A 57,671-nucleotide genomic window follows, 5' to 3' on the forward strand; every position below is an offset into this window, starting at 1 on the left:
GGAAATACAGGTTCATCTGAAGGGCCGCATTTGCATTTTGAAATTAGAGATACAAAAACGGAGTTTGTAATTAATCCGATTTTCTTCGGGTTTGATAAAAATATTAAAGATACAAAGAAACCAACGTTGTCTAGTTTGTATGTTTATCCATTAGATAATGCCTCAGTTAATCAATCCAAACAGCCTTTGTTGTTAAACATGACACTTCAAAAAGACGGAACCTATCTTGCTGGAAAAGTAAAAACTAACGGAAAAATCGGTTTTGGAATTAATGCTGTTGATACTGATGATGTTTCTTTTAATAAAAATGGCGTTTTTAATGTTTCGACATTTTTGAACGGAAATCAAAATTACAACTATCAATTTAATACCTATTCATTTGATGAAATGCGTTACATCAATGCATTTATTGATTATTCTCGATACAAAAAAACAAGTCAGCGTATTCAGAAGCTTTTCATGAAAACACCTTTTGCGTTAAGCATTATAAAAACGGATGCGTCTAGAGGGATAATTACGGCAGAACCTAATTTGGCGTCAACTTATAGAATTGAAGTTTCAGATTATTATGGAAATCTAAATTCAATCACAGTTCCAATCGAATATGATTCAGCTGATCCTTTGGTGCCGGCAGAAGCCAGTGCATCTAAGTATTTTGTTAAATACAATAAAGATTCTAATTTCGAAAAAGACAATATGTCTGTTTTCTTTCCTGCAGGAACATTTTACGATGACTTTAATTTAAATTTTGATGTTAAAAACAATCGAATTTATATTCATGATGATACAGTTCCTGTGCATTCTAATTTTACAATAACCATCAAGGATAATACTTACTCTGAAGCCTTGCGTGACAAAGTTTTTATAGGAAGAATAAGCGGAGCAAGCAGCAGTTACAATGGAACGGTTAGAAAAGGAGATGTTTATACGGCAAAATCAAAAGTATTAGGACAATATGGTTTAGTATTAGATACTATAAAGCCAGTTATTAAAATTACAAAGCCGGTTCAGGACAAATGGATCAGCGATCAGAAAAAAATCGAGTTTATTATCAGCGATTCTTCGTCAGGAATTAAATCCTATAACGGGTATTTGAACGGAAAATGGGTTTTGTTTGAATATGAAAATAAAAATAAAAAGATTACTCATACTTTTGATCCTCAATTGCTGCTTGAAGGAGCAAATGATTTAAAAATTGAAGTAATTGATAATGTAGGGAATTCTTCTATCTTTGAAACACGTTTCCTTAGAAGTCAACAAAAATAAAACCCCAAATAGTTGTATAATAATAGGTTCATATTCGCCTTGTTTTTTCTGTTTTTTACATGTGCTTTGGTTGCTCAAAGCGGACATGTTAAAGGAATTATTGTTGACGATGAAAATAATATTGTTTCTAATGTAAATATCACATCTGGTAAAAGCAGTACGCAATCTGATGCCAATGGTTTTTTTGAAATTGATGTGGTTTCAAACAAAAAGGTTTCAATAATTTTTACCCATATTTCTTTAAAAATGATAAGCTTAACGGTGAATTTAAAGCCAAATGAGTTTTTTGTTTTTAATCCTGTAATGAATAATTCTGAAGAGCAGATGGGAGAAGTTTTTGTATCTTCCAAAAACAGAAAACGTGTCCAGGGAATTGCAACAATTGATTTAACAGCAATAAAAAAAGTTCCGGGTGCAAATGCAGGTGTAGAAAATATCTTAAAAACACTTCCGGGCGTAAATTCAAATAATGAACTTAGTACACAATATGCAGTTCGAGGCGGTAATTACGACGAAAATTTAGTTTACGTTAATGAAGTCGAAGTCTATCGTCCGTTTTTAATTCGGTCAGGACAACAGGAAGGATTGAGTTTTACCAATACAGATTTGGTTCAAAATGTTGATTTTTCGGCAGGTGGATTTCAGGCTAAGTTTGGAGATAAATTATCATCTGTTTTAGATATTACTTATAGAAAACCAACTCGGTTTGGAGCTTCCTTAGAAGCCAGTTTTTTAGGAGGAAGCGCTTCTGTCGATGCCGTTTCAAAAAACAAAAAATGGTCTGCAGTAACTGGAGTTCGCTACAGAAATAATAGTTTATTAGTAAACAGTCAAGATACAAAGACAAATTATACACCGACTTTTGCAGATTTTCAAACTAACATAAATTACGATATTTCTGAAAAATGGCAAATGAGCTTTTTAGGTAATGTTTCGCAGAACAAATATTTATATCAGCCATTAACCAGAGAAACAAAATTTGGGACTATTGATCAGCCAATGGCGCTTAATGTGTATTATGAAGGTCAGGAAAAAGATCAATATGACACTTACTTTGGAGCTTTAAAAACAACTTATAAAGTTTCTCCATCGCTTACGTTAAAATTGATTGGATCATTATTTCATACTACAGAAAAAGAGCATTTTGATATTTTGGCGCAATATCGTTTAGGAAATGCGGCAGCTGAGGATGGAACTAACGAGGCAGCAGTTGATTTTACTCGTGGAATTGGCTCGCAACTAAATCACGCCAGAAATGATTTGGATGCTTTAATTGCAAATGTTGAAATTAAAGGTGCTAAAGACTGGAAAGAAAGTCAGCTTGAATTTGGATTAAAATATACCAGAGAATCAATTCGAGATAGAGTTGTCGAGTGGGAGGTGATTGATTCGGCTGGATTTTCAATAAATCCGCCTTTAGTTATGCTGCCAAAAAATAATCCGCCTTACACACCTTACGAAGGTCCGCTTTTGCCTTATCAAAACGTTCGAGCAACAAATTTTAATACTATAAATAGATTTTCAGGTTATACGCAATGGAATAAACAATCAGAAATTGGTTCCAATCAAATTTGGTTTCATGTTGGTGCTCGCTTTCAAGGTTGGAATGTTTCGGGCGCAGCGGTTGAAGGAAAAAATCAGTTTGTACTCAGTCCGCGAGCGCAATTTGCAATAAAACCAGATTGGGATATGGACATGGTTTTTAGAATTTCTGGAGGATTGTATCATCAGCCGCCTTTTTATCGAGAACTCCGTGATTTGAATGGTGTAGTGAATCCAAATGTAAAAGCACAAGAAGCAGTTCATGTTGTTTTGAGTAACGATTACAATTTTAAAATGTGGAATCGCCCTTTTAAGTGGGTTACAGAAGTTTATTATAAGTCACTTTCAGATGTAAATGTGTATTCTATAGACAATGTTCGAATTCGATATGTTGCCAATAATAATGCAAAAGCATATGCGCAAGGTTTAGATTTTAGATTGAATGGGGAATTTGTGCCAGGAACAGAATCTTGGGTTAGTTTTGGATATCTGAAAACCGAAGAGAATTACGAGAACAAAGGTTATATTGCACGTCCGACAGATCAGCGTTTGAAATTTGCAATGATGTTTCAGGATTATATGCCAAATATTCCAAGTGTAAAAGTGTATCTTAATTTAGTCTATAATACTGGTTTGCCTGGAGGCGCTCCAGCGTATTCTGATCCTTATTTGTATCAAAACAGATTAAATGATTACAGAAGAGCGGATATTGGTTTTGCTAAAGTTTTTGTTGACAGCAGCACTCAGAATGCCAAAACAGGCTGGCTTAAAAATTTTAAAGAGTTATCTGTTGGATTAGAGATTTTTAATATTTTCAACAATCAAAATGCGATTACGAATACTTGGGTTCGCGATGTTTATTCTAAAAATCAATATGCGATTCCAAATTTTATGACTTCAAGAGTTTTTAATGTAAAACTGAATGCAAGGTTATGATAAGGAAGCGGGAAAATAGAAGAAGGATTTATTATGTTCCCGGAATGATTTCTTTAATTGTTATTCCTTTATTGTGCTTTTATCATTTTTATAAAGTTGATGCTTTTAAAGAAGAGGGATGTATCGATATTTATATCCCTAGCGACTCTGCTGAGATAGAAAAGGTTATGGCTTATAAAAGGAATTATAAAGTTTTTAATTTTAATAATTCCTTGGATTTAGAAAGAAAAAAGTTAAATGAACTTCGATTAGATTTAAAAGAATTAAATCGTACAAATGATACAATAAATGGAATTCAAGTTTGTTTTGGTACTAAGATGAGATATGAAGTTTATATTGAAATTTTGGATATCTTCTTTGCTGAAAAAGAAACATTGTTTATGCAATATAAAAACAACTTTTTTGTTTTGAAAATACCAAAGCCTAAGAATCAAATAAGTGTAAAAATTGTCCCAATTACATGTGGTTATTTCGAAGCTAATAAAGATTATATCTTGGAACAGGAGAGAAAGAGAAAGTACGAGTATTACTTATCTTTGTATAAACAAAATTGGATTATATTTTTAGGTTATCTTGGAATTGTGTTTCTTAATATCTTTACTTTAGTAAAATTCAATAAAAACAGATAATACGATCAAAAATACTATATTTGATATTCTAATATAATTGCAAGCATGAAAAATTCTTTAAAATATATAGCCTTAATAATCATCGGTACATTAATGAGTTGTAAAGATGAAGTACAGCAAAAGCCAAAAGTAATTTATGATGGTTCAAATAAAGTTGGAGCTGTTGCAAAGAGTGATTCGACACAAATTGAAATTGCAGATTTGCCTATTCAGATGGAAGGAACGAATTATTTAATTCATCCTGTTGGTGATTTAAGGGTTTTTGAAAAGGGTTCAAAAGCACGTTACGGTTCTTCGAGCGTGAATGATATAAGTTTTACAATCTCTAATTTGGGAGAATATGAAATTACGGGATATCTTCAGAATTTAAAATTTCAAAAAGTAGATTCAGATTCAATTCGTCCGCTTTCAGATAAACCGGTTTTAATTTTAACCGCTACTTACTTAAAAACTGTTGCAGACAAAACGCAGAATAAAGTTATGGTTTATACTTTAACAGATTCGGATACTAACAAAGATGGTAAAATTGATACAAGCGATATTAAGACCTTGTATTTAAGTGATATCAGTGGGGAAAACTTCACAAAAGTTTCTGCTGATTTGCAAGAGTTGGTAGATTGGAATTTGATTGAATCTAAAAGCCGTTTATACTTTAGAACAATCGAAGATACAAACCAAAATGGACAGTTTGATAAAAACGATGTTCTGCATTACAATTATATCGATTTGACTTCGAAAAAATGGGAAGTGAAAAATTATAAGCCTATATAGAGGTTCTGAGGTGCTAAGGTACTAAGATTCTGAGGTTTTTACAGATTGAAAGAATTAAGGTGATTTTTTGCACTTTATAAAATAAAGAAAGGCGTGTAGAAATTTAAAATTTTCTACACGCCTTTCTTATTAGTCACAATTAGAAAAGTTTTTAATCTGTGACAGGATAAAAACTTAGCGTCTTAGAACCTTAGCCTCTTTATATCAATATATCACTTTCCAAATCTGATTTTTCGATGTCAAAATCATGATCTAGTTTATGAACTAAATCAATAACAAGTTTTTTATACCAGTTCTCCGATTTAGGGTGTATATAGATTTTTTCGATAAGGTATTTAAGGTCAACATTGATTCTTAAACCATCGTTTATTTTGAGATTGCTTTTGGAAGTATCGGTAATAATTCTGACTTCGCGCTCGTATTGAAAGCTTTTTCTTTTGAATAAAAACGGAAAGAATAAATCGTCAAACGGAATATATTCTCTTTTGTAATCAATGTAATTTACTTCGCCTATATATTGGTCGAAATTGTTTTCTGGTTTTAAAGCTTTCTGTAATCTTCCAATTGTAGACTGAATGGCCAATCCTTCGCTGTTTTGAGTAAAAATCTGCCACATTGCAAACGATTCATATTCATTTATATGCCAGCTGCTGATGGCAACTTTTTCGCGATGTGTTTTGTAGTAACTCAGGAAGTCAGGATTGTCAACCGCAAGTTTTTTTATTTCTTCGTAAGTAGGTTCGCTAAAAGTGCCTTCGTATTGATCTTCAAATTTGTCAGAACGAGACATAAATAACTTTTTCGAAAGTAATAAGTCTAGAAATTTAGATAAATCAAGATATTTCCAAACAATCGTATTAGGATCGTCTGGCAGTTTGATATTAGGGTTGTTAATATACATTTTTAAGAAGCGTTAAAAAGTTTATTCTTTAACTAACCTAAAGTTATAAAAATAAACACAGATTAAAGAAATTAAAATCAGGTTTAATAATTCTTTAATCTGTGTTCGTTTATTTGTTAAGTCTTGGTTTTGTGCTTAAGACTCGAAAGACTGCATAGTTACCAGTTTATTGTAGGTTCCGTTGTGAGCAATTAGTTCGTCATGTGTTCCTTGCTCAACAATTTTTCCTTTTTGCATTACTACGATTATATCTGCTTTTTGAATTGTCGAAAGACGGTGGGCAATTACAATGGAAGTTCTGTTTTGCATCATGTTTTCTAAAGCGATCTGAACAAATTTTTCGCTTTCAGTATCTAATGCGGAAGTTGCTTCATCCAAAATCATAATCGGCGGATTTTTTAATACTGCTCTTGCAATCGATAAACGTTGTTTTTGTCCGCCAGAAAGCTTATTTCCGCTGTCTCCGATGTTGGTATAGATTCCCTGCGGAAGATCTTTTACAAACTCATATGCATTAGCAATTTTCAAAGCTTCGATTATTTCGTCATCAGTAGCGTCTAGTTTTCCTAATGAAATATTGGCCTTAATAGTATCATTAAATAAAATGCTGTCTTGTGTAACTAGTCCCATTAAGCTACGAAGCGATTGCAGATTCATATCCTTAATGTTGATGCCGTCAATAGAAATTGTTCCGTCGTTTACATCATAAAAACGAGTTAGTAAATTTGCGATAGTACTTTTTCCACTTCCAGATTGACCAACAAGTGCAACAGTTTGTCCTTTTTTAATTTGAAGAGAAAAGTCTTTTAAAACCGTTTCTTCTTCGTATTTAAAGTTGATATTTTGAATGTCGATATTGTTGTCAAAAGTCGATTTTTCAATCGCATTTTCTTTAGAAACAATAGTATTTTCTTGTTCCAAAATTTCAAGAACACGTTCTGCTGCGGCATTTCCTCTTTTTACTCCATAAGAAGCTTTAGAAATGGCTTTCGCGGGAGTTAGAATATTATAAGCCAATCCCATGTAAGCGATAAAAGCGGCACCTTCTAAAGTTTTGTCAATTAAAACCATCTGTCCGCCGTACCAAAGTAAAATGGCAATAACGGTAATCCCCATGAACTCACTCGCAGGAGAAGCTAAGTTCTGGCGGTTTCCAATGCTGTTTGATAAATTGAAAAAGCGTTCTGTCGAATTTTGAAAAACGGTATTAAAGTAATTTTCAGAATTATATCCCTTTACTACTTTTAATCCGCCAATTGTTTCTTCGATAGTCGATAGGAATCTTCCTTGTTCTTCTTGAGCTTTTGTAGATTGTTTTTTAAGTTGTTTTCCAATTAATGAAATTATATATCCTGAAACTGGAATAAAAATGAATACAAACAAAGTCAGTTTGGCGCTGATGATAAGCATGGTGGCTATCGTAAAAATAATAGTTAAAGGCTCTTTTACGATAAGCTCTAAGATTGCTAAAAATGAGTTTTGAACTTCATTTACATCTGCAGAAATTCTAGAAATTACATCTCCTTTTCTTTTTTCAGAATAAAAAGCCAAAGGAAGTTCTAGTGTTTTTTTGTACAAAGCATTTCTCATGTCTTTTAAAACACCATTTCTCAAAAAATTGATAAAAAACATCGCCAAATAATCGGCTAAATTTTTTAATAAAAAGATTGAGATGATTATAGCAACCATAATGGAAAGAACGTAACCAGATTCGTGAGTTCCTTTTGTTGTGGTAATATAGTAGCTTAAATAGTCTTCTCCATATTCCTTAAGCTGTAAAATTCCTTTAAATACGGGTTTTACATTGTTTGCTTTTGTTTTGTCAAATAACACCTGAAGCATCGGTATTAAAGCAACAAACGAAAGCGTGCTGAAAAGCGCATACAGAACATTAAAAAAAATGTTTAAGAATGCATATTTTTTATATGGGTATATAAAAGGAACTATTTTTTTGAAATTACTCATTTTTATGGATATTGTTTTCTGCTATAGCGATGGCTCTTTCGAGTTTTTCGAGCAATAATTTTTTTTCAGGTAATTGGGTTAGATATGCTGAAACTTTGATTTGGTCATCGTTGTCAAGCATTAAATAATTAATTTGTTCTGGAGATTTTTCACTGCACAAAATTAATCCAATTGGTTTGTTTTCTCCTTCTTTTTGTTCGTTTTTCTCCAGCCAGCGAAGGTATAACTCCATTTGACCTTTGTATGAAGCTTTGAATTTTCCTAGTTTTAAGTCAATTGCGACCAAACGTCTTAAGCCGCGATGATAAAAAAGAAGATCAATATAAAAATCTTCATCATCTATAGTGATTCGTTTTTGGCGGGCAAGAAAAGCAAATTCGCTTCCTATTTCAGTAATGAAATTTTGTAATTGGGCTAAGATCGAACTTTCTAAATCTTTCTCCGAATAAGTGTCGTGAAGACCTAAGAAGTCTAAAAAGTAAGGATCTCGAAAAGTTAAATCAGGACTAATTTGCTTTTCAGTTTTTAATAACTCGAGATCGTTAAGGATTGTTTGTTCTGGCTTTTTGCTGATGGCGGTTCTTTCAAAAAGCATGCTGTCAATGCGTTCTTGTAAGGTTCGTACACTCCAGCGTTCGTGAATACTCATTTGAATGTAGAACTCACGTTTTACATGATCTTCAATATAGATAAGTGATCTAATATGAGACCATGTTAACTGTGCACACACTGTGTGCACAATTGTAATATCTTGAATTACAGTGTTTAATTTGATGAAGCTGTGTAGGTTTCTTTTGTTGAAACCACTTCCGTAACGTTCAGAAAGTTCATGGCTCAGATTTAGAATAAGTTTCTTGCCATAATCTGCTCTATCGTTTTTTAGAATTTCATCATTGATGCTTCTGCCAATCTTCCAATATAAGAGTGTTAATTCCTGATTTACTGTTTTGGCAACAAAATGACGAGTCTGATCTATTAGTCCAATTATTGAATCTAATAGTTCAGGTTTGTCATTTGTGTCAAGTTTGTCACTCATTATTTTTATTTCAATTGCATATCTGCAATGATGTTTTGAATTTTCCCGTCTAAGAAACTTTCGGCATCGTCAAAATCTTGAACCGATTCTAATTCGGCATTTACACTGATGTAAAACTTAATTTTTGGTTCCGTTCCACTTGGTCTTGCACAAATTTTAGAGCCGTCTTCAGTATAATAAATCAATACATTTGATTTCGGAATGTCCATTGAAGACTCTTCGTTTGTCAATAAGTTCAATGCAGTCGATGATTGATAATCTTCAACCATAATTACACGTTGACCATTTACTTCTTTTAGAGGATTTTGACGTAGATTAATCATCATTTGATTAATTTCTTCTAAACCTTCCATACCTTTTTTGGTCAATGAAACTAAATATTCTTTGTAAAAACCATTTTCAACATAAAGTTGTAAAAGTTCTTTGTAAACAGAGCTTCCAGCTGCTTTTGCTTGAGCAGCAACTTCGCATATTAATAAGGTAGCGGCAACAGCATCTTTATCTCTAACAGCATCGCCAACCATAAAGCCAAAGCTTTCTTCTCCACCTCCAATAAACTGAAGTTCAGGAAAATCTTTGATCATTTTAGCGATCCATTTAAATCCTGTTAAGCCAACTTTGCATTCTACGCCGTAACTTGTAGCCAGCTCCATCATCATTGGAGTTGAAACGATTGTTGAGCCTATAAATTGTTTTCCGTTAAGTTTACCTGCTTTTTTCCATTGTTTCAATAAGAAAGAAGTCATTAAAATCATGGTTTGATTTCCGTTAAGTAAAATCATTTTACCATCATTGTTTCTTACAGCAACTCCTAGACGATCGCAATCAGGATCTGTTCCTATTACAATATCTGAATTGGTTTTGTCTGCCAAAGCCAAAGCCATTGTTAAAGCTTCTGGTTCCTCTGGATTTGGAGATTTTACTGTTGGGAAATCACCGTTTGGTTCAGCTTGTTCTGGAACAATGTGTACGTTTGTGTATCCAGCTTGTGATAAAGTATCTGGAACAGATTTTATAGAAGTTCCGTGCAATGAAGTAAACACAATATGTAAATTGTCTTTGGCTTCAGCCGGAGTATTAAAACTTGCGTTTTCAATAGATGATTTTACAAATGCTTTGTCAATTTCAGTATCGATATATTGAATTAAGCTCTCATTTGCATTGAACTTAATTTTATCGTAACTTAAATTTTCGATCACATTTATAATAGCAGCATCTTGCGGAGGAACAATTTGTCCTCCATCTTCCCAATACACTTTATATCCGTTATATTCTGGAGGATTGTGTGACGCAGTAAGAACGATTCCGCATTGACAGCCTAAATATTTAAGTGCAAAAGACAATTCAGGAGTTGGACGCATGTCAGAAAACAAATAAACCTGAATTCCGTTTGCAGAGAAAACATCGGCAACCACTTTTGCTAAAGTGTTGCTGTTATGGCGACAATCGTAAGCGATAACTACTTTTAAAGGCTGATTTGGAAAAACTTCGTGTAGATAATCAGAAAGACCTTGAGTGTTTTTTCCAAGTGTATATTTGTTGATTCTGTTATTTCCAACACCCATAACACCGCGCATTCCTCCAGTTCCAAATTCTAGATTTTTATAAAAACTTTCTTCAAGTTCTTTTGGTGAAGTAGTCATTAATTCTTTAACAGCTGCTTGGGTTTCTTTGTCAAATGTTGGCGTCAGCCATTCGTTTACAGCATTCAATATGTTAGGTGCTATATTCATGTAAATGTCTTTTTAATATTTTTTAAATAAAAATAAGTTTTTTCAGGAGTTGATCCTGTTTGCTGTGTCAGAGAGGGAAAAGTATTTCGATTAAAAATTAACCTCTCTTGAAACCTTGTAACGTTCCTCGTTGTTTTTAGTCCTTAAAATGATCTCACCTAGAAAACCTGCTAAAAAAAGCTGAGTTCCAAGAATCATTGTAGTTAACGCAATAAAAAACCAAGGATTACTAGTTACGAGGCTGTACTTCATTCCGTTGTACATATGGTATAGTTTTGAAATACCAATGTATCCCGCAGATAGAAATCCGATAATGAACATTAACGAACCTATCGCTCCAAACAAGTGCATTGGTCTTTTTCCGAATCTTGATAAAAACCAAATTGTAATTAAATCTAGAAAACCGTTTATGAAACGATCCATCCCAAATTTAGTTTCGCCGTACTTACGAGCTTGATGAATAACCACTTTTTCGCCAATTTTATTAAAACCAGCGTTCTTTGCTAAAACAGGAATGTAACGGTGCATTTCACCAGATACTTCAATGTTTTTTACAACTGTATTGTTATAGGCTTTTAGTCCGCAGTTAAAATCATTCAATTCAACGCCGGAAGTTTTTCTGGCAGCCCAATTGAATAATTTTGAAGGCAGATTTTTCGCTACCACAGAATCGTAACGTTTCTTTTTCCAACCAGAAACCAAATCGAATTTCTGAGCTGTGATCATCTCATATAATCCAGGAATTTCATCCGGACTATCTTGCAAATCGGCATCCATTGTGATAATTACATCACCTTTTGCTTTTGCAAAACCAGCATGCAAAGCCTGCGATTTCCCAAAGTTTTTCATGAAGCGAATCCCTTTTACATTTGGGTTTTCGTTTGAGAAACGTTCAATAATATTCCAAGAATCATCTGTACTTCCATCATCCACAAAAATGATTTCATAAGAGTAATTGTTAGATTGCATCACTTTAATAATCCATGTATAGAGTTCTTGAAGTGACTCCTCTTCATTTAGAAGCGGTATAAGTATAGATAAATTCATTTATATTTTTATTCTTGTGTAGATTTGCTTTTGAAAAATGCAGCTAAAATTAATCCTAAAATTGAGTAGCCGACAATACTGAAAATTAAAGCTTTTATTTGTTCTATAGTTGAGAAAGGACTGTTTTCTTTCATTTTAGCTAAAGCTTCATTTACAGCTGAAGCTGGTGTTCCAAACTTTTGTAAAGTTTCAGCCATGTATTTTATAAGTAACTCGTTTACGGTGTCTTTAGCGCCTGGATCGACTACATTAAATAATATAATACTAAATAAGGTAGAAATTGCTAAGGCAATTATAGTAGTTATAAAAAAAGTGGTAAATGCATCTTTAAAAGAAAAAAAGCCGTTGATTTCCTTTTTTGTTTTAACTAGTAACAGGATGCCAATTATTAAATAAAGCACAAATGTTAGGCCGCCTACCCAGCCCGAAACAAATAATTTTAGATCTATAGCATACATTGTTGCAGTAATCAAAGCTAGGATGATTCCCAGAGTAATGCCGTAAGTAACTCCATTCTTTTTAATAACTTCATTAATCATATTTCTATAAGTTTAAAATTAATCCACAAATATAGTAATTCCCAGTATAATCGAAGATAAAAAAAGCTTTTCGAAATAAACTAAAAAAAAGTGGGCTAAGTATTTGTTTATTAAAAAAGAATTGTAAATTTGCACACTCAAAAATAATTAAATTTTTAAACAAAAAAGAGTAGAGTTGTTTATACCTTTTTCTAACCATGGAAAAGCTTCAAAATAAAAATGCTCTAAAACAATAAATAAAAGAAAAGATGAAAAAAGGAATTCACCCAGAAAATTACAGATTAGTTGCATTTAAAGACATGTCAAATGACGAAGTTTTTATCACTAAATCTACTGCAGATACAAAAGAAACAATTGAAGTTGACGGAGTTGAGTATCCAGTTGTAAAAATGGAGATTTCTAGAACATCTCACCCTTTTTATACTGGTAAATCTAAACTTATCGATACTGCAGGACGTATTGATAAATTCAAAACTAAATATGCAAAACACGCTAAAAAATAATAGCTGTTTACAATCATACAAAAGCCTTCCAATCGGAAGGCTTTTTTTGTACAATAATTTATTAGCCACGACTCGAGCGATAGCGAACTGGCGAAGCAATTCATGAATTAACTGCTAACTACTAAAACAATTTTAGTAAAAAAAATAAATATTTGTAACTTTGACCCTGATAACCAAATCAAGATTTTAACAAGTACAAATTTTATTTATGAATTATATTCTTTTTGACGGTCCGGTCCGAAATGCTTTACTGCCTTTTACTTTTACAAGACCTGTGGCTGATATTCTAATTGGAATTATGACGATTCGCCAAAAATGGGAATCACGTCTAGGTTCTACTATTACAACAATTACTGAGGATTACTTGTCTGCCAAATTTCCTATGGTTGAAATGGAAGAAAATGTAATGATCAACGCGGCATATTTACCAAATGATACACTGGCTGAATTAGTTTCTGATTTAAAAGAGAATCAGGCGATCTTTAAAGGCGATGATGTAATTGCTTTTTTTACAACAGAAAATCAAGAAGAAGTTGATTTTGATTCGTACGAAATTATTCAGTACAATGAAGATTGTTTAACGGTTGAACATACATGGGATATTTTCTCTAAAAACGACGCTGCGATTCGTGCCGATTTTGCTTATTTGACAGAAGATAGAAAGTCGCAAGCAATTCCTAAGAGTGTAAATGTTATAGCGCCTGAGAATGTTTTTATCGAAGAAGGAGCAAAATTAGAGTTTGTGACTTTAAATGCATCAACGGGACCTATATATATAGGTAAGAATACTGAAATCATGGAAGGAACTGTGATTCGCGGTCCTTTTGCTTTATGCGAAAATGCTTCAGTAAAGCTTAATGCTAAAGTTTATGGTGCAACAACTGTTGGTCCAGGATCTCGAATAGGAGGAGAGGTTAAGAATTCTGTTCTTTTTGCCAATTCAAACAAAGGTCATGACGGATTTTTAGGAGATTCTGTTTTAGGAGAATGGTGTAATATTGGTGCAGACAGCAATAATTCGAACCTTAAGAATAATTACGAAGAGGTGAAATTGTGGAGCTATGAAACAGAAGGATTTGCAAAAACAGGTCTTCAGTTTTGTGGTTTAATGATGGGAGATCACAGCAAATGTGGTATCAATACTATGTTTAATACTGGAACTGTTGTTGGAGTAAGTGCTAATATTTTTGGTTCAGGATTTCCTAGAAACTTTGTTCCGAGTTTTTCTTGGGGCGGAGCAGCTGGTTTTACAACTTATGTAACCAAAAAAGCTTTCGAAACTGCTAAATTAGTTTTGGGAAGACGAAATATTGCTTTTGATGAAATAGAAGCTTCAATTTTAGAGCATATTTTTGAAGAAACAAAAAAATGGAGAAAAGATTAATTGGATAATTAGTCAATTTGAAAATTAGATAATTTTTTGACCCCGACAAATTTTAAAAATCTGTCGGGTTTTGTTTTATAGTAGATTTTCTAATTTATCGATTTCTGTTAATTGTCAATCTTAGTGAAATCTCCCTTTGTGTTGAATTTTAATTCTAAACCGTTTGTTAGTTTTGTTTCATAACCAAAAGATCCTAGTTCAATTTTGGTTACTTTTTCTTTAGGGAAATTTGCTTTTACGTAAGAGGCAATTTTTTTTGGGATGATAGACGTTGGAAGTTTAGCGCCTTTACCGTCAACTTCTTTCCAGTTTCCTTTTTTATCAAATTCGATTTCAATTTTATTATCAAATTGAACTTTGTATTCTGTAGAGAGAATTTCTTTGTCTTCTAATATGTAGCTTGGCTTTTTCGATCCAAAGTGCGTTTTTAAGAAAGTTTGAGCATTTGCTGGCAAAGCTTCTTTTTTAATTACTGTTTTTTGCGCATGTGCAGAAAGTCCAAATAATAACGCCGCAATAAGGCTGGCAGTTAGGTTTAATTTAGTTCTCATATTTTGCTGATTTTTAAATTCTTATACAAGATAAGATTAAATTTTGGGAATATGTAGGAATATTGATGTAATTTAAAAAATCCTGTCGCTCTGTAATCTAAATAATATTGTCTAATACTCTAATTAATCTATCTTTGCAGCACGAAAAAAAAGGGTAGTCAAATAAACGATTAACCGATTAAACAAATTCACAGAAAGTAATGATTACAGTTAACGATATTTCGGTTCAATTTGGTGGAACTACATTATTTAGCGATGTTTCTTTTGCTATAAACGAAAATGATAAAATTGCCCTTATGGGTAAAAATGGTGCGGGAAAATCGACACTTCTAAAAATAATTTCAGGACAAAGCAAACCTTCTACAGGAAGTATTTCTACACCAAAAGATGCTGTTGTGGCTTACCTGCCTCAGCATTTATTGACAAAAGACGGTTCGACTGTAATGGAAGAAGCTTCTAAAGCTTTTGGTGAGATTTTTAAAATGAAAGCCGAAATCGACGAAATCAATGAGCAATTAACGGTTCGTACGGATTATGAAAGTGATGCATACATGAAATTGATCGAGCGAGTTTCTGACTTAAGCGAGAAGTATTATGCAATTGAAGAAGTAAATTACGAAGCTGAAGTTGAAAAGATCTTAGTTGGTTTAGGTTTTGAAAGAGAAGATTTTACACGTCAAACTTCTGAATTTTCTGGAGGATGGAGAATGCGTATTGAATTGGCTAAAATTTTACTTCAAAAACCAGATTTGATTTTACTGGATGAGCCGACAAACCATATGGATATTGAAAGTATTCAATGGCTGGAAGAATTTTTATTGACTTCTGCCAAAGCGGTAGTGGTAATTTCGCACGATAGAGCATTTGTAGATAATATTACAAATCGTACAATCGAAGTAACAATGGGAAGAATTTACGATTATAAAGCTAAATATTCTCATTACTTAGAACTTAGAAAAGACCGTCGTATTCATCAGCAGAAAGCTTATGATGAGCAGCAAAAAATGATTGCTGACAATAGAGCTTTTATTGATCGTTTTAAAGGAACGTTTTCAAAAACCGACGCAGTACAATCACGTGTAAAAATGCTTGAAAAACTTGAAATTGTTCAAGTTGATGAAGTAGATACTTCTGCATTGCGTTTGAAGTTTCCACCGGCAGCACGTTCTGGACAATATCCTGTTGTGGTAAAAGAAATGTCTAAATCTTATGGAGATCATGTCGTTTTTAAAGATGCAAATATTGTAATTGAACGCGGTCAAAAAGTTGCTTTTGTTGGTAAAAATGGAGAAGGAAAATCGACCATGATCAAAGCAATTATGAAAGAGATTGGTGTTGATGAAGGAAGTGTTGAAATTGGCCATAATGCACAAATTGGATACTTCGCTCAAAATCAGGCTTCATTATTAGATGAAAATGCAACTATTTTTGAAACAATTGATGCAATTGCGGTTGGAGATATTCGTACACAGATTAAAAATATTCTTGGAGCGTTTATGTTTCAAGGTGATGATATTACTAAGAAAGTAAAAGTGCTTTCTGGTGGAGAAAAAACACGTTTGGCAATGATTAAATTGTTGTTAGAGCCTGTAAATTTATTGATTCTGGATGAGCCTTCAAATCACTTGGATATGAAGACAAAAGATATTATCAAAGATGCTTTGCGCGATTTTGACGGAACATTAATCTTGGTTTCTCACGACCGTGATTTCCTTGACGGATTGGCAACTAAGGTTTTTGAATTTGGAAACAAACGTGTAAAAGAGCATTTTGAAGATGTAGCAGGTTTCCTTGCGCATAAAAAAATGGATTCTATGAGAGAGATTGAAAAGTAGTTCTCTCTTTGAAAAATATAAAGGCATAAGTTGATTCTTATGCCTTTTTTTATGTCAAAAAATTATGCTTGTTTTAAAACGCTTTTCTTTTTAAAATACAAAGCAATGTAAGCGCCAATTGAGCAGACTAAACCAATAATGATCATATTCCAGATTGGTGTTGTAGTTTGTGAAAAAGCACCGTCTTCAATAATTAGAATTCTAAAAGCTTTTAAGAAATGAGTCAATGGAATCACATTTGCAATTGCTTGAACAGCTTGAGGCATTTGGCTTAAAGGCCAAGTAAAACCGCTCAAGATAAAGCTTGGTGTTGCAATCACCATCAAAATTTCTGTCGCTTTTAATTGATTAGGAACGACTACGCTTACCAAGATTCCGATGAAAGAAACAGAGAGTACAAATATTCCAGCAATAAAAGTAAGCGGTAGTAAATTTTCATAAAACGGAAGTCTGAACCATAAAGTAAAAAGCCAGTAAATAAGCCAGACTCCAAAGCTCATTATGAGATATGGAATTATTTTTACGGCAAGCATTTTGAAAATTGACGGACATCTTTTTACTAAATCTTTAAAAGTTCCGTTTTCAAATTCAGACGCAAAAGAAAGAGCTAATCCCAGTAAAAGTACTTGCTGCAGTACCGTTGCAAGAACGCCCGGCCAAAGAAAATACATATAGTTGGTGCTGCGATTGTATTTTTTTATAAAAGTAGTTTTAAAAGGTTCATATTGCGACATGAGTAAATTTTCTGGAATACCTTGTTTTCGTAATGTTTCAATTTGAACGCCTGCTTTTAATGTTCCTAAACAAATTTGTATTGCGGTCGAAGCGTAATTAGCCGTTAAAACATTAGATGTATTTACAATGGTTGTAATTTCAGGATACTTTTTAGTGAGTGTCATTTTTTCAAAATCTTTTGGAATAATAACTACACAAGTGGCTTCTTTTTCAATAGCAATTTTGGAAAGATTATTTTGATCATACAAAATAGAAGCAATCGATAAAACTTCGTTATCCTCAAACATCTGAATTGCTTTTGAGCTTAATTCGCTTCGATCCTGATCAACCACAATTATGGGTAAATCGGTTACTTTGCCTTTGCCATAAACATATCCTAACAAAACGCCATAGAGTATTGGTGCGCCAATGAATAATATTCGGAGCACTTTGTTTTTCCAAAATAATTGAAATTCCCGTTTAAGCAATGAAAAAAAGTTTTGCATAGTTAAAGCGATAAAGTAACAGTTGTTTTTGTAATAAGATCTTTGGCCTGTTCCGTATTTGAAGGCGTTATTTTTATTTCAAATAAGCTTTCCTGCATTTCATAATCTGGATAAGCGGTAGCAATATTTCCGTAAGCTCCCAATTGTTTTATGGTGGTAATTGTTCCTTTAATATTTTCTTTTTTATATGGAACCTGTACCGTTATTTCTTGCCCTTTTTTAAACTTATCCAATTGTTTTTCAGGTATTGTAAAACGAAAATAAGTACTGTCGGCAATATAACCATTAAACAAAGTGTAACCCGGCAATGCAAGTTCGCCAAGATTTAAAGTAATAGTCTCAATACTCATATTTTGGGGAGCAATTATATAGCGTTCCTTGTTTGCGGTTTCTACTTCCTGCAATGCGCCAAGCGCTCTGTCTTGTTGTCCTAAAGCCATTGTTTGCTGTTCGATTCGAGCTCCTTTTTTTGCATCATCAAGTTCAGCTATAACAGCATTGTATTGTGCTTGCGCTCCTTGATATTTTGCAAAAGTTTCGTCGTAAGTTTGTTGAGAAATCAAAGAATCTTTGAGCATATTTGTCAATCGTTTGATCGATTTTTGAGCAAACTCATATTGTTCTTTTAACCCCATTTTTTTAGCTTCAAGCTGTTTAATTTGGTTTTCAGTAGCGCCTTTTACTGCCATTTTATATTGTGCTTGTGCTGAGATTACTGCACCTTCGGCTTGACTTTTCTTAGCATCTACTTCTGGAATATCTAAAATTGCCAATGTATCTCCTTTTTGAACAATATCTCCCTCTTTGACAAAGATTTTTAGAATCTTGCCAGGAATTTTGCTGACAACTGCAATTTGTTCTTTTTCTATTTTTCCTTGAATTGTATCCTCTTTTTTTGCTTTTTGACAGCTTATTAAAAGGAGAATTACGACAGCGGTTACTATTATTTTTTTCATAAAATAGAACTTTTATTTAGATATTTTTTTTGATAAATCGCCAGTAGCAATTATAGTTTCAATAGCAGCAAGTCTTTGTTCGATCAAAGTAGTTGTTTTGTTTACGGATGCTTTATAAGAGTCGTTTTCTGCTTCAAGACGTTCTGATATGTTGATTAAGCCTTCTTTATACTGTTTTATCGCAAGATTTAAATTATTGTTTGCCACTTTTTCCTGCTGCTGTGTAATGTCTATTTTTTGAGTCAGCACACTATAATCAACAAGATTTTTTTCCAGCAGAAGTTCGAGTTTTTCTTTAGTATCGTCAATTTGGTTTTGAACCTGCTCAATATTTATTTTGGCTTCATGTACTTTGTGTTTTCTTTCAAAACCAGAAAAAACTTCCCATTTCATAGCGGCTCCTACAACCCAGTTGTTGCTTATTGTAGCTTCATTTAAACCTAAGTATAAAGCTTGATTAATTCCAGTAATTATTGGAGTAGTAGCATTTGCATCAAAAAGACTGGAGTACGAAACGCCTCCAAATGCTCCTAAAGTTGGCAGATAAGTTCCTTTCTCTTTCTTTAATAAATATTCATAAGCAGATTTAAACGATTCCAATGCTTTTATTTCTTGTTTATTTTGTGTGCTTAATTTTTCATCCGTTATTAAATAGGGGTTTAAGTCGTAATGAACATTTTCTATTTCAGTAATAGAATAACCTGTTAAGTACTTAATTTTTTTATAAACTAATTTTCTTTTCCCGTCAAGTTCAATTTTTTTTGAAGCCAGTTCTAATGAAGCTAGCTTAATTTTGTCTCGATCATACGGAATTGCCAGTCCTTGTTCGATAGCTTTTGTAACGCGTTTTGTTTCTGTTTCTAGTCGGTTTTCGCTTTCTTTTAATAGTTTGTCTATTTCTTTTAACAATTCCAGTTGATCAAAAGTGTTGATGACTTCTTTTGTAATTTGATCCTTTTCAGATTCTTTCAGGAACATTGTTCCTTTGGTTTTTTCTCCAATAGCTTTTGCGCCGTTCGGAATTTGCATACCGCTGAATAGTACGGTTTTTGCCATTACACTTCCGTTAAAGATGTTGCCGTAATTTTTAAAAGCAGTTTTGCCATCAAATAAAGGATAGTTCACAATTGGAATAGTTGCCGTAGGAAGATCTACAGTAAGTTTGTTGTCAAAATAGGTATAAAGAGCACTCGCTTCAACTATTGGGATGTATTTATTCCAAACACTTTTTTCTTGAAGATTCAATTTTTCAATGTCTAAATCTTTGTTTTTTAAAGAAGCACTTTTTTCAATAGCCTTCTGGATCGCATCATCCAAAGTTGATGAGACCTCTATTTGGCCATATCCACAGGTAATTGAAAGGAAAAAGAAAAAAATAAGTATATGTTTTTTCATCGCAATTTAGTTTCTATAATTTGACAAATCGTAAAACAGATTTTGTAAGACATTACAAAGGAGAAGATGTTCAGAAAGAACGCTTATTTACAAATATAAGAATATAAGTCTTACATTATTGGCTTTTTGAGAAGTAAATTAGGTCAAAAAGCCGTTTTGTTTAAATTTTATAGTATAAAACAGAAAGTTATAATGTTATGTTAAAACTTTGTCTGTTTTTTCATACCTTAGTCACTGCAAATCTTAATCAACTGACTATTAATATGAAAAAAAGTATTCTATTTTTTGTGATTTTAATGAGTAGTTTGTTTAATTCCTTGTTTTCTCAAACAAATGATGAACCTGTAGCTTTAGGTTTGCCTGGGGATAATCTTAATTTGTATGCAGTATTAGATATATTTCAAAAATCAAAAACTTTAGAAGATTTTGAAAAAGCATTAAACGATCCAGAAACTAAGGTTAATAATTTAGATTTGAATAATGATGGAGAAATCGATTATATTGAAATCGAAAGTCATAAAGAAGGAAATACACATGTAATTGTGCTTCAGGTAGCTGTAAATAGTAAGGAAACTCAAGATGTTGCAGTTATTGAAGTCGATAAAGACAAAAAGAATAATGTTCACGTTCAGGCAATTGGAGACGAGGATCTATACGGGAAAAACTATATAGTTGAACCTGCAGATACAGTTGCAGGAACACCAAATCCCGGTTATAAAGGAGATCAAACAGTAATTATAAATAACAATACAACTAATAATTATAATACCACAACTAGTCCGAGTTATGTAAATACAAGTGTGAGTGCATGGCCAGTAGTATTGTTTTTGTTCTCTCCCATATATGTTGCTTATAGATCGCCTTGGTATTGGGGTTATTACCCTCCATACTGGCGTCCTTGGCGTCCAGTTTATTATCATGACTATTGGGGTTATCACGGACATTATTACAGCAATCGTTATTACCGAAGAACTACCGTTATAAGAAATCCTAGATATTATAATAATTATACCACTAGAAGAAATACATCTGTAGTAGTTAGAGATAACCGAGTTAACGGACGTTATAAGGGTACTTATAATGGCAGAGATTATAAAAGACCTGCGCCGGTAACGCCTTCAAGACCTTCAAGACCGGGAAATACGACGAGACCTGTAACTCGACCAACAAATCCGTCGACCAGACCTGGAGGAGCAACTAGACCAGTAACGCGACCAGCAAACCCTGGTACAACAAGGCCAGTAACGCGACCAACAAACCCAACGACTAGACCTGGTGTGACAAACCCTGGTGCAACAAGACCAGTAACTCGTCCTGTAACCCCGTCAACAAGACCTGCGGTACGACCAACGCAGCCTGCAACTCGTCCCACAGCACCAGTAACAAGACCTGCAACTCGTCCTGCGCCTAGTCCAGCACCAAATAGAAATACCGCGGCTCCAAGGCCGGCAAATCGAAGTTCGGATAGAAGATGAGTGGAGAATAAAAAGTAAGCAGAGATAATATTATACTAATTTTTTATTTAAAGTCTTTATGAATAAACCTTTACTAGTAAAAATTATTTTTATCCTTTTGATAATACCACACTTTATAAATGCTCAAACTGCAGCAACTCAAAATGTGACAGATTCAGATGATGGTGTGAAGTATCCGCAGTTTCAATTTAAAGGGCTTTTTCAAGCTCGTTATTTAGAAAGTTTTGGTAAAAATGTTGATGTTTTGGGGGTTCATCATTCGACAGGAGATGTTACTCAGAGTTCATTCGATATTAAAAGGATGCGTGTTGGTCTTAATACAAAATTAAGTGAAGCGACAGAAGTTGTAATCTTAGTGAATCTAGCCGATTTTAAATCGGATACAAAAGGAAAGGTGCTTGAAAATGCTTATGCAAAATATACTTTTAATAAATATATAGCCGTAACAGGAGGTCAGTTTCGTCCAGCTTTTGGTATTGAAGAATTGGTTCCTGTGGACATTATTAAATCTTTCGATTTCTCTAATCAATATTATGAATTTGGAAAAAACGGATGGACAAGTTTTCAAATTGGAGCTTCGGCAAGCGGAAATTTTGACATTGGTAAAATTCCTGTAAATTATGCTGTTTCAGTTTTAAACGGAAACGGAAAAAATCAGGAAATGGATAAAGATAATGGTAAGCAGTATTCTACACGCTGGGTATTTGGATTATCAAAAGAACATAAAATAAATCTTGGGTTAAATGCTGGTACAGGAAAAGTTTTTAAAGAAAAAGTTTTTGCTTTTGGAGCTGATATTACCAGCGATTTTAAGCTGACAGATAAATTTACTTTTGATTTACAAATAGAGTATAAGCAAGGAACAAATCATAATTTATATTTTTCTTTGCCTGTTGATACGAGAACTCCAGATGTTTCTGATTATCAAATGCGCGGGATTTATTTTCTGCCTAATTTAAGATACTCTGTGAATTACAAAAAATTAACCTCGTTAGAGTTGTCCTGTCGTTTTGAAAGTTTTGATCCGAGCTATAAAATTAATTCAAATGTTAGACAGACTTATACGCCAATGATTAGTTTTGAATTTGGAAAAGCGTATACAGGCCGTATCGAAATGGGATTTGAAATTGACAAGTATGCTCGCAATATCCCAGACACCTCTTCTTATAATGATAATTTGTTTTTAATTCAGTTTCAATGTAGACTATAGTCTAATTTAATCCTAATTTTATGAAAGAAGTAAAAATACCACAAACCTTAATTACGCTGGCAGTTGGAATCGCAATTTGGTTAATTCCTGCGCCAGATGGTGTAGTAATTGAAGCTTGGCATTTGTTTGCCATTTTTGTAGCCACAATTTTAGGAATTATTCTAAAAGCTGCGCCAATGGGTACAATGTGTATGATTGCCATTGCTTTAACCGCTTTTTCTCAAGTTTTGGCTCCTGGAGATGCTGGTAAATCAATTACTTTAGCCTTAAAGGGTTTTGGAGATAAAGTGATTTGGTTAATCGGAATATCATTTTTTATAGCGCGAGGATTTATAAAAACAGGTTTAGGAAATAGAATTGCTTTTTTATTTATTAGAATATTTGGAAAAAGTTCATTAGGCTTGGCGTATGGTTTAGGCTTGGCTGATTTGGTTTTAGCCCCTGCGGTGCCTAGTAATACCGCTCGAGGCGGAGGAATTATTTATCCTATTATGAAATCGATGTCAATGAGTTTTGGTTCTATGCCGGATCAACCCGAAACACATCGAAAATTAGGATCATATCTTACCTTGAGCAGTTATAATGCAAATTTAATTGCGTCCTCTATGTTTTTGACGGGAACAGCAAGTAACCCTATGTGTCAAAAGTTTGCGCTTAATTTAGGAATAAAAATTTCTTGGATGTCGTGGGCGGCAGCGGCTATAGTTCCAGGTTTGTGTGCCTTTTTTGTAATTCCTTTTGTATTATATAAAATTTACCCGCCTGAACTTAAAAAAACGGGAGATGCACCGCAAATTGCTGCTCAGAAATTGAAAGATATGGGGCCGATTACCCGTAACGAGTGGATGATGCTCTTGACGTTTTTTATTTTGTTGTTTCTTTGGATGACAGGTGATTTGTTTTCTATTGATGCTACAACAACAGCTTTTATTGGTTTAGTGATCTTGCTTTTAACTTCGGTGCTGACTTGGGATGATGTAAAAGCAGAAAAAGGAGCTTGGGACACAATTGTTTGGTTTTCAGTTTTAGTTATGATGGCCAGTTCGTTAAATGAACTAGGTTTTATAAACTGGTTTAGTAATGTAATAAAAGCAGAAATAGGAGGTTTAAGCTGGCAGATGGCGTTTCCTATTATTGTGTTGGTGTACTTTTTTAGTCATTATCTTTTTGCCAGCGCAACAGCTCACGTTGCAGCTATGTATGCGGCGCTTTTAGGAGTAGGAGTTTCGTTAGGAGTTCCTGGATTGCTTTTGGCTTTTATGCTTGGTTTTGTGGGGTCAATTTATGGAACTTTAACGCATTATGGTCACGGGCCGGCACCTGTTTTTTTCGGGAGCGGCTACGTAGATTTAAAAAGCTGGTGGGTCAAAGGTTTAATAACCGGACTTGTAATGCTCTTTATTTATATGGTAATCGGCGGTATGTGGCTTAAGCTGATAGGCGATTTTTAGATTCTAATTCCCGGAGGAAGCAATTCTTTGTATTTTGGGTTTTTCTTGAAAAAAGAAACAATTTTTGGATGGATTGGAACTACTCTCAATTTTTTTTCTGTGCTCAACTCCATTATGTTTTTAAGTAATGTGTCGATTACAGGTTGATTTTCGTAGTTTTCTGGAGTGTTGATTTTTGTTAGGAAAATTTTCTTTTCCTGAAATGAATATTCAATGCTTAATAATCCTTCTGGAACTGTGGTTTCAAATTGTCTTGCAAAAGTATTGTCTTTGATTTCCATAGTAATTTCAATAGATTCCATAATTTGTCATGTTTTTTATTAGTTGTTAATATGTAATAGAGAATGGGGGTGGAACAATCTCATGTAGAATTCTTTTTGGAAATTTTAAAAAATGTCGGACTACAAAGGTAATCATTTGATTTTCAATATTAGATTATTTTTTGAAATCTCTATTTTGGGTATGGAAGCAGTTGTTTTTTTTGTTTTATTTTTTTAGAGTTTTAATTATGGTGCAAGATTTGCTGTGGATACAACTAAAAAAAGTACTTTTAACTTGAAATTATAGTCGTAATTGTAATACGTTTTCAAACTAATGAGCAAAATTCCTGTATATTTTATGCCCGGTTTAGCAGCAAGTCCTGCCATTTTTGAAAGAATCAAACTAGATGAAACTATTTTTAAAATGTGTTTATTGGAATGGGAAATTCCAAAACCAAAAGAATCATTGTCTGATTATGCACTGCGAATCAGCAAAAATATAAAACATGAAAATCCAGTTTTAATAGGAGTTTCTTTTGGAGGAATTTTGGTTCAGGAGATAGCGAAACACATTCAAGCCAGAAAAGTAATTATTATTTCAAGTGTTAGGAGTAATGTTGAGTTTCCTAGAAGAATGAAAATTGGAAAAACAACAAAAGCCTACAAATTGATTCCAATGAAATTAATTTTAAACATTGAGAATCTTGCAAAATATTCTTTTGGCGAAAAAGTCAATAAGCGCATTAAGTTGTATGAGAAGTTTTTAGCTGTTCGAGATCTTAATTATTTACAATGGGCAGTAGAATCGGTTATTTTATGGGATAGAAATCAAATCGATGAAAAAGTGATTCATATTCACGGAGATCAAGATGATGTTTTTCCTATAAAGTACATTAACAGCTGTATTGTTGTAAAAGGCGGAACTCATATTATGATTCTCAATAAATACAAATGGCTGAATGAGAATCTGCCTTCTATTATATTGGAGAATTAAATTCCATCCCGATAGCTATCGGAATTAAAATCCAAATTCCAATTCTTTGAAGTTTCTTGCGCAATCTTGTCATTTCGACGAAGGAGAAATCTCTGCAAGTAGCTCGACAAAGATTATCGATTTTGATTATAGAGTTACTCGTGAAGATTTTTCCTTCTTCGAAATGACAAACTAAGCGTTGGCCTTGTGTTAGAAAGAAAATTTAAAATAAAAAAATCCCAAATTCACAATTAATTTGAATTTGGGACTTCAATCCCGATAGCTATCGGGATATAATTTAGAAAATTAGATTTTCTTCATTTGTTCTTTCATCATTGAGATTTGCTCTTTCAGCATTCCTTGTTTGTCTAATTTCTTAGCTTCAGCTAGTAAATTTGTCGCTTCAAGTTTTCTTCTGCGTGACATTGCAACTCCTGCAAGGTTTAATTTTGCAACGGCTAAATCCATATCCATTGATAATCCAAGCTCGATTGCTTTTTTGAAATGTTTCTCAGCTTGAATAAGATTTGTTTGAGATAACATAATTCCGTGAAGATAATTAAAATAACCTTGTTGCTTTCTTACTAATGCAGTTTCAGGGTTTTTAATATAAGATAACCATTTTTTTGCTCCTTCAAAGTCTTGTTTTCTTAATTTAAGGAAGGCTAAAAGGATAAATTCATTTTTAAAGTAAAGAAAAATTGGAATTGCAGTTAGTAATAAAAGGAATATTCCGTTACCTATATTGCTTTCTGTAAATTGCCAGATGCCAGCTACTACAAGTAATCCAGCTAAAATAAGTTTGATAATTTTATTAAACATAATTGATGTATATTTGTGATTGCAAATATAGTAAAATGAATTAAAAATATTTTTATTAAAGTACTTGCCAGAAAAAAAAGTCTTTGTATATTTGCACTCGGTTTTGGAATAAGGATCTCCAAAACAGAAAAAGAGATATTAGATACCATTTAAAGATACAAAGCAATGAGCAAAAGAACATTTCAACCATCGAAAAGAAAAAGAAGAAATAAGCACGGATTTATGGACAGAATGGCTTCTGCGAATGGAAGAAAAGTTCTAGCGCGTAGAAGAGCAAAAGGAAGACATAAATTAACTGTTTCTAGCGAGCCTAGACACAAAAAATAATGTTTGTATAAACATACATAAGGCGATTACTTTTTTAGTATCGCCTTTTTTTATACCTTGTCGGTAATAAATTTGTAACATTCTAGTTTCTAAAGCACTGTGAATGTTTTTTGAATACATTATAATAACTACACAATACATACAAAATGCCTAAAGACACATCAATAAAATCAGTTTTAATAATAGGTTCAGGACCTATTGTTATTGGTCAAGCTTGCGAATTCGATTATGCAGGATCTCAATCTGCACGCTCGATTCGTGAAGAAGGAATTGAAGTTATCTTGATAAACTCAAATCCAGCGACGATTATGACCGACCCAACCATGGCCGATCATGTTTATTTGAAACCACTAACTACAAAATCGATTATTGAAATTCTAAAGGAACATCCACAAATTGACGCTGTTTTGCCAACTATGGGAGGACAAACGGCTTTGAACTTGTGTTTGGAAGCTGAAGAAAAAGGAATTTGGCAGGATTTCGGCGTAAGATTAATCGGGGTAGATGTAAATGCAATTAACATTACCGAAGACAGAGAGCAGTTTAAACAGCTTTTAGAAAGAATTAATGTGCCAACTGCACCTGCGAAAACAGCTACTTCATATTTAGAAGGAAAAGAAATTGCTCAAGAGTTTGGTTTTCCGCTTGTAATTCGCCCTTCGTTTACACTTGGTGGAACTGGAGCAGCAGTTGTTTACAAAAAAGAAGATTTTGATGAGCTTTTAACAAGAGGTCTTGAAGCTTCTCCAATTCATGAAGTTTTAATTGACAAAGCTTTGATGGGATGGAAAGAATATGAGTTAGAACTTTTAAGAGATAAAAATGATAATGTTGTAATTATCTGTTCGATCGAAAATATGGATCCAATGGGAATTCATACTGGAGATTCGATTACAGTGGCACCAGCGATGACATTATCAGATACAACTTTCCAAAAATTACGTGACTATGCGATCTTAATGATGAGAAGTATCGGAAATTTTGCTGGAGGATGTAACGTGCAATTTGCAGTTTCACCTGACGAAAAAGAAGATATCGTAGCAATTGAAATTAATCCTCGTGTATCTCGTTCTTCTGCTTTAGCATCAAAAGCAACTGGATATCCAATTGCAAAAATCGCTTCTAAATTAGCTTTAGGATATAATTTAGATGAATTGCAAAACCAAATTACAAAATCAACTTCGGCTCTTTTCGAACCAACTTTGGATTATGTAATCGTGAAAATACCACGTTGGAACTTCGATAAATTCGAAGGTGCTGACAGAACATTAGGGCTTCAAATGAAATCTGTTGGTGAAGTAATGGGAATTGGGCGTTCTTTCCAAGAAGCATTACACAAAGCAACTCAATCTTTAGAAATTAAAAGAAATGGTTTAGGTGCTGACGGAAAAGGATATAAAAACTACGAACAAATTATCGAGAAACTGACTTTTGCAAGTTGGGATCGTGTTTTTGTAATTTATGATGCGATTGCAATGGGAATTCCGTTGAGTCGTATTCATGAAATCACAAAAATTGATATGTGGTTCTTGAAACAATACGAAGAGCTTTATACTTTAGAGAAAGAAATTTCGAACTATAAAGTATCGAATCTTCCAAAAGAGCTTTTGCTTGAAGCGAAACAAAAAGGTTTTGCCGACAGACAAATTGCTCACATGGTAAATTGCTTAGAAAGTGAAATTCATACTTTACGTATGGATCAAAACATCAACCGTGTGTTTAAGTTAGTAGATACTTGTGCGGCTGAGTTTAAAGCAAAAACGCCTTATTACTACTCTACTTTTGAGGCTGAAATCGAAAAAGCAAACGGCGAGCGCTACGTAGATAACGAAAGCATTGTAACGGATAGAAAGAAGATCATCGTTTTAGGTTCTGGACCAAACAGAATTGGACAAGGAATCGAGTTTGATTATTCTTGTGTACACGGAGTTTTGGCAGCAAAAGAATGTGGTTACGAAACGATCATGATTAACTGTAATCCTGAAACGGTTTCGACTGACTTTGATACAGCTGACAAATTATACTTCGAGCCAGTTTTCTGGGAGCATATTTATGATATCATTCAACATGAAAAACCAGAAGGTGTAATTGTTCAGTTAGGCGGGCAAACAGCTTTGAAATTAGCTGAAAAATTATCTAAATACGGAGTGAAAATCATCGGAACTAGTTTTGATGCACTTGACTTAGCAGAAGATAGAGGACGTTTCTCAGATTTACTAAGAGAATTACACATTCCTTTCCCACAATTTGGAATCGCTGAAACAGCCGATGAAGCTTCTGCACTTGCAGATACTTTAGATTTCCCATTATTGATTCGTCCTTCTTATGTATTAGGAGGTCAGGGAATGAAAATTGTAATCAACAAAAAAGAATTAGAAGAGCACGTAATCAACTTGTTGAAAACGATTCCAGGAAATAAATTGCTTCTAGATCACTATTTAGCTGGAGCAATTGAAGCTGAAGCGGATGCAATTTGTGATGCTGACGGAAACGTGTACATCATAGGAATTATGGAGCATATCGAACCTTGCGGAGTTCACTCTGGAGATAGTAATGCTACTTTACCTCCTTTTAACTTAGGAGAGTTTGTGATGCAGCAAATAAAAGATCATACAGAAAAAATTGCAAGAGCATTGAAAACTGTTGGTTTAATCAATATTCAGTTTGCTATAAAAGACGATACGGTTTACATTATCGAAGCAAATCCAAGAGCTTCTAGAACGGTGCCGTTTATTGCAAAAGCATACGGTGAGCCTTATGTGAACTACGCTACAAAAGTAATGTTAGGACATAGTAAAGTAACAGATTTTGATTTCAATCCGCAGTTAAACGGGTTTGCGATCAAACAGCCAGTTTTCTCTTTCAGTAAATTCCATAATGTAAACAAAGCATTAGGACCAGAAATGAAATCAACAGGAGAAAGCATCTTGTTTATTGATGACTTAAAAGACGATCAATTCTACGAATTGTACTCTAGAAGAAAAATGTATTTGAGTAAATAATCTCAAATTCTAATATAAAAAAAAGCTCCAATGAAAATTGGAGCTTTTTGCTTTTAGTTAGGTCTAAGTTTATTCATTTTCGCTAAAACTCATATTGTCACGAGTGTTTTTTTGAACAGAGATTGCTCCAAACAATGCTAATAAGAAGGCAAATGCATAGAAACCTTTTTCGCTTGGTAAAATTGTCGCGTTCCATAAACCAACGGCTAAAAGAACGATTGATAAAAGAGTTCCAAACCAGCAGATTCCATAATAGATATCGGTTACAGGAAGTTTTTCAAGTCTGTCTCTAACACTTTTTTGTAATGAAACAACAGCAAAAAGACCAAACATTAGAACTGTAAAATAATAGCCTTTTTCGTTTAGCAGCATTTCTGCTCTTGCTAGTCCAACAATATATCCAATCATTCCAGCTCCAAGAGCTACCCAAGATGCCGCTATAAAGGCATTCGATGTTTTTTGTACCATGTTTGTTTTAATTTATTAAATGTATTGGTTAGAGGCAAATGTAATTAAATTCGTATGATATATGCGAAAACACTTATAAAGATTATTCAGTTTTATCTTCTTAATTGTTAAAAATAAAAAAAAGCTCCATTAGGAGCTTTTTCAATTTAAGTAAGATATATTTATTATTTAACTAGCTGCTGTAAAGGTTTTAACTGTTCCATATCGATATTTGATTGTTTTAAAACAGTCATTAAAGTCATGATGTTATTTGGATTCATGTTTTTTCCTAAAACACGAACTACTGCAAAACCATTTTCTTTTCGGTTAGCGAAAACAACGAATTCTTCGATGTTTTCATCTGTGCCAACATAGCTTATAGAAGCGCCGTCTTTACCTGAGCCAAACGTCATTAGCTGTTGATATTTTGGGTTTTTTAAAATAGCTTTGACTTTTGCTCTTTCTGTTTCAAATTGAGCTTGATTTTTGTCGTTTGCTTTAAAAGCTAGAATATTCATCTTGTCAAATGACTTTAAAGCTTCATTTTGCTCGGCGGATAATTTTGCTTTTTCTAAATTTAAAATAGTAGGAGAAACATCAAGAGCGATAAAATCTTTATTGTCTGTATTTTGTACAAAATACTTTTGCAATGAAGGTTCAGAATTACAACTTACTAAAGTTAATAATACTAAAAGGGCTGAGGTAAAAACGTTTGTTTTCATGATTATTTTTTGCCTTTAGAGGCTTTTTTTAAGTCTGAACCGCCTGGAAGCTGCATTTTGTCTGTAAGTACTGAAATTTCGTTTAAATCAAAATTTCCAGTTAAAGAAAGTAAAACGGTTTCATCATTTTTTGCGCCGTCAACAAACATAAGTAATTCTCTAATTTGTGTATCGCTTGCACCTGATTTTACCATTATGCGTACATTTTTTCCGCTGTCGTTTACTCTCATAAGTTCTTCAAGACCTGCTGTTTTAATGTATTTATCAGCAGAAGCTTTCATATCGGCCTCGATTTTAGGATTTTTTGTTGTAAACACTTTCAAATAATCTAATTTTTTAATCAGATTAATGTATTGCTGTGTTTCTTTGTCAGTAGCGTCAACTTTTACTTTGCTCATTAAATCGAACATTTTTTTGTTTACAATTACTGAAGTTACATCGTCCTGACCATCAAATTTGTCAAAGGCGCCTTGAGCATAAAATACATTTGTTACAAAGGCGAATACTAGTGTTATGATAAGATTTTTCATTTTTGATTGAATTTAATTACTGTTTAAAAATTTTGTTTTTTGATTGTTCGTATTCGTTAATGTATTGTACGCTTTCGATACCTACATTAACATTGTTTGATAATAGTGCCAAAGCTTTTTGAGTTGCTTTCAGCGCTTCTTCCGGATTATCATAGGTTCCTAATTCTGATTGTGCTGCAACTACTGGAGCTGCATTGTTTTCACTTACAAAAAAATAGGTTCCAATTCCGAGTAAAACAACAGCTGAAGCAGCAATCGATAACCACGCTACATTTCGTTTCTTAGTTTGTAGTGGAATCTCTTGTGTCGATTTTTGCTGTTTTACCTGAGAGAAATAACCAAAAAGTGGTTTGTATTGCTCCAAATGCTGCGCAACATTTGATGATGAAAAGTATTCTTTTAACTGATTTTCTTCGGCAATAGTTGTCTCTCCCTCGAAGTATTTTTCTAATATATGTTCTATTTTATCTGATTCCATAACTGTGTGTGTTAATCATTTCTTCTCTAATTTTTTTTCTTGCTCTTGAAAGTGCTACCCGAATCGCCGTTTCATTCATGTTGACAATTTTTGCAATTTCTTCAAATTCATATTGTTCGACGTCTCGCAATTGAATTAGTATTTGCAATTGTTCAGGGAGTTGATTTACTATTTTTTCAACCCATTCTAAACTGTCTGAATCTTCCAGTTTTTTATCCAATTGCGGCTCACGATCGGTAAAATTATTATGAACAATTTTTAGATTTCCAGCTCTTTTTGATTTTAACTGATCAAGACAATAATTTTTAGTCATTGTCATAGCCAGCGCTTCAACATTATTATAAGCACTTAAATCGTCTTTTTTATTCCATAATTTAACCATTACCTCCTGAGCAGCATCTTCTGCTTCTTCGGTGCTGGTAAGCAATCGTTTTGCCAGACGAAAAACTTTGTCTTTAAAAGGATTTACTAATTCTATAAACACATTCTGGTTCATAAATTAAAGGTTATTCGTTAGCTTATATAATCAAGACGAGACACAATTATTTTTGTTACAAAGACTTTGTATTTTTTTTTATAAAAAAAGAATACGACTTAAAACTAAAGATAGTATTTTTACGTTAGTATTCTATAATGATGCCGAAACCAAAATTTATGAAAACAATTCTAAGGTCAGCACTTTTCTTGTGTATGTTAACATTTTCTTTACAGTCTTGTGAAGATCAGGACGATGTTATGTCTCCATCTCATTTACAAGTTAATGATTTTGTATGGAGAGGACTGAATGAAGTTTATTTATGGCAGGCTGATGTTCCAAATTTAGCTGATGACCGTTTTGCTGCAAAAGCAGACTTAGAGAATTATTTAGCGGGGTATTCAAGACCTGAAGATTTATTTCAGGATTTGCTGAATAAACCAATCAGCAAATACCCAAATGGTAATGCAATAGATCGTTTTAGCTGGATTGTTGATGATTATACTGTTTTAGAACAGGAGCTTAATGGGATTTCAAAAAATAATGGTTTAGATTTTAAGCTTACTAGAATTGCTCAAGGATCTAATGATTTAGTTGGTTATGTTCGTTATGTTATTCCTAATTCTAACGCATCGACTAAAGATATTAAAAGAGGAGATTTGTTTACGAGTATAAACGGAACAAAACTTACAATTTCAAATTATCAATCTTTATTAAATACTGATAATTATACTTTAGATCTTGCTGATTTTAATGGAACTGCATTTGTATTGAACGGAAAAACGGTTTCCTTATCTAAGACTACTTTAGAAGAAAATCCTATTCTTATTAATAAGGTGATTGAATCTGGAGAGCACAAAATTGGATATTTAATGTATAATGGTTTTTATGCAGGGTATGATGCCAAGTTAAATCAGGCTTTTGGCGATTTAAAAGGGATTACGGATCTGGTTTTAGATTTAAGATATAACGGAGGTGGTTCTGTAAAATCGTCTACGCGTTTGGCTAGTATGATTACTGGACAGTTTGAAGGGAAAATATTTTCGAAAAGACAATATAATTTTAAGTTGATGGCTGGAATGACAGCCGATGATTTAGAGCTGTTGAATGAAAGATTTGTTAAAAGCATTGATGGTGCGACAATAAATAGTTTAAACTTGGCGAGAGTATTTATTATCACTACTGCAAACACAGCATCTGCAAGTGAATTGGTTATAAACGGACTAAAACCCTATATTGAAGTTATTCAGGTTGGCGAAACTACTATAGGTAAAAATGTAGGTTCGTTTACAGTTTATGATTCACCAACTTTAACAAAAGCCAAAGTGAACCCAAATCATAGATACGCGATGCAGCCTTTGGTTTTTAAAATTGCAAACGCTGCTGATTTTGGAGATTATACACAAGGATTAACACCGACCTTTCCTTTAAATGAAAAGGTTATTATAAAGGATGAACCAGGTACTCATTTGGGGATATTAGGAGATAAAAAGGAGCCATTGTTAGATCTAGTGATTTCTAAAATAACAGGAGCAACAGCTAAAAAGATTCAAACCGACGAAAGTTTCGATTTACCTTATATAAGCGATTCTAGAAAAATAAATGGATTGCGAAATGAAATGTATTTAGAGAATGTTCCAAAAGAATTTATGAGAACTTTAAAATAGAAATAAAAAAAATAGGCTTTCAGAGATGAAAGCCTATTTTTTTTCCAAAAACTAATAACAAATTCTAAAAGAATTAATCATTAAAATAGAAACCATTTGGAGCAATACCAACTGTTAATTCTTTTAGTAGATTTCCACTCAAGTTATAGATGTATGCTTTACTGTCTACTTTGTAGTTACCGCTGTCTGCCAAGTAAACTTTACCGTCTTTAACTGCAAAACCGTATAAGTTAGCAACTGAAGGAGCATTGAAAATTGGAGTTGAAGAAACTGCAGTTGCAGAAGTGTTTATAACATAAACTGAGCTTTTTACAGTATAATAAATTTTGTCGTCAGAAATATCTAAATATCCAGCTTTTTCTAAGCTTGCAGGAAATGGAAGTTTAGTAACAGATTTGTCTGCTAATTTTACTTTTACAATTTCGCTGCTTGCTCCACCCCAAGGTGCTCTTAAGATGTACAGAATACCATTTTCCTCTTCAATTGAATCAGCGCTTGTTCCAATTATTATTGGAGCTTCTACAGTTTTAGTAGCAATATTAACAATCAAAAGTTTGTCGCTTGCATCAGGTTCTGTAATGTACAATTTGCCATTTTCAAGAATAAGCCTGTTTGCAGTGGCATTCAATTCAATTTTTGATTCTACCTTATTTGTTGCTAAATCAATTACAGCAACATAATCGTCAGTATCACCAGTAGCTGGATTAATGTACGAGTAAGTGTTTGCATTAGTAACATAAGCCTTTCCGTCTTTTACAACACCATATCTTGGATTAGCAAGTCCGCTGTCGATTTTAGCGATCAATTTAAAAGTATATCTGTTTACTACATTTATAACATTTGAACCACCAGCAATGATGTAAGCTCTGTCTCCGTTAAAGAAAATGTTTTGAGCATATTTTCCAAGTAAATCTGATCCGTTTGCTGCAGTATAAGCGTCTTTTGTAAAAAGGCTAAAATTATCGCTAGAAAAAGAAACAGTTCCTTGTCCTGTACTTCCTTCATTTAAAATGAAAAATCCGTTGTCGTATTCTCCTTTTGGCTGGTCATCATCGTCATTAGAACAAGACACAAATAAGGATACACTTAGTGCTATTAAAAGTAATTTGCTAAGTTTCATAAATATTAAAATTTTAGAGTTAAATACATGTTGAAATTTCGACCCGGCATAGGTCTGTCCTCAAGACTTTCATAATTTTCGTTGAAGATGTTTAATACTTGAATGCCAAGTTTAAAGGAGTCAAGAAATTTAAAATCATAATCGATTCCGATATTTGATAGCGTATAATCTTTTATGATTTCGTCTGGATTGTTATCTGCTCTGGTATAAACAAATCCATTATATAAAAATTGATAATAAGCAGAAATTCTATTTCTAGAATAAGAAACGGAAGCTGTAACTTTATTAAACGGAACAAAGAAAAGCTGTTTTTTGGTTTCTTCGTCTTTAGAAGCAGTGTAAGCATAAGATGCATTTGCACCAAAAATATTTTTGCCATACTGTTTTTTCCAGCTCAGCAGAGTTTCGGCACCATAACTATTAACCTTGTCTCTATTTTGAGGTGTCCAAATGCCGTTTGAACCTGGAACCCATTGCAGTAAATCTTTAATTTTGATGTAATAAAAAGTCTGTGTCAACGAAATGTTTTTAAAAGTAAAAACGTTTCCAATTTCTGCCTGATAAGAGCTTTCTGGTTTTAAATCGGGATTTCCGCCTTCTTCCCAATATAAATCATTGAAAGTTGGGATTCTGAAGTTTCGAGATAAGTTTAGTTTTAATTGATATAATTTGCTAAACTGATAAGTAGAACCAAAATTGAATAAAACAGGAGATTTGTAATTGTCTGTAAATTCTTTTCGAATACCAAATTCATTCTTCCAGTCAGTCGAAAAATCTTGCTTTATAAGTAAAGCAGCCGAACCAATTTCTCTAGTGTTATCTCCAAAACCGCTTCCGTAACCTTTTGTTCTGTTATAATCTACGATTCCGTTTATCTGAGTTGATTTAAATAAAGTGTAACCTATATCGGCTTTAGAAATAAAACTTTCCGTTTTTCCGTACGTATATTGATTTTTTGAATTATCAGCATAATACTGATAGTTTTCAAAAATATACGCCGTTTTGAAATTTGCAGTTAGTTTTCCAAAATTACCGTCGTATTCTAATAAGTTTCTATTGAAACCATTTACATACTTGCTTTTAGTTTCCGTTTCAGTAATTAAAGAAGTATTTCGATCTGTATTTGAAGTTTGAGTATATAATTTTAAGCTGTTTTTAGCATTAATTTTATATCCCACATTAGCATTCATTGTAATAACGTCGTATTGTCCGTTTTGGTTCCAGCGCTGTTCACCTCTCCAAGTATATCGATTTAAATATTTATAATCGTTTGTCGAGCTGTTTTTAGAAAAACCAATTTGAGAGCTCCATTTTTCATTAGAAATATTAGTTTTATAATTGATTCCAATCGTGTTGAAGCTTCCATAATCTAGTCTTAGATTATTTTCAAAACGCTTATAAAAACTCATGTCATTATTTAAATGCACCGTTCCTCCAATTGCGCCGCTGCCATAAATAACACTTCCTCCGCCTGCTTTTACGCTGACAGAATTATAATCGGAACCTGAAATGGTGTTGAAATCAGTACTTCCGTTCATTTGAGAATTAATATTAATTCCGTTCCAGATTACTGCAGTCTGCGAAGAAGTAGTTCCTCGAAAAGAAACCGTAGAAAGCATTCCACGTCCATATTCTTTAAAATAAAGAGTAGAATTAAAATTTAATAAATCAGTAAGTAAAGCTTCATTTTTACTTATAATGGAATCATTAAGTTTTAAAACCGATTGGGAGTTGGAGTATTTTTTTAGATTAGCATCAGAAACCAGAACCTCTTTCAGGTTGTTAATAGAATCTTTTTGCGCCAAAATACTTTGACACAACAATAAGAAAAGGCAAGCAAAACGTATTTTTAAAGTCATAATTTCTACACTCTTTTTCCCGAGAGCTCGATATTTTGTTATAAAGGCAGGTCTCCTGGCTTGCGTCTTGTTGTTTACCTTCCCATTCGCCGGGGCGAGCAGTGGTTTTGTAGTTTACAACAAGCATTCTTTTTAGAACAAAGCTTACAGTTGCGGGTACAGCTCAAGAATTTTTACTTGATTCCCTTTTAATGTGTTAGAATAAAAACACAACCTTAATTTGCTGCAAATATAAAGTTAAAAATAATGATAATTCAAATTTGTTTTAGTTTTCAAGGTAAACTGCAAACAAAAGGACTTTAAAATTCGATTTTTATAACCTCTCCAAAGTCAACTTTGTTTTGAAAAGCATCCTTTAGCGGCAGTGAAGTCTGATGGCATAAGATACTTCTAATTACGCCGGCATGTGCTGTAATAACAATTGGAGAATTTATTTTTTTCGATGTAAGTGTGACTATAAAATCTCCAACTCTTTTATGTAATCCTGTAAATGACTCGCCATTTTGAGCTTTAACGTTTACAAAATCTTCCATCCAGGGATTTAGTTGTTCTGGTGGAATTTCATTCCAGTTTTTCAATTCCCAATCACCAAAATTCATTTCCATTAAACGCTCATCTTCTTGATATGAAATGGCGTTGATTTTTGTTTGAATGTATTTTGCTAAAGTAACACAGCGTTTTAGTGGACTTGTAAAAATCAGAGCTTCTGAGGGTAATTGTGAAACAACGTTTTCGAATACTGTTTCAAAAGGTGCTGCAATATCTACATCAGATTGCCCGTAGCAAATTCCTTTTTCGCAGACCGTTTCAGTATGGCGAACTAAATAAATTTCCATATCAAAAGAAAGCTTAAGTAATAAACAACTTCACAAACTTGCTGCGTTGCGCCAAGACAATCTCCTGTATAGCCATCTATCCATTTTTGGAAATATCTCGCAAGAAAATAACGCATAATAAAAACAGGAATTAAGGCAAGCAGAAATTTAAAGTTGAAACAGGAGAATATCAATAAAGGAAGCAATCCGAAGAAAAAAGACCCGAAAATTTCTTTCCAGCTATGATTTTTTGCAATCGGTTTACTTTTGCTTGAAGCATCGTCTCGAGAATATTCATGCGTGAAAATAATACTAATCGCAGCCAAACGACTTACAGAATGAGCAGAAATAAATAACAGAAAAACTAATAAATAAGAATTGCTGTTTGTAAAAAGCGAAATTGATTCTGTCAGCAACTTAAATTTTGCTAAAAAAAGCAAAACTAACCCAATTGCTCCATAGGCTCCAATTGCGCTGTCTTTCATAATCATGAGTATTTTTTCTTTCGTCCATCCTCCGCCAAATCCGTCGCAGACATCGGCAAATCCATCTTCATGAAAGGCTCCAGTTGTCAGTACAGAAGTTATGATAGCAAAAATAACTGCCGTTTCTGTTGATAGAAAAAGAGAAAAAATATAGAAAGCAGTAAATGAAATTGTTCCTACAATCCAACCGATAAATGGAAAATATCGAGTTGCTTTGTTTAAATAATCTGGATCATGATTGATGTTTTTTGGACAAGGAATTCTAGTATAAAACATTAAACAGGTAAAGAAAATATGTAATTCTTTTTTCATTTAAAATAAATTTTTAATTGGAGCTTACTTGCGGCTGACTCCTGCACTTTCAAAACTAGCCATTTCATTTAAAAATGCTTCCGCCGATTTTAAAATCGGAAAAGCAACAGCGCAGCCGGTTCCTTCGCCCAAGCACAAATCTAGATTTAAAATAGGTTTTGCATTTAGGTAATCGAGTAATTTTATATGTGCTTTTTCGGCAGAGCAGTGGCAGAAAATAGCATTGTGTTTGATGTCAGGATTTATTTTTGAAGCAATCAAAAAAGCTGTGCTGCAAATAAAGCCATCAACCAGAATAAGCATTTTGTTTTCATAAGCTGCGAGCATTCCGCCGGCAATTTGTAAAATTTCAAAACCGCCAAAATAAGCCAGCTGCTGTTTTAAATCGGTTTGACCAGAATAATTTTGAATGGCGCTTTTGAGCAAGTTTTGTTTTTGAATTAACTTTTCGTCTTCAACACCAGTTCCTTTTCCAACACAATCTTCAATAGGTAAATTAGTTAAAAGGCTCATTAATACAGATGCAGTCGAAGTATTTCCAATTCCCATTTCACCAAAACCTATACAATTTGTACCTGTTTTGGCAATCGTATCAACAATCGATTTTCCTTTTTCAAGACACAATTGTAGTTCGGTTTCACTCATTGCTGGAACATGAAGAAAAGATTGTGTTCCTTTTGCAATTTTAGCATTTATCAATTTTGCATTTGTGGGAAAATCATAGTTTACACCTGAATCTACAATAGACAAATCAATATTATTTTGACTACAGAAAACATTGATTGCGGCTCCGCCTTCCAGAAAATTGGTAACCATTTGGCGAGTAACATCTTGCGGATAAGCGCTGACACCATGATTTGCAATGCCGTGATCAGCTGCAAAAACCACTATAGCAGGATTTGTTATTTTTGGATTTAAAGTTTCGAAAACAGTTGCCATTTGAAAAGCTAAGGTTTCTAAAGTCCCTAAAGCGCCAATAGGTTTTGTTTTTGAATCTATTTTATCTTGAAGGAGTGTACTGAAATCCGTGTTAATCTCAGTATCATTTTGTTGTTTTAAATCTAAATCAATAAAATTTGATTTCTGTATTTTATCTATTTCAGTACAAAACGGGGTTTCAGATTTTTGTTTCCAATGTAATTGCTGTAACATTGGCTGATTGTTATAATTTGTTGCTGGTTTGCCGATGCAGAAATACCCAAGCGGTTCTATATTCTCTGGTAAATCAAGGATTTTTTTAAATTGATAATAATTGATAATTGAAACCCAGCCCATTCCATAACCTTGTTCAGTAAGCGAAAGCCAAATGTTCTGGGCAGCACAAACTGAACTGAATTTTACAGCTTCGTTACTTCCAATTGTTCCAATCGTAAATTGATTAAGAACAGAACGATCATAAGCAATAATAAGTCCTAAAGGAGCTTCTTCAATTGCTTCTAGTTTTAAGGATCTGTAAAGTTCTTTTTGCTCTGGATTATCGGTTAGTTCTTCGGCTTTTTTGTTATAATCTAAAAAAAGTTCTTTTACTGCGGTTTTAACTTCTTTAGATTTAATGATATAATATCTTGTTGCATCAGTCAGTCCAACAGAAGGTGCCCAATGTCCAGCTTGCAAAGCTTTCTGAATTACTTCATCGGGAACTTCGTCTGTCGTAAAATGCCTTGTGTCACGACGTGACTTTAAAATATCATCTAAATAACTCATTTTTTAATTCCAATTTTTTAACTCCAAATTTCAATGCAACTGAAATTTGAATATGTAAGTAAAGGTAGGGCATAGTGTTGGAATTTGGAATTTTAATTTTAGAATTTCCTTTTAAAGATTAGAATTTTATCCTTTGATTTTGACAGGAATCCCAGAAACCATTAAAACAACTTCATCAGCTTTTGATGCTAAAAATTGATTCATCCAGCCTTGCAGTTCAGTAAATTTTCGTCCAATTTCGGTAGAAGCATGAACGCCCATTCCGATCTCGTTTGTCACAATAATAAGTACTGTATTTTCTTTTTCGGCCAACAAAAGAAACTCTTTTTTAGCTTCTTCCAAACTTAAATTGACATCGTTTTTATGATCTATAAAAAAGTTAGTCAGCCAAAGTGTTACGCAGTCGATTAGAGCAACTTTGCCTGAAAAATCAATTTTACTTAAGTATTTTTCTTCTTCAATATTAGTCCATCGTTCGTCACGATCTTTTTGATGACGGTCTATCCGATTTTGAAAATCAGAATCCCATTTTCGGGCAGTAGCTACATAAATTGGATTGTCTGTAAGTTGTAAAGCCAGAGATTGGGCATATCCGCTTTTTCCTGAGCGTTCGCCGCCGGTTATCAAGTAAATCATTTTTTGTTAGTTAGGAGTTATGAGTTGTGAGTTATGGTTGCAAGTTATTAGCAATTCATAATTCAAAACTTTTAATAAGGGCAATGTCTGCAGTCGTTTCCGCAACAGCTTCCTCTTTTGAGATGAAACCAAGACTTGAAAACATAATTGCCATTTTCAATATAATAATCGATGCCTTCAATTAAGTTTTCTGTTTTAGGAAGGGATGCGGCTTTATTTTTAAGTGCTTTTTCGGGAGTAAGTGTTTCTATGTAAGCGTCGATTTTGTCTTCGCAAGCTTCTTTAAAACAAACTGGGCATAAACAATCGCCTCCTTCAGAAAGGTTAAAAATAGGCGGAAAATCATTGCACCAGCATTTGTTTTCAACCGAAATATCTCCACAGCTGAATTGAGTTTCACAGCTCGAGCAAACTTTTGTTTTTGTGGTATTCATAGTGTAAAGATACAGTTTGTTGAATTTTGTAGGAATAAAAATAAACAAAAAAAATAGAAAATGGTTTACCTTTGTCCCTATCCAAAACGTAAAACATGAAATATTTATTCCCTAAGTTAATTTTTATTTTCTCTTTTTTTATTCTAACAGGATGTAAGAAGGCTGAAACAGTTGAGGTTGCAAAATCTGAAAGTGCAAAAAATAGTATTGAGTTTGCTTCAGGTCTTTCGATTGTTAAATATGATGGATATTCGGTTGTTACAGTTATGGAACCGTGGCCTAATGCCAATAAAAATTTCAAATACATTTTAAAAGAAAAAGATGTAAAGGTTCCAGATAGTTTGGCAACTTACACAACTATAAAAGTGCCTTTAGAGTCCATTGTGGTTACTTCAACCACTAATGTACCATTTTTAGAAATGCTTGAAGTCGAAAATAAACTGGTTGGTTTTCCACATACAGATTATGTTTCATCAGAAAAAACAAGAGCTTTAATCGATAAAGGTTCAGTAAAAAATGTAGGTCAGAATGAAAAATTAAATATTGAACAGTTAATTGAATTAGCACCAGATTTGATTGTAACGTTTGGAGTAGACAACAATAATCCGATGTTGGATAATTTAAAGAAAAGCGGTCTAAATGTTTTTATTCAAGCGGATTGGATGGAACAGTCTCCGCTTGGAAAAGCAGAATGGATTAAGCTGTACGGAGCTTTATTCGGTAAAGAAGAAAAAGCCAAAGAATTGTTTGATAAAATTGTAGAGAGTTATAATCAAGCTAAAAAATTGGTGGCAGATAAACCTGCATCTTCAACAGTTTTGTATGGTTCGATGTACGAGGATGTTTGGTATGTGGCCAAAGGAAACAGCTGGGTTGCCCAATTTATGAAAGATGCTCATGCCAATTATTTATGGTCAGATCTAAAAGGAACCGGAAGCGAAGGGTTGTCTTTTGAGAAAATATTAGTAAAAGCTAAAACTGCTGATTTTTGGATCGCTTCAGGATCTTTTAAAAGCTTAGATGAAATAGCAAAAACAAATCCACATTACAGTCAGTTTGATGCTTTTAAAAATAAAAAGGTGTATACATTTGAAGGTAAATTTGGAGCAACAGGAGGTACTGTTTATTATGAATTGGCTCCAAGTCGTCCAGATTTAGTCTTAAAAGACTATATCAAAATTTTTCATCCTGATTTATTGCCAAGTTACGAGTTTACTTTTGCATCTAAATTAAACTAAGATCAATTGATAAATAAAACGCGAAATATAACTCTGTTTTCCATACTTGGTTTAGCACTTTTGTTTATGTTTTTCCTTGATATTAGTTTAGGATCTGTTACAATTCCGTTCAAAGAAGTCTGCAGCAGTTTAACAGGAGGACAGGCAAGTAAATCAACTTGGGAATATATTATTATTAATTACCGTCTGCCAAAAGCAATTACAGCTATTTTGGTTGGAGTAGGTTTGTCTATAAGCGGTTTGCTGATGCAGACATTATTTAGAAATCCGTTAGCAGGCCCGGATGTATTAGGGTTGAGTTCTGGAGCAATTTTGGCAGTCGCAATTGTAATTTTGGGAGCTGGGATATTACCAACTTTTTTAAGCTCAGTTTTATTGTCTTCATATGGAATCGTGTTGGCATCTACTTTAGGAAGTATTTCAGTTTTGCTTTTAGTTTTGCTGGTTGCACAAAGATTGCGAAATACAATGGCGATTTTAATTGTTGGACTTATGTTTGCCAGTTTTACAAGTGCCATTGTTGGGGTTTTAACTTATTTTAGTTCAGCTGAACAACTGCAGAAGTTTACCTTTTGGTCTTTAGGAAGTCTCGGAAATCTTTCTTGGACATCGATTTTTATTCTGGCGGTTTGTATAAGTTTTGGTTTGCTCTTAAGTGCAGGCAGCATCAAGCCTTTAAATGCCCTGCTTTTAGGAGAGAATTATGCTAAAAGTATGGGTTTAAATTATAAGAGAGCACGATTAGTAATTATTCTGGCAACAAGTATTTTAGCAGGAAGTGTTACCGCTTTTGCAGGACCTATTGCCTTTATAGGTTTGGCTGTTCCGCATATTGCAAAACTGACATTTCAAACTAGTAATCACACTGTTTTATATTGGAGTACGTTTTTTTTTGGTGGCATAATTATGCTGTTCTGCGATATGGCATCGCAGATGCCGGGATTAGATGTTACATTACCGATTAATGCAATAACATCAATTATTGGTGCGCCGGTTGTAATTTGGCTGCTAATGCGAAAAAGAAATTTTCAGTAAATTGTATTAGCCACAGATTATATGGATTATCTCCTGCTGTTAAAATAAATTAATCTTTAGACAAAGAAAAAACTTAGATACTTAGAACCTTAGCAACTCAGAACCTTAAAATAGATGAAATCAATTTTAAATACGTCAAATTTAAGTATTGGATATAAAGCCAAGAAGGCAGTTGTGACTATTGCTGAAAATTTAAATTTGAATTTAACTTCTGGGAAACTCATTTCGTTGATTGGTGCAAACGGAATTGGGAAATCGACTTTGCTGCGAACTATTACAGGTATTCAGCAGCCTTTATCGGGAACTGTTTTTTTGAATGATAAAAATATCAATACTTATAAACCTTTGGACTTGGCTCAAAATCTAAGTTTGGTTTTAACCGAAAAACTGCCGCCAAGTAATCTCACGGTTTTTGAATTGGTTGCATTAGGCCGCCAGCCCTATACTAATTGGGTTGATTCTTTAACTCAAACAGATATTGAAAAGATTAAAGAAGCAATGGCGCTGACACAAATCGAGCATTTGGCTCAAAAAAAACACTTTGAAATAAGCGATGGTCAATTGCAAAAGGTTTTAATCGCCAGAGCTTTGGCGCAAGATACGGCGCTGATTATTTTAGATGAACCTACAACACATCTTGATTTATTGCACAAAGTTTCTTTATTTAAATTGCTGAAAAAACTAACGGAGGAAACTCAAAAATGCATTTTATTCTCTACTCACGATATTGATTTAGCAATTCAATTAAGTGACGAAATGATTATTATGACTCCAGAAAGTGTTGTTCAGGGTGAACCATGTAATTTAATTTCAAACGGAAATTTTGCCACTTTGTTTAAAGATGAGCATATTGTCTTTGATGCCGAAAAAGGGAAGTTTATTGTGACTTAGAGATATTTTTAGAAGTTTTGTTGTACGAAATTCAAGTCCCAGCGGGACGTTATATTTATAGAAATATTAATCACATTTAGTAGAACGAGCCCCATAGGGGCGAAATATATCGCTCCGCTGGAGCTTCCATGATGGTTTAATTATAGGTTATAAATATTACGCTCCTCTGGAGCTTATGATGAAAATATTTAATTAATTTAAACTTTCAATCCAATCTGTCTTTTAGCTTCACCAACAACAAAAGCAACAGAATTTGCGATGTTAAAGCTGCGAATTAGTTTTGACATTGGAATCGTTAAGTGGTTTTCGAAACGAGCCAAAACTTCTTTGCTTAATCCAACGCTTTCTTTGCCAAAAACCAGCCAATCTCCATCTTGAAAATCTGTTTCTAAATACGATTTATCAGCATGGGAACTCATCAAAAAAACACGCGATTGATCTGGAATCTGCTTGATCCATTCCTCTATATTTTGGTATTCAGTTACATCAAGATGAACCCAATAATCCAAACCAGAGCGTTTTAGATTTTTATCGTTTATTACAAATCCGAAAGGATGAATTAAGTGCAGTCGGCTTTCTGTTCCTACACACAATCTTCCAATATTTCCAGTGTTATTTGGTATTTCTGGTTCTACAAGAACTACGTTTAGCATTATCGTTTATTTGTTTATTCGGTTAATCGTTAATTTGAGAATTATCTGATTTTTAAATTGACTCATTTTCTAATTAAAGTTATCAACTTCGAGAACTTCTCCAGCTTTTAAGTTTTGCAAATATACATTTCCTATTCTAACGCGAACTAAACGTAAAGTAGGAAATCCGACAGCAGCAGTCATTTTTCTAACCTGACGAAATTTTCCTTCATTCACGGTAATTGATGCCCAAGAAGTTGGTCCGTGGCGTTCATGTCGGATTTTTTTTGCTCGAGGTCCAAAATCAGGAATTTCAGTTACAATAAAAGCAGAGCAGGGTTTTGTTTTGTATTTTCCGCCATCAAAACCTATTTCTACACCTTTCTGTAATTGTTCGATTGCTTCTGGCGTAATAATGCCGTCGACTTGGACATAATATTCTTTATCGACTTTTTTACTTCTTATCTGATCACTTACTTTCCCATCTGTTGTTAGTAACAATAAACCTTCAGAATCTTCATCAAGTCTTCCAATTGCCATAGTTCCTTCTGGAAAATCATGCAGTTCGCCTAAAAGTTTTTTCTTTCTTTTCAGTTCATAGATAAATTGACTTAAATAACCATAAGGTTTAAAAAGAATGAAGTGTCGATGCATGTTTTATTTTTTTGCAAAGATAGCTTTGTTTTTACAAGTATTTCGAGTTTATCCTTGCTCCTTGTTTCTGTTTTTCATTTTACTCAGCCATAAATAAACAGACCAAATTACCGTAATGCCAAATAAGAGAATTAAAGGAGTGTAGTAATTGCTGAAGAAATCATGAAAATATGTGCCTATTAAAATATAAGCCGAGGCAATGCAAAGTTTCAAGACAATGAATTCAGCATTTGACCAGCAGGTTTTGATTTTGAAAAAGTTCATTTAGTTTCTTTTAAATTAATAGTTTAGAAACAGCATCTTATTGCTTATTGTCTAAAGTTATAAAAAAAAAGACTTTAAGAACTCGAAACAAGATTAAGCCTTATTGTATAAAAAGCTTTTTAAAAGTGTCTAAATCAGCATTTGGGCTTATTTCATAGAAATATTTCAATTGCCATTGCTGTGTTTTTTGGGCTTGTTTACTGATAGTTTCATCCCAAGGCGGGTAAACTCTCGTGGCTCTTATTCCTTCTTTAGTTTCAGTAGTAAATATTCCTTTTTTAAGGAGAACATCTTTAGGGAAAACAAATTGTCCTAAAAGATTTTCTTTTTGAACGCTTACAATTACAAAATCAATAGTATCAGAATAATCAAAAGGTTCAATTATACCTGATTTATTACGCTTCCATAAAGTTACAAACTGACCTGTTTTAGTTGGAGTAATTTTAGCCGATCTAAATTTAATAATCCGATTATTGATTTTAAAATCGAAAGCTTCATAATCTTTACTCTCAATTTCTGGTTGAAGTTCAGAAAAGGTAAAGCCGCAGATATCATAAATTAATTCTTTGGCAATACTTAAATTTTTAGGAAGAAAAATAGAATCTTCGAGCTTCTTATTTAAAGACATTAATTTCTTTTTTGTGTGAAATTACAACAAAGTAAAGTAATTAAAAAGAAACATTAAGTCCGAAATTTAATCCCCATTGAAACTGATTGAAAGACTGACTGTTTAATGGATTTACATAATAATTCACAGCCGGCTCAACAAAAACATTTGTTTTTTTGTAAACACGATATTGAATTGTACTGCTCAAAGTAGAACCATATACATAATCATTTGCATTTACATTTTCCCCCATAGAACTTCCATCAATAGAAACACTATTTGAGATCAATTTACCAACAAATCCACCAGTATTTAAATTAATACTTGCTTTGTTTTTACTGAAAATAGAATAAGAAACTTCTAACGGCATTTCGACATAGCGCAGATTTTGATCTAAATTTCCAGTTTGTATATTCTCGCTTTTCATAGCCTCTTTTGTACTGTTTGAAACAAGTACATAACTTGCATCACTTGCAATATGAGGAGCTGATGCATTTTGAGCAAAATAGTCGCTTGCGCTAAAAAACGCATTGTTTTTGGCACTTAAATAAGAAACATTTGCAACGCTCTGACCAAGCTCATTAATTTTAACTCCAGAAGCGACTGCCCATTTTTTATTGATTTTATATTGCGTTTTTACTCCGTACGAATTACTTTGTTTAGAGTCGTTTACGTTTCCTAAAGTTTTATTGTTTTTATAGTTTTCAGAGCTGCCCACACCTGCAAAAAGCTGAAGCGCCCATTTGTCTTGTTTTGAAAGCAGTTTGTCCTCTTTTTCTTTTTTAGTTTCAGCTGCAACAACACCTTTTTCTAAATTCTGAAGCTCTTTAAGTTGTAGAGAATCTTTTTTAGACAATCCATTTTTGATATTCGAATTGTTTTTCAAATTATCATTTTGAATGTTTGCAACAGATCTGTTTTCTTGAATTACTTTGTCTGTTTTTTGCTTGTATTCAGTATCGTTTACGGCAGTTCCAGAAAGAACGAAAGCTGTTTTGCTTTGTGTTTTTGAAGGCGAATTTCCTTCGAAAATAGAACTTGCAAGTGCTTTATTTAAACCTGTATTGAATTGATTTCTTTTACCCGAAGTAAAGGTTTTTTCAGCTAAAACCTTATCAGCTTTTCTTTTTTCAATATCTGATATTTGATTTTTTGAGGACGCATTCAAGCTGTTTGCTTTTGCAGGAACATAATTTTCCTGAACAGCAACATTGTTTAACGTATTTTTTGAGGCATTTGTTTTTGTTGCTGGCTCATTTTTATCGTAGTTATATTGTGTATTTGCTCTCGTATTTACTGATTCTTGATTTTGGTTGGATTGATTATGTTCGTTTTCTGATGATGAAATTTGATTGTTTATTGATTTGTTCTCTGTACCGTTTTCTTTGTCGTTGGTATTTTTATTGCCTTTTGGCTCAAGTACAACTTTGTTATTTTCTAAAGCATCATTATCGATAGTTTTGATTCCAGAGTTAGAAGTAAAATTCAAAACAGAAGGGAGCAATAAGCCTAATAATAAGCATGCTGCCGCCGACCACCAAAGAATTACTTTTTTCTTCTTTTTAGGTTTATCAAGTTTTTCTTCAATTTGTCCCCACAATTCAGGAGGCGGAACACTAGAAAAGTCTTCCATTGATGAAAAAATATCTTCTATATCCTGCTTTTTCATGCTATTTTAAAATTTTTTATGCTCAGTATTCTTTTTTGCAAAATGTGCTTTGCCCGGTTTAAATTTGATTTTGATGTACCTTCAGAAATATTTAGTAAGTCGGCAATTTCTCGGTGTTTTAGTTTCTCAAAGACGTAGAGATTAAAAACTGTTCGATATTGATCTGGCAAATCTCTAATATATTCCAGCAGTTTCTCTTGTTCTATGGGTTGAATGTCTAAATCCTCTTCTTCGACAAAATCAGTGTCAGGATCAAAAACATCTAGAAAGAAACTCTCTTTTTTCTTCTTGTTTAAAGTCTCGATCAGCTTATTGATAAAAATTCGTTTCAGCCAGCCTTCGAAACTTCCTTCAAATTTATATTGGTTCATTTTTTGAAAAACAATGACAAATGCTTCCTGAAAAACATCTTTTGCATCATCTTCATTTTTCATATATTTAAGACAGATACCATATAAAACAGGAGAGAACAACTGATAAATTTTCAGTTGTGCCTCTCTGTCATTTTTAATACATTTCTTAATATATTTTTCTAAATCGTCTTTCAAAAAAAGTGGTGTTGTTTGGTTTTGCAAAAATAGTTTTTAAAAGCTTATAAAACTATCTTTTAAAGATAGATCGGGAAGCATCTTTGTTATTACTTACAATTGTTAGGTTTTGACTGTCAAGCTTTTCTATGATATATGTCTTGCCTTCAAAAGTAATAAGATCGTGCTCTGCCGAATCGAAATAGCCAATCCCTTTTTCTATTTGATATGTACTGTTTCTAATCTCTACATTGTTCTTATAAGTGATCACTCTTCCATTTGAAGTGAAAACTATTTTTTTTGTAAACCCAATGGTTTTTGGCGTCGCTGTATAAGGATTATCTGCTCCTCCAATTGACTTTTCCCAAATCCAGGTGTTTACTATAGAACCCGTGTTTACGACCATCGATTCTAGCGAATAAGCCGAAGAGAAAATACACAATACAGCAAAAAATAGAAAATGTTTTTTCATTTAACTGGATTTAGTTTAAACTGATGATTTTTTGTTGAATAGCTTTTTTAAACAATATTATTTCAGTGTTTTGATCTGGAGTATCATTGTTGTCAATATAAACTTTCGTAGTAACAGTTCCTTGAGTTAACTGAAAGTAAACTCCGCCTTTATCTCCTGGATTTGGAGTTCCGTAAGTTTTTGTTCCGCCTTTAAGTGCAAGAATTTCTGCTGGAACATTCTTTAAGAATTCAGTATATTCACTTTTTTTCGTTTTTGCAGTGTATTTGTATTGCTCAAAATCATATTTTCCCTCCTCAACATTTGAGAATTTCAAAATGTTAAAATCGTTTAATTGAAAGAAATTATGATGACTTAAAAGACCAAAATCTCCCATAACAATATTATCAGAGCTTTCGTTTGTTCTGTTAAACAAAATTGTTTTTGTTGTTTTTGGAATCAATATAAAATCTGATGGATAAGTTGGAGTCTGTGCAATAGTTTCACCAGCTAAAGGACCTTTTTCATAAAAATTAATAATAATCTGGCATTTGTTTTCTACAATAGTTGTTATTTTTATGTCATAGCCGCTTGTAGGTTTAGCTCCAGCAAAAATCCCAACCAAAAAGTCTTTTGTAAAATCAATATTAGGGTCATTGGCAACTGGACATGTGTTTTCGCGTTTTTCGAAGTAAGCTTCTAATTTCTCTTGAGAATTTAAAACAAGTGCAGTAGGGTTGTTAGGCAGGGTTTTTACACTATAAGAACATAAAAGTGGAAATCCTGTAAAAGGAAGTTCTTGAACTGGTCCGCAATCTACCGTTATATCTTCATTTCCTAATGAGCAGGCACTCAATCCAAAAGCTACAAATAAGCTCAGCATTATTTTTTTCATGATAAATTTTAATATAGGTTATATTTTCATAGATGCACGTGTTTAAAAATGGTTGCGTCTTTTTTTTATTTTTTTTACATAAGAAATAGAAATTAATTTCAAATTGTATTTTTATTTGCGAATGAATACTAATTCGTGAAATTTTACTTTATAAACCTTAGTACTACGTATTATTGCGTACTTTTACTTAAAAAAAAATTGGACATGTTTGATTTTCTTCCGTATTTATTGGCTTTTGTTATTGCTTTATTTCTAGGTATATACTTAGGTAAAGTACTGTCTTCGGCTAAATTTCAGTCAGAAAAAGTTGGTTTAGAAGAAAGGCTGCATGCAAATACAAATCAGCTGCAAACACAAAAAGAACAGCAGGAAAATGAAAAACTTGCTTTTCAAAAACAACTTCAATTAAGCTATCAGGAAAAAGAGAGTATTCGAACTGAAAAAGACAGTCTTGCGATTCAGCTTTCTAAAAAAGAAGTCGATTTTGAGAATTTATGGGAACGTCATAAAGAGCAAAAAAATGAAATAACGGAGCTGCAGGATAAATTTACAAAGGAGTTTGAAAATTTAGCAAATAAGATTCTCGAAGAAAAATCGGTTAAATTTACAGAACAGAACAATGTGAATATGAAAAATATCTTGCTGCCGCTGCAAGATAAGATTCAAGGATTTGAGAAAAAGGTAGAACAAACCCATAAAGAAAGTATCGACTATCATGCAGCACTTCGTCAGCAGATTATTGGACTAAGCGAAATGAATGTTCAAATGAGCAAAGAAACCCTAAATCTTACTAAAGCTTTAAAAGGCGATAGTAAAATGCAGGGAAATTGGGGCGAATTGGTTTTAGAACGTGTGCTGGAAAAATCAGGATTAGAAAAAGGCCGCGAGTACGAAGTGCAACAAAGTTTTGTAACCAGCGAAGGCAATCGTGTTTTTCCTGATGTGGTAATAAATCTGCCCGATGGTAAAAAAATGATTGTCGATTCTAAAGTGTCTTTATCAGCTTATGAAAAGTTCATTAATGAAGAATCAGACATTCTTAAAAACGAATATTTAAAAGAGCATTTAAATTCGATAAAAAGGCACGTTGAACAGCTTGGTAACAAAAATTATCACGAACTGTATCAAATAGAAAGTCCTGATTTTGTATTGCTTTTTATTCCGATAGAACCTGCTTTTGCAATTGCCTTAAACGAAGATTCAACATTATACAATAAAGCTTTTGATAAAAATATTGTAATTGTTACACCAACAACATTGTTAGCAACATTGCGAACTATTGACAGTATGTGGACAAATCAAAAACAACAGGAAAATGCGTTTGAAATTGCTAGGCAGGCAGGAGCGCTGTATGATAAATTTGAAGGTTTTGTAACTGATTTAGTCCGAATAGGGAATAAAATAAAAGATACGAAAACGGAATACGAAAGTGCCATGAATAAACTAGTCGACGGCAAAGGAAATTTGATTTCGAGTGTTGAAAGATTAAAAAAAATGGGCGCTAAAGCAAAAAAATCACTTCCAGATAATATTGTAGCCAGAGCTACAAATACAGATGAGAGTGAGTTACTAAATTAAAACTAACCAATAATACCACAAACATAAAAACATGACTGCAGATTTTAAACCCGTTTCTTCATCAAAAATTAGTATTTCAGAATTAATGCTTCCATCACATACCAATTTTAGTGGTAAAATTCATGGAGGATATATATTGCAATTACTAGATCAAATTGCTTTTGCAGCTGCATCAAAGTTTTGCGGTAATTATTGCGTAACAGCTTCTGTTGATACTGTCAATTTTTTAAAACCAATTGAAGTTGGTGAACTTGTTACAATGAAAGCCTCTGTAAATTATGTTGGGCGAAGTTCAATGGTTGTTGGCATTCGCGTTGAAGCAGAACATATTCAAACAGGCGTTGTAAAACATTGCAACTCTTCGTATTTTACCATGGTAGCCAAAGATAAAGATGGAAAGAGTGTTCAGGTTCCAGGACTTATTTTGTCTAATTTAGAAGAAGTTCGACGTTTTAGAAAAGCGATTAAACATATCGAAGTGAAAAAAGAGATCGAAGAACATGAAAAAGTTACTACGGTAAGTTCTATTGAAGATTTGGCCAGTTTAGAAAAGTATAATGTACTTTTAGAAATTAGTTAGTTTTTTTATTAAGGTTAAAAATAAGAGAAAATGGTAAAGTTTGGTTACACAATTTTATATGTCGAGAATGTAGAAAAAGCAATTACGTTTTATGAAAATGCATTTGGTTTTTCGAGAAAATTTGTAAGTCCAGAAAATGATTACGGAGAATTGCTTACGGGAGAGACTACGATCTCATTTGCTTCAAAAAAACTTGCGGTTCAAAATTTAAAAGAAGGTTTTATCGAGAGCGATTTAAATAATAAACCTTTTGCTTTTGAACTTGGTTTCATAACAGATAATGTTGCCGAATTGGTTGAGAAAGCAATTTCTTTTGGAGCCGTTTTAGAAACAAATCCAAAAGAAAAACCTTGGGGACAAGTTGTCGCTTATATAAGAGATTTAGATGGTTTTTTACTTGAAATTTGTACACCAGTCGAAATGTAAATGAGAAGCTGTTTTTAGCAATTACTACATTTTAAAAAGAAAAAATATTCACAAATATTTAGCATTAGTTCCAGAACCATACGACGGAAAATTTCGTAACTTTAAAATAGAAAGTTAGTTGCGATTTTTTCACGGGGTACTGCCATTCATTTTTTTAACTTACCGTAAGTTTGTTTTTCTTTATTTTAAAAAATGAAATGACATAATTGTTTAATTGCTGACGATTATGAAAAGAACTACATTATTATTTTTACTTTTTACCGCATTTTCGATAACAGCTCAGGAAAAATTTAAAACCACTTCGGCGGTTATAAATTTTGAAGCTTCAGTTCCATTCTTCGAAGAGGTAAAAGCGGTAAATAAGCTCGGAACTATTGTTCTTGAACCTCAAACAAGTACTTTAATTTGTACTGTAATAATAAAAGATTTTCGTTTTAAAATGGATTTAATGGAAGAACATTTTAACGACAATTATATCGAAAGTCATCGTTATCCTAAAGCTTATTTTAAAGGCAAAATACAAAAATTTGACATCGCACAAATTGATCAAACCTCAAGAGAATATGATGTTAAGGGAAAATTATATATTCACGGGAAATGGAAAATGATTACGGTAAAAGCGTTGTTAAAAAGAGTTCCGGAAGGTATTCAAATTGTTTCTGCTTTTCCAATATCAATTTCTGACTTTAATATAGAAATTCCTTATGTTGTGGCCAATAAAATTTCAAAAACGGTTCAGACAGATTTAAGCGGAATAATGAAGTAATGTTTAATTCGAAGTGCTGATTAGTGCTTTTTCTAAATCGGTAAATTGAAATTCAAATCCAGTTTTTTGTATTTTTTCAGATGACACCCTTTGCCCTTTTAAGATAGCTTCGCTCATTTTTCCTAAACTTATTTTAAGAATAAAAGATGGAATTTTAGGAAGCCATATTGCATATCCGTATAATGCAGCTAGTATTTTAGAGAATCTCAAGTTTGTAGTATTGTCAGTAACAGCAGCATTGTACGGGCCATGCATATGTTCGTCTAGAAGAGCTTTTAAGTAAATCTGACACAAATCGTCAATATGAATCCAGGGTAAATATTGTTTTCCAGTTCCTATAACCGCACCAAAACCAGATTTAAAAGTAGGTCCAAGTTTTTTTAAAAAACCTTCATCTTTACCTAGTACAATTCCAGTTCTAATTTTTACGGTTCTAATGCCTAAAACCTCCAGTTTGTTTGATGCATTTTCCCATTTCTGACAAATAGTACCTAAAAAGTCGTTTGCAGGCTCAGTAGTTTCAGTACAAATTTTATGACTTGTAACAGCACCATAAATTCCAATTGCTGAAGCCGAAACAAAAGCATTTAATTTTTTATCGTTTTTTTCTAAAATAGAAAATATCAAATCAATTGGTTTAACCCTACTTTCCAGAAGTTTTCTTTTTCTTCTGCGCGTCCATCTTTTTTCAACAATTCCTTCGCCGGCAAGATGAATAATGTAATCCGCATTTAAAACAGCATTTTCATCAATATAATTGCTGTTTAAATTCCATTTATAGTAAGTGATTTCAGGAGTATTTTCTTTGTCGGTACGGCTTAAAACAGACACAGTAAAGCCAGCTTCAATTAGAGCATTTGTCAAATGCCTGCCAATGAATCCGCTTCCACCTGTTATTAGAACATTTTCAACCATGATAGTTTATCATATATTTAACAGCGCATTCTGTTTAGGGACATGTAAAGGTACTTAAACAATGCTTACCTTTAAGGCAAATTCTAAATTTAATGAAATGGCGACTAAAAAAAAGACTATCACGAAAGAGGATATCGTTTCAAAATATATGAATGAAGTTTTAGAAAAAGGAACAAAACCAAAATCAGTTTATCATTTTACCAAAGAAAATGATTTTACAGAAGCTGAATTTTATTCTTTTTTTGGAACGTTAGAAGGTTTAGAAAAGGAAATATTTCGACTGTTTTTTGAGAATACAGTCAGCTTACTGCATAAAAATGGAGACTATCTTGAGTACAACATGAAGAATAAAATGTTGAGTTTCTATTTTACATTTTTCGAAATTTTGACTGCAAATAGAAGTTATGTACTGCAAGTACTTAAAATGGATAAAAACCCGCTCAAAAATTTAGTACAGCTCACTTTGCTTAGAGATAATTTTAGAAGTTATGTTTCAGAAATCTTAACTGATGATTATAGACTTGAACAAGAAAAACTGCAAAAATTTCAAGAAAAGGCAATTCAAGAATCCGCTTGGCTGCAATTGATGCTGACCATAAAATTCTGGATGGAAGATGAATCTGCTGCTTTTGAGAAAACAGATATTTTTATCGAAAAATCAGTTAATGCATCATTTGAATTGATGAATGTTGCGCCAATGAACCATCTGATCGATTTTGGAAAATTTCTATTCAAAGAAAAAATATACAGCAAACAATGAAAACGATCGATTATATTCCAACTTCGAAAATAGAAAGAGCCGGAAAATTGGTTCAAACTGGAGCAAAAATTGGTGTAAACTACGTTAAGCATTATGCCGAGAAAATGGTTAATCCTGATTTAACCCGAGATAAACTGAACGAGAATAATGCCGAAGATATTTATGACGGATTAAAAAGCTTAAAAGGCAGTGCGCTAAAAGTGGCTCAAATGTTAAGTATGGACAAGAATTTTTTGCCTCAAGCTTACGTAGAGAAATTTTCATTATCGCAATTTTCAGTTCCGCCGCTTTCAGCACCATTAGTATTAAAAACATTCAAAAGTAATTTTGGCAAAACGCCTTACGAGATTTTTGATGAATTTAATGCAAATTCTGTAAATGCAGCAAGTATTGGTCAAGTGCATTTGGCTAAAAAGAACGATAAAAAACTGGCAGTTAAAATTCAATATCCAGGAGTAGCCAATAGTATTTCTTCGGATTTGGCTTTGGTTAAACCTATTGCTATAAGAATGTTTAATCTGCAGGGAAAAGATTCAGATAAATATTTTAAAGAGGTTGAAGATAAACTTATCGAAGAAACAAACTATTTGTTAGAATTAAAACAAAGTCAAGAAGTTGTAGAGGCGTGCAGTAAAATCGAAAATATTATTTTTCCTAATTACTATCCAGAGTTCTCGTCAGAGAAAATTATCACGATGGATTGGATGACGGGAATTCATCTTTCAGAATTTACCGCGAAAAATAAAGACCAAAAAGTTGGTGATGAAATAGGGCAGGCGCTTTGGGATTTTTATATGTATCAAATTCATGTTTTAAGAAAAGTACACGCAGATCCTCATCCTGGAAACTTTTTGGTTGACGATCAAAATCAGTTAATTGCTCTAGACTTTGGTTGTATGAAACAAATTCCAGAAGAATTTTATATGCCTTATTTTGAGTTGATTAATAAAAATGTGATTACAGATCAAGCGCTGTTTAATAAAAAGTTGTTTGAATTAGAAATTCTTCGTCAAGATGATACACCAGCAGAAGTTGAATATTTTACAAGTATGTTTCATGATCTATTGTCGCTTTTCACCAAACCATTTCAAAATGAAACTTTCGATTTTGCCGATGAAACTTTCTTTAACGCCATTGCTGAATTAGGGAAACGTTTTTCTGAAGATACAAATCTCAAAAAAATGAACGGAAATCGTGGTTCTAAACACTTTATTTATATGAACCGTACTTTCTTTGGTTTGTACAATTTAATGTTTGATTTGAAAGCGAAAATTGTTGTTGAGAATTATTTGAAATACTAGAAGAGGGAAATTCCAATATATAAAAACCCAAATTCCAATTAATATATATATAAACCTTTGTCAAAGTTCTAAAACTTTGACAAAGGTTTTTTTTTACGACAAAGTATGTCATCCTGAGGCACGAAGAATCACACTCGATGATAGACAAAGATTGGTGACATACCTTGCAGAGTTTCTTGTGCGTTCCTTCGTGCCTCAGGATGAAAAGATTGCGCATAATTGGAATTTATTTCAAAATTCCAGCCTTATAAGTTGCAATCGCTCGATCTCTTGCAAAGGCGTGATCTATCATTGGTTCAGTATAAGCAAAATCAAATTCGGGAATCCATTTGCGAATGTATTCACCTTTAGCATCAAATTTCTTTTGTTGAATTTCAGGATTGAATACTCTAAAATAAGGCGCAGCATCACAGCCGGTTCCTGCTGCCCATTGCCAGTTTCCTACATTTGAAGCTAATTCGAAATCTAGAAGTTTTTCGGCAAAATAAGCTTCTCCCCACTGCCAGTTGATTAATAAATGTTTGCATAAAAAACTCGCCACAACCATGCGAACACGATTGTGCATATATCCTGTTTCGTTTAGCTGACGCATTCCTGCATCGACCATTGGGTAACCCGTTGTTCCAGAGCACCAACGCTTAAAGTCGTCTTCGTTATTGCGCCATTGAATTCCGTCGTAAGCTGATTTGAAATTGCTGCTTACACAATTAGGAAAACTAAACAGAATTTGAATGAAGAATTCGCGCCAAATTAATTCGCTTAAGAAGGTTTGATTCTTTCTATTTGCCCAATTCACTAATTTACGAATACTTACTGTACCAAATCGTAAATGCGGCGAAAGGTAAGAAGTACTGTCCAGAGCAGGATAATCTCTAGTTTCTTTATAATTGGCAATTTGAGTTAAGTTATGCGGAAGCACTTTTATAGGACTTCGGTCAAAACCAATTTCGGATAATTCTGGAAATGTAAATTGGCTTTTTATAAAATTAGATTGAAATGAACTGGAATCATATTCAATCGCAGCTCCTGAAAAATGATATTTTTCGAGCCATTTATTTTTATAAGGAGT

At 33.1% G+C, this 57,671-nt stretch carries 57 protein-coding genes and 1 riboswitch (2 of these 58 cut by a window edge); of the genes, 23 read left to right on the forward strand and 34 right to left on the reverse strand.

From position 1 onward, the window contains the following. The 4 genes in view from B0A75_RS10035 to B0A75_RS10050 are tightly spaced (at most 45 nt apart) and all read left to right on the forward strand, a layout consistent with a single transcriptional unit that may run on beyond the window. Positions 1 to 1,266: the 3' portion of a M23 family metallopeptidase gene (locus B0A75_RS10035; protein WP_089054146.1), read on the forward strand. The gene continues 429 nt to the left of window position 1, outside the view; only the last 1,266 of its 1,695 coding nucleotides appear in the window; its start codon lies beyond the left edge, outside the window; its stop codon occupies positions 1,264 to 1,266. Positions 1,267 to 1,278: 12 nt separating this feature from the next. Continuing rightward, positions 1,279 to 3,744 carry a TonB-dependent receptor gene (locus B0A75_RS10040; protein ID WP_089054147.1) on the forward strand — a complete coding sequence of 822 codons (2,466 nt, stop codon included), beginning with the start codon at positions 1,279 to 1,281 and terminating at the stop codon, positions 3,742 to 3,744. A gap of 44 nt (positions 3,745 to 3,788) precedes the next feature. Next, positions 3,789 to 4,373 carry a hypothetical protein gene (locus tag B0A75_RS10045; RefSeq protein WP_244284377.1) on the forward strand — a complete coding sequence of 195 codons (585 nt, stop codon included), beginning with the start codon at positions 3,789 to 3,791 and terminating at the stop codon, positions 4,371 to 4,373. Between the two features lie 45 nt (positions 4,374 to 4,418). Continuing rightward, complete coding sequence (locus B0A75_RS10050; protein ID WP_089054149.1) at positions 4,419 to 5,144, forward strand: CREC-EF hand family protein; 726 nt, start codon at positions 4,419 to 4,421, stop codon at positions 5,142 to 5,144. Positions 5,145 to 5,343: 199 nt separating this feature from the next. Here B0A75_RS10050 and B0A75_RS10055 read toward each other — a convergent pair whose 3' ends face one another. The 6 genes from B0A75_RS10055 to B0A75_RS10080 form a co-directional block, all read right to left on the reverse strand. Further along, positions 5,344 to 6,045: a DUF2971 domain-containing protein gene (locus B0A75_RS10055; protein WP_089054150.1), complete on the reverse strand. Its 702-nt coding sequence runs from the start codon at positions 6,043 to 6,045 to the stop codon at positions 5,344 to 5,346. A gap of 135 nt (positions 6,046 to 6,180) precedes the next feature. Continuing rightward, positions 6,181 to 8,010: an ABC transporter ATP-binding protein gene (locus tag B0A75_RS10060; protein ID WP_089054151.1), complete on the reverse strand. Its 1,830-nt coding sequence runs from the start codon at positions 8,008 to 8,010 to the stop codon at positions 6,181 to 6,183. Then, positions 8,003 to 9,046: a PDDEXK nuclease domain-containing protein gene (locus B0A75_RS10065; protein ID WP_089054152.1), complete on the reverse strand. Its 1,044-nt coding sequence runs from the start codon at positions 9,044 to 9,046 to the stop codon at positions 8,003 to 8,005. Before B0A75_RS10065 ends, B0A75_RS10060 begins: the two co-directional genes overlap by 8 nt. A gap of 5 nt (positions 9,047 to 9,051) precedes the next feature. Beyond that, positions 9,052 to 10,779, reverse strand: a complete 1,728-nt coding sequence (locus tag B0A75_RS10070) for a phospho-sugar mutase (RefSeq protein WP_089054153.1) — start codon at positions 10,777 to 10,779, stop codon at positions 9,052 to 9,054. Positions 10,780 to 10,869: 90 nt separating this feature from the next. Next, positions 10,870 to 11,826, reverse strand: a complete 957-nt coding sequence (locus tag B0A75_RS10075; RefSeq protein WP_089054154.1) for a glycosyltransferase family 2 protein — start codon at positions 11,824 to 11,826, stop codon at positions 10,870 to 10,872. Between the two features lie 8 nt (positions 11,827 to 11,834). Then, positions 11,835 to 12,365, reverse strand: a complete 531-nt coding sequence (locus B0A75_RS10080; protein ID WP_089054155.1) for a DUF4199 domain-containing protein — start codon at positions 12,363 to 12,365, stop codon at positions 11,835 to 11,837. Positions 12,366 to 12,613: 248 nt separating this feature from the next. Here B0A75_RS10080 and B0A75_RS10085 point away from each other — a divergent pair, with 248 nt between their 5' ends. Then, positions 12,614 to 12,868, forward strand: a complete 255-nt coding sequence (locus tag B0A75_RS10085; protein WP_008464817.1) for a type B 50S ribosomal protein L31 — start codon at positions 12,614 to 12,616, stop codon at positions 12,866 to 12,868. Positions 12,869 to 13,076: 208 nt separating this feature from the next. Then, a complete protein-coding gene (locus B0A75_RS10090) occupies positions 13,077 to 14,252 on the forward strand; it encodes a GlmU family protein (RefSeq protein WP_089054156.1) in 1,176 nt (391 codons plus the stop codon). A 107-nt stretch (positions 14,253 to 14,359) separates the two neighbouring features. On the opposite strand, the gene B0A75_RS10095 is transcribed toward B0A75_RS10090, so the two are convergent. After that, positions 14,360 to 14,803, reverse strand: a complete 444-nt coding sequence (locus B0A75_RS10095; RefSeq protein WP_089054157.1) for a PepSY-like domain-containing protein — start codon at positions 14,801 to 14,803, stop codon at positions 14,360 to 14,362. Positions 14,804 to 15,003: 200 nt separating this feature from the next. Here B0A75_RS10095 and B0A75_RS10100 point away from each other — a divergent pair, with 200 nt between their 5' ends. Next, entirely contained in the window at positions 15,004 to 16,638 is a 1,635-nt protein-coding gene (locus tag B0A75_RS10100) for an ABC-F family ATP-binding cassette domain-containing protein (protein ID WP_089054158.1), read from the forward strand. Between the two features lie 62 nt (positions 16,639 to 16,700). Here the strand turns inward: B0A75_RS10100 and B0A75_RS10105 are convergent, their stop codons facing one another. The 3 genes from B0A75_RS10105 to B0A75_RS10115 are packed head-to-tail and all read right to left on the reverse strand — an operon-like array spanning position 16,701 to position 20,209. After that, positions 16,701 to 17,858 (reverse strand): ABC transporter permease, encoded by a 1,158-nt coding sequence (locus B0A75_RS10105; RefSeq protein WP_089054159.1) that lies wholly within the window; start codon positions 17,856 to 17,858, stop codon positions 16,701 to 16,703. Positions 17,859 to 17,860: 2 nt separating this feature from the next. Next, positions 17,861 to 18,814: an HlyD family secretion protein gene (locus B0A75_RS10110; protein ID WP_089054160.1), complete on the reverse strand. Its 954-nt coding sequence runs from the start codon at positions 18,812 to 18,814 to the stop codon at positions 17,861 to 17,863. A 12-nt stretch (positions 18,815 to 18,826) separates the two neighbouring features. Then, a complete protein-coding gene (locus tag B0A75_RS10115) occupies positions 18,827 to 20,209 on the reverse strand; it encodes a TolC family protein (RefSeq protein ID WP_244284378.1) in 1,383 nt (460 codons plus the stop codon). Positions 20,210 to 20,472: 263 nt separating this feature from the next. On the opposite strand from B0A75_RS10115, the gene B0A75_RS10120 reads away from it, so the two are divergent. Genes B0A75_RS10120 through B0A75_RS10130 form a run of 3 tightly spaced genes read left to right on the forward strand, consistent with a single transcriptional unit; the run spans position 20,473 to position 24,345 of the window. Then, entirely contained in the window at positions 20,473 to 21,684 is a 1,212-nt protein-coding gene (locus B0A75_RS10120) for a hypothetical protein (RefSeq protein ID WP_123872356.1), read from the forward strand. Positions 21,685 to 21,742: 58 nt separating this feature from the next. Beyond that, on the forward strand, positions 21,743 to 22,894 hold the full coding sequence (locus B0A75_RS10125; RefSeq protein ID WP_089054163.1) for a porin: 1,152 nt from the start codon (positions 21,743 to 21,745) through the stop codon (positions 22,892 to 22,894). 20 nt (positions 22,895 to 22,914) lie between these two features. Continuing rightward, positions 22,915 to 24,345, forward strand: a complete 1,431-nt coding sequence (locus B0A75_RS10130; protein WP_089054164.1) for an anion permease — start codon at positions 22,915 to 22,917, stop codon at positions 24,343 to 24,345. Here the strand turns inward: B0A75_RS10130 and B0A75_RS10135 are convergent. Continuing rightward, a complete protein-coding gene (locus tag B0A75_RS10135; protein ID WP_089054231.1) occupies positions 24,342 to 24,626 on the reverse strand; it encodes a GNAT family N-acetyltransferase in 285 nt (94 codons plus the stop codon). The two genes, B0A75_RS10130 and B0A75_RS10135, sit on opposite strands and share 4 nt — an antisense overlap. 313 nt (positions 24,627 to 24,939) lie before the next feature. On the opposite strand from B0A75_RS10135, the gene B0A75_RS10140 reads away from it, so the two are divergent. Next, positions 24,940 to 25,599: an alpha/beta hydrolase gene (locus B0A75_RS10140; protein ID WP_089054165.1), complete on the forward strand. Its 660-nt coding sequence runs from the start codon at positions 24,940 to 24,942 to the stop codon at positions 25,597 to 25,599. 285 nt (positions 25,600 to 25,884) lie between these two features. Here the strand turns inward: B0A75_RS10140 and B0A75_RS10145 are convergent, their stop codons facing one another. Continuing rightward, entirely contained in the window at positions 25,885 to 26,400 is a 516-nt protein-coding gene (locus tag B0A75_RS10145) for a hypothetical protein (protein WP_089054166.1), read from the reverse strand. Between the two features lie 165 nt (positions 26,401 to 26,565). Between B0A75_RS10145 and rpmH the strand changes: the two genes are divergently transcribed. Together rpmH and carB are read left to right on the forward strand one after the other, a co-directional pair. Beyond that, a complete protein-coding gene (gene rpmH, locus B0A75_RS10155; protein ID WP_008464848.1) occupies positions 26,566 to 26,727 on the forward strand; it encodes a 50S ribosomal protein L34 in 162 nt (53 codons plus the stop codon). Between the two features lie 146 nt (positions 26,728 to 26,873). Next, positions 26,874 to 29,729: a carbamoyl-phosphate synthase large subunit gene (gene carB / locus B0A75_RS10160; protein WP_089054168.1), complete on the forward strand. Its 2,856-nt coding sequence runs from the start codon at positions 26,874 to 26,876 to the stop codon at positions 29,727 to 29,729. A 69-nt stretch (positions 29,730 to 29,798) separates the two neighbouring features. Here carB and yiaA read toward each other — a convergent pair whose 3' ends face one another. The 5 genes from yiaA to B0A75_RS10185 all read right to left on the reverse strand — a co-directional run bounded on the left by yiaA (position 29,799) and on the right by B0A75_RS10185 (position 32,402). Continuing rightward, positions 29,799 to 30,197: an inner membrane protein YiaA gene (yiaA, locus tag B0A75_RS10165; RefSeq protein ID WP_089054169.1), complete on the reverse strand. Its 399-nt coding sequence runs from the start codon at positions 30,195 to 30,197 to the stop codon at positions 29,799 to 29,801. Between the two features lie 164 nt (positions 30,198 to 30,361). Continuing rightward, a complete protein-coding gene (locus B0A75_RS10170) occupies positions 30,362 to 30,898 on the reverse strand; it encodes a DUF4252 domain-containing protein (RefSeq protein ID WP_089054170.1) in 537 nt (178 codons plus the stop codon). Between the two features lie 2 nt (positions 30,899 to 30,900). Continuing rightward, positions 30,901 to 31,428 carry a DUF4252 domain-containing protein gene (locus B0A75_RS10175; RefSeq protein ID WP_089054171.1) on the reverse strand — a complete coding sequence of 176 codons (528 nt, stop codon included), beginning with the start codon at positions 31,426 to 31,428 and terminating at the stop codon, positions 30,901 to 30,903. Between the two features lie 16 nt (positions 31,429 to 31,444). After that, a complete protein-coding gene (locus B0A75_RS10180; protein WP_089054172.1) occupies positions 31,445 to 31,906 on the reverse strand; it encodes a hypothetical protein in 462 nt (153 codons plus the stop codon). After that, positions 31,893 to 32,402 carry an RNA polymerase sigma factor gene (locus tag B0A75_RS10185; RefSeq protein ID WP_089054173.1) on the reverse strand — a complete coding sequence of 170 codons (510 nt, stop codon included), beginning with the start codon at positions 32,400 to 32,402 and terminating at the stop codon, positions 31,893 to 31,895. Before B0A75_RS10185 ends, B0A75_RS10180 begins: the two co-directional genes overlap by 14 nt. Positions 32,403 to 32,560: 158 nt before the next feature. Between B0A75_RS10185 and B0A75_RS10190 the strand changes: the two genes are divergently transcribed. After that, the gene (locus B0A75_RS10190) at positions 32,561 to 34,048 is read left to right on the forward strand and encodes a S41 family peptidase (RefSeq protein ID WP_089054232.1); all 1,488 of its coding nucleotides are present in this window, start codon (positions 32,561 to 32,563) and stop codon (positions 34,046 to 34,048) included. 73 nt (positions 34,049 to 34,121) lie between these two features. Here B0A75_RS10190 and B0A75_RS10195 read toward each other — a convergent pair whose 3' ends face one another. The 7 genes from B0A75_RS10195 to B0A75_RS10225 form a co-directional block, all read right to left on the reverse strand. Next, complete coding sequence (locus B0A75_RS10195; RefSeq protein WP_089054174.1) at positions 34,122 to 35,168, reverse strand: YncE family protein; 1,047 nt, start codon at positions 35,166 to 35,168, stop codon at positions 34,122 to 34,124. Between the two features lie 5 nt (positions 35,169 to 35,173). After that, positions 35,174 to 37,027, reverse strand: a complete 1,854-nt coding sequence (locus tag B0A75_RS10200) for a TonB-dependent receptor plug domain-containing protein (RefSeq protein ID WP_089054233.1) — start codon at positions 37,025 to 37,027, stop codon at positions 35,174 to 35,176. 28 nt (positions 37,028 to 37,055) lie between these two features. After that, a riboswitch (cobalamin riboswitch) is annotated at positions 37,056 to 37,260 on the reverse strand. A gap of 66 nt (positions 37,261 to 37,326) precedes the next feature. Continuing rightward, positions 37,327 to 37,863: an alpha-ribazole phosphatase gene (gene cobC / locus B0A75_RS10205; protein WP_089054175.1), complete on the reverse strand. Its 537-nt coding sequence runs from the start codon at positions 37,861 to 37,863 to the stop codon at positions 37,327 to 37,329. Then, positions 37,848 to 38,639 (reverse strand): adenosylcobinamide-GDP ribazoletransferase, encoded by a 792-nt coding sequence (locus tag B0A75_RS10210; RefSeq protein ID WP_089054176.1) that lies wholly within the window; start codon positions 38,637 to 38,639, stop codon positions 37,848 to 37,850. Before B0A75_RS10210 ends, cobC begins: the two co-directional genes overlap by 16 nt. A gap of 24 nt (positions 38,640 to 38,663) precedes the next feature. Continuing rightward, complete coding sequence (cobT, locus tag B0A75_RS10215; protein WP_089054177.1) at positions 38,664 to 40,343, reverse strand: nicotinate-nucleotide--dimethylbenzimidazole phosphoribosyltransferase; 1,680 nt, start codon at positions 40,341 to 40,343, stop codon at positions 38,664 to 38,666. A gap of 126 nt (positions 40,344 to 40,469) precedes the next feature. After that, a complete protein-coding gene (gene cobU, locus B0A75_RS10220) occupies positions 40,470 to 40,979 on the reverse strand; it encodes a bifunctional adenosylcobinamide kinase/adenosylcobinamide-phosphate guanylyltransferase (protein ID WP_089054178.1) in 510 nt (169 codons plus the stop codon). A gap of 71 nt (positions 40,980 to 41,050) precedes the next feature. After that, a complete protein-coding gene (locus B0A75_RS10225) occupies positions 41,051 to 41,413 on the reverse strand; it encodes a DUF5522 domain-containing protein (protein ID WP_089054179.1) in 363 nt (120 codons plus the stop codon). Positions 41,414 to 41,508: 95 nt separating this feature from the next. On the opposite strand from B0A75_RS10225, the gene B0A75_RS10230 reads away from it, so the two are divergent. From B0A75_RS10230 to B0A75_RS10240, 3 genes are all read left to right on the forward strand, one after another. Then, a complete protein-coding gene (locus B0A75_RS10230) occupies positions 41,509 to 42,651 on the forward strand; it encodes an ABC transporter substrate-binding protein (protein ID WP_089054180.1) in 1,143 nt (380 codons plus the stop codon). 66 nt (positions 42,652 to 42,717) lie between these two features. Beyond that, positions 42,718 to 43,686, forward strand: a complete 969-nt coding sequence (locus B0A75_RS10235) for an iron ABC transporter permease (protein ID WP_089054181.1) — start codon at positions 42,718 to 42,720, stop codon at positions 43,684 to 43,686. Positions 43,687 to 43,800: 114 nt separating this feature from the next. Beyond that, positions 43,801 to 44,577, forward strand: a complete 777-nt coding sequence (locus tag B0A75_RS10240; protein WP_089054182.1) for an ABC transporter ATP-binding protein — start codon at positions 43,801 to 43,803, stop codon at positions 44,575 to 44,577. A 197-nt stretch (positions 44,578 to 44,774) separates the two neighbouring features. On the opposite strand, the gene B0A75_RS10245 is transcribed toward B0A75_RS10240, so the two are convergent. From B0A75_RS10245 to B0A75_RS10280, 8 genes are all read right to left on the reverse strand, one after another. After that, on the reverse strand, positions 44,775 to 45,230 hold the full coding sequence (locus tag B0A75_RS10245) for a tRNA (cytidine(34)-2'-O)-methyltransferase (RefSeq protein WP_089054183.1): 456 nt from the start codon (positions 45,228 to 45,230) through the stop codon (positions 44,775 to 44,777). 69 nt (positions 45,231 to 45,299) lie between these two features. After that, complete coding sequence (locus tag B0A75_RS10250) at positions 45,300 to 45,863, reverse strand: pseudouridine synthase (RefSeq protein WP_089054184.1); 564 nt, start codon at positions 45,861 to 45,863, stop codon at positions 45,300 to 45,302. A gap of 48 nt (positions 45,864 to 45,911) precedes the next feature. After that, entirely contained in the window at positions 45,912 to 46,127 is a 216-nt protein-coding gene (locus B0A75_RS10255; protein WP_089054185.1) for a hypothetical protein, read from the reverse strand. A 100-nt stretch (positions 46,128 to 46,227) separates the two neighbouring features. Then, a complete protein-coding gene (locus B0A75_RS10260; protein WP_089054186.1) occupies positions 46,228 to 46,755 on the reverse strand; it encodes a MepB family protein in 528 nt (175 codons plus the stop codon). A gap of 40 nt (positions 46,756 to 46,795) precedes the next feature. Then, positions 46,796 to 48,403, reverse strand: a complete 1,608-nt coding sequence (locus tag B0A75_RS10265) for a hypothetical protein (RefSeq protein ID WP_089054187.1) — start codon at positions 48,401 to 48,403, stop codon at positions 46,796 to 46,798. Continuing rightward, positions 48,400 to 48,978: an RNA polymerase sigma factor gene (locus tag B0A75_RS10270; RefSeq protein ID WP_244284379.1), complete on the reverse strand. Its 579-nt coding sequence runs from the start codon at positions 48,976 to 48,978 to the stop codon at positions 48,400 to 48,402. The genes B0A75_RS10265 and B0A75_RS10270 overlap by 4 nt, the downstream gene beginning before the upstream one ends. A 25-nt stretch (positions 48,979 to 49,003) precedes the next feature. Beyond that, positions 49,004 to 49,402, reverse strand: a complete 399-nt coding sequence (locus tag B0A75_RS10275; protein WP_089054189.1) for a hypothetical protein — start codon at positions 49,400 to 49,402, stop codon at positions 49,004 to 49,006. 10 nt (positions 49,403 to 49,412) lie between these two features. Further along, the gene (locus B0A75_RS10280) at positions 49,413 to 50,276 is read right to left on the reverse strand and encodes a protease complex subunit PrcB family protein (RefSeq protein WP_089054190.1); all 864 of its coding nucleotides are present in this window, start codon (positions 50,274 to 50,276) and stop codon (positions 49,413 to 49,415) included. Between the two features lie 204 nt (positions 50,277 to 50,480). On the opposite strand from B0A75_RS10280, the gene rmuC reads away from it, so the two are divergent. The 4 genes from rmuC to B0A75_RS10300 all read left to right on the forward strand — a co-directional run bounded on the left by rmuC (position 50,481) and on the right by B0A75_RS10300 (position 53,626). Further along, positions 50,481 to 51,854 carry a DNA recombination protein RmuC gene (rmuC, locus tag B0A75_RS10285; protein WP_089054191.1) on the forward strand — a complete coding sequence of 458 codons (1,374 nt, stop codon included), beginning with the start codon at positions 50,481 to 50,483 and terminating at the stop codon, positions 51,852 to 51,854. A 31-nt stretch (positions 51,855 to 51,885) separates the two neighbouring features. Further along, positions 51,886 to 52,434, forward strand: a complete 549-nt coding sequence (locus B0A75_RS10290) for an acyl-CoA thioesterase (protein ID WP_089054192.1) — start codon at positions 51,886 to 51,888, stop codon at positions 52,432 to 52,434. A 30-nt stretch (positions 52,435 to 52,464) separates the two neighbouring features. Beyond that, on the forward strand, positions 52,465 to 52,860 hold the full coding sequence (locus B0A75_RS10295; protein WP_089054193.1) for a VOC family protein: 396 nt from the start codon (positions 52,465 to 52,467) through the stop codon (positions 52,858 to 52,860). 226 nt (positions 52,861 to 53,086) lie between these two features. Then, entirely contained in the window at positions 53,087 to 53,626 is a 540-nt protein-coding gene (locus B0A75_RS10300) for a YceI family protein (RefSeq protein WP_089054194.1), read from the forward strand. A 3-nt stretch (positions 53,627 to 53,629) separates the two neighbouring features. On the opposite strand, the gene B0A75_RS10305 is transcribed toward B0A75_RS10300, so the two are convergent. Next, positions 53,630 to 54,541: a TIGR01777 family oxidoreductase gene (locus tag B0A75_RS10305; RefSeq protein ID WP_089054195.1), complete on the reverse strand. Its 912-nt coding sequence runs from the start codon at positions 54,539 to 54,541 to the stop codon at positions 53,630 to 53,632. Between the two features lie 97 nt (positions 54,542 to 54,638). On the opposite strand from B0A75_RS10305, the gene B0A75_RS10310 reads away from it, so the two are divergent. Continuing rightward, on the forward strand, positions 54,639 to 55,301 hold the full coding sequence (locus tag B0A75_RS10310; protein WP_089054234.1) for a TetR family transcriptional regulator C-terminal domain-containing protein: 663 nt from the start codon (positions 54,639 to 54,641) through the stop codon (positions 55,299 to 55,301). Continuing rightward, positions 55,298 to 56,602, forward strand: coding sequence for an ABC1 kinase family protein (locus tag B0A75_RS10315; protein WP_089054196.1), 1,305 nt, complete (start codon positions 55,298 to 55,300; stop codon positions 56,600 to 56,602). The genes B0A75_RS10310 and B0A75_RS10315 overlap by 4 nt, the downstream gene beginning before the upstream one ends. A gap of 226 nt (positions 56,603 to 56,828) precedes the next feature. Here B0A75_RS10315 and B0A75_RS10320 read toward each other — a convergent pair whose 3' ends face one another. Continuing rightward, positions 56,829 to 57,671, reverse strand: partial view of a cryptochrome/photolyase family protein gene (locus tag B0A75_RS10320; protein ID WP_089054197.1) — the 3' portion only. 453 nt of this gene lie beyond the right edge of the window; the window shows 843 of its 1,296 coding nt (coding positions 454-1,296); the start codon falls outside the window, past its right edge; it ends in the stop codon at positions 56,829 to 56,831.

The sequence above is a fragment of the Flavobacterium oncorhynchi genome, from assembly GCF_002217355.1.
GTDB classification, from domain to species: Bacteria; Bacteroidota; Bacteroidia; order Flavobacteriales; family Flavobacteriaceae; genus Flavobacterium; species Flavobacterium oncorhynchi.

Excerpts from the sequence above, each read along its gene's own strand:
- B0A75_RS10045 (WP_244284377.1), top strand. The coding sequence starts at position 3,789 with ATGATTTCTTTAATTGTTATTCCTTTATTGTGCTTTTATCATTTTTAT.
- B0A75_RS10050 (WP_089054149.1), top strand. The coding sequence starts at position 4,419 with ATGAAAAATTCTTTAAAATATATAGCCTTAATAATCATCGGTACATTA.
- B0A75_RS10055 (WP_089054150.1), bottom strand. The coding sequence starts at position 6,045 with ATGTATATTAACAACCCTAATATCAAACTGCCAGACGATCCTAATACG.
- B0A75_RS10060 (WP_089054151.1), bottom strand. The coding sequence starts at position 8,010 with ATGAGTAATTTCAAAAAAATAGTTCCTTTTATATACCCATATAAAAAA.
- B0A75_RS10065 (WP_089054152.1), bottom strand. The coding sequence starts at position 9,046 with ATGAGTGACAAACTTGACACAAATGACAAACCTGAACTATTAGATTCA.
- B0A75_RS10070 (WP_089054153.1), bottom strand. The coding sequence starts at position 10,779 with ATGAATATAGCACCTAACATATTGAATGCTGTAAACGAATGGCTGACG.
- B0A75_RS10075 (WP_089054154.1), bottom strand. The coding sequence starts at position 11,826 with ATGAATTTATCTATACTTATACCGCTTCTAAATGAAGAGGAGTCACTT.
- B0A75_RS10080 (WP_089054155.1), bottom strand. The coding sequence starts at position 12,365 with ATGATTAATGAAGTTATTAAAAAGAATGGAGTTACTTACGGCATTACT.
- B0A75_RS10085 (WP_008464817.1), top strand. The coding sequence starts at position 12,614 with ATGAAAAAAGGAATTCACCCAGAAAATTACAGATTAGTTGCATTTAAA.
- B0A75_RS10090 (WP_089054156.1), top strand. The coding sequence starts at position 13,077 with ATGAATTATATTCTTTTTGACGGTCCGGTCCGAAATGCTTTACTGCCT.
- B0A75_RS10095 (WP_089054157.1), bottom strand. The coding sequence starts at position 14,803 with ATGAGAACTAAATTAAACCTAACTGCCAGCCTTATTGCGGCGTTATTA.
- B0A75_RS10100 (WP_089054158.1), top strand. The coding sequence starts at position 15,004 with ATGATTACAGTTAACGATATTTCGGTTCAATTTGGTGGAACTACATTA.
- B0A75_RS10105 (WP_089054159.1), bottom strand. The coding sequence starts at position 17,858 with ATGCAAAACTTTTTTTCATTGCTTAAACGGGAATTTCAATTATTTTGG.
- B0A75_RS10110 (WP_089054160.1), bottom strand. The coding sequence starts at position 18,814 with ATGAAAAAAATAATAGTAACCGCTGTCGTAATTCTCCTTTTAATAAGC.
- B0A75_RS10115 (WP_244284378.1), bottom strand. The coding sequence starts at position 20,209 with ATGAAAAAACATATACTTATTTTTTTCTTTTTCCTTTCAATTACCTGT.
- B0A75_RS10120 (WP_123872356.1), top strand. The coding sequence starts at position 20,473 with ATGAAAAAAAGTATTCTATTTTTTGTGATTTTAATGAGTAGTTTGTTT.
- B0A75_RS10125 (WP_089054163.1), top strand. The coding sequence starts at position 21,743 with ATGAATAAACCTTTACTAGTAAAAATTATTTTTATCCTTTTGATAATA.
- B0A75_RS10130 (WP_089054164.1), top strand. The coding sequence starts at position 22,915 with ATGAAAGAAGTAAAAATACCACAAACCTTAATTACGCTGGCAGTTGGA.
- B0A75_RS10135 (WP_089054231.1), bottom strand. The coding sequence starts at position 24,626 with ATGGAAATCAAAGACAATACTTTTGCAAGACAATTTGAAACCACAGTT.
- B0A75_RS10140 (WP_089054165.1), top strand. The coding sequence starts at position 24,940 with ATGAGCAAAATTCCTGTATATTTTATGCCCGGTTTAGCAGCAAGTCCT.
- B0A75_RS10145 (WP_089054166.1), bottom strand. The coding sequence starts at position 26,400 with ATGTTTAATAAAATTATCAAACTTATTTTAGCTGGATTACTTGTAGTA.
- rpmH (WP_008464848.1), top strand. The coding sequence starts at position 26,566 with ATGAGCAAAAGAACATTTCAACCATCGAAAAGAAAAAGAAGAAATAAG.
- carB (WP_089054168.1), top strand. The coding sequence starts at position 26,874 with ATGCCTAAAGACACATCAATAAAATCAGTTTTAATAATAGGTTCAGGA.
- yiaA (WP_089054169.1), bottom strand. The coding sequence starts at position 30,197 with ATGGTACAAAAAACATCGAATGCCTTTATAGCGGCATCTTGGGTAGCT.
- B0A75_RS10170 (WP_089054170.1), bottom strand. The coding sequence starts at position 30,898 with ATGAAAACAAACGTTTTTACCTCAGCCCTTTTAGTATTATTAACTTTA.
- B0A75_RS10175 (WP_089054171.1), bottom strand. The coding sequence starts at position 31,428 with ATGAAAAATCTTATCATAACACTAGTATTCGCCTTTGTAACAAATGTA.
- B0A75_RS10180 (WP_089054172.1), bottom strand. The coding sequence starts at position 31,906 with ATGGAATCAGATAAAATAGAACATATATTAGAAAAATACTTCGAGGGA.
- B0A75_RS10185 (WP_089054173.1), bottom strand. The coding sequence starts at position 32,402 with ATGAACCAGAATGTGTTTATAGAATTAGTAAATCCTTTTAAAGACAAA.
- B0A75_RS10190 (WP_089054232.1), top strand. The coding sequence starts at position 32,561 with ATGAAAACAATTCTAAGGTCAGCACTTTTCTTGTGTATGTTAACATTT.
- B0A75_RS10195 (WP_089054174.1), bottom strand. The coding sequence starts at position 35,168 with ATGAAACTTAGCAAATTACTTTTAATAGCACTAAGTGTATCCTTATTT.
- B0A75_RS10200 (WP_089054233.1), bottom strand. The coding sequence starts at position 37,027 with ATGACTTTAAAAATACGTTTTGCTTGCCTTTTCTTATTGTTGTGTCAA.
- cobC (WP_089054175.1), bottom strand. The coding sequence starts at position 37,863 with ATGGAAATTTATTTAGTTCGCCATACTGAAACGGTCTGCGAAAAAGGA.
- B0A75_RS10210 (WP_089054176.1), bottom strand. The coding sequence starts at position 38,639 with ATGAAAAAAGAATTACATATTTTCTTTACCTGTTTAATGTTTTATACT.
- cobT (WP_089054177.1), bottom strand. The coding sequence starts at position 40,343 with ATGAGTTATTTAGATGATATTTTAAAGTCACGTCGTGACACAAGGCAT.
- cobU (WP_089054178.1), bottom strand. The coding sequence starts at position 40,979 with ATGATTTACTTGATAACCGGCGGCGAACGCTCAGGAAAAAGCGGATAT.
- B0A75_RS10225 (WP_089054179.1), bottom strand. The coding sequence starts at position 41,413 with ATGAATACCACAAAAACAAAAGTTTGCTCGAGCTGTGAAACTCAATTC.
- B0A75_RS10230 (WP_089054180.1), top strand. The coding sequence starts at position 41,509 with ATGAAATATTTATTCCCTAAGTTAATTTTTATTTTCTCTTTTTTTATT.
- B0A75_RS10235 (WP_089054181.1), top strand. The coding sequence starts at position 42,718 with ATGTTTTTCCTTGATATTAGTTTAGGATCTGTTACAATTCCGTTCAAA.
- B0A75_RS10240 (WP_089054182.1), top strand. The coding sequence starts at position 43,801 with ATGAAATCAATTTTAAATACGTCAAATTTAAGTATTGGATATAAAGCC.
- B0A75_RS10245 (WP_089054183.1), bottom strand. The coding sequence starts at position 45,230 with ATGCTAAACGTAGTTCTTGTAGAACCAGAAATACCAAATAACACTGGA.
- B0A75_RS10250 (WP_089054184.1), bottom strand. The coding sequence starts at position 45,863 with ATGCATCGACACTTCATTCTTTTTAAACCTTATGGTTATTTAAGTCAA.
- B0A75_RS10255 (WP_089054185.1), bottom strand. The coding sequence starts at position 46,127 with ATGAACTTTTTCAAAATCAAAACCTGCTGGTCAAATGCTGAATTCATT.
- B0A75_RS10260 (WP_089054186.1), bottom strand. The coding sequence starts at position 46,755 with ATGTCTTTAAATAAGAAGCTCGAAGATTCTATTTTTCTTCCTAAAAAT.
- B0A75_RS10265 (WP_089054187.1), bottom strand. The coding sequence starts at position 48,403 with ATGAAAAAGCAGGATATAGAAGATATTTTTTCATCAATGGAAGACTTT.
- B0A75_RS10275 (WP_089054189.1), bottom strand. The coding sequence starts at position 49,402 with ATGAAAAAACATTTTCTATTTTTTGCTGTATTGTGTATTTTCTCTTCG.
- B0A75_RS10280 (WP_089054190.1), bottom strand. The coding sequence starts at position 50,276 with ATGAAAAAAATAATGCTGAGCTTATTTGTAGCTTTTGGATTGAGTGCC.
- rmuC (WP_089054191.1), top strand. The coding sequence starts at position 50,481 with ATGTTTGATTTTCTTCCGTATTTATTGGCTTTTGTTATTGCTTTATTT.
- B0A75_RS10290 (WP_089054192.1), top strand. The coding sequence starts at position 51,886 with ATGACTGCAGATTTTAAACCCGTTTCTTCATCAAAAATTAGTATTTCA.
- B0A75_RS10295 (WP_089054193.1), top strand. The coding sequence starts at position 52,465 with ATGGTAAAGTTTGGTTACACAATTTTATATGTCGAGAATGTAGAAAAA.
- B0A75_RS10300 (WP_089054194.1), top strand. The coding sequence starts at position 53,087 with ATGAAAAGAACTACATTATTATTTTTACTTTTTACCGCATTTTCGATA.
- B0A75_RS10305 (WP_089054195.1), bottom strand. The coding sequence starts at position 54,541 with ATGGTTGAAAATGTTCTAATAACAGGTGGAAGCGGATTCATTGGCAGG.
- B0A75_RS10310 (WP_089054234.1), top strand. The coding sequence starts at position 54,639 with ATGGCGACTAAAAAAAAGACTATCACGAAAGAGGATATCGTTTCAAAA.
- B0A75_RS10315 (WP_089054196.1), top strand. The coding sequence starts at position 55,298 with ATGAAAACGATCGATTATATTCCAACTTCGAAAATAGAAAGAGCCGGA.